Consider the following 56,540-nt stretch of genomic DNA (forward strand, 5'->3'; position numbering starts at 1 on the left):
GCTCCACTGCTCATCGGTCAACTCGTAACGCCGAACCACACGTCATTTTTACACTGCCTCCAGGGTTTGCGGACACACCCTAATAGATATGAAAGTCGCGCAGCCCGGTCGCCTCGCTGTGCTGGGTCTGGACCTCCTGAACGCGGGCGTGGGGTGGCCCGCGCCGCAGCCAGTGCAGCAGGCGGTCGAGGTCGGCCTGTTCGCCCTCGGCGACCACCTCCACCCGGCCATCAAGCAGGTTCTCGGCGTAGCCCTGCAGCTTCAGGTCTCGGGCGTATCTCTGAACGTACCGGCGGTAGCCAACCCCCTGCACGTGGCCGATCACAAGGGCGGTCAGACGCATGGCCCCAGGGTAGCGGCAAAACACGCAGCGGTATGGAAACAAAGCTGACGTTCCGGTGAGCTGTGGCGGGCGCAACTCACGCGCTGGCCCTTAGAATGCGCGTCATGCGGGCGGCGGGCACAGGATGGAAAGTTGGGGCGGCGAACGCATGTGGGTGAGCGTGTGACCGAGGACCCGGCGGCCCTGAACCGTCACCCAGAGGATTCCAGGCACCGGCAGAGACCTCGCGCGGCAGCCACCCGGCGCTGGCCCTGGCTGGTGGTCCCGCTTGTTGTGCTGGCGCTGGTCGTGGTGTTTGCGCCCTCGTTATTCGGCGGCTGGCTGCTGTCCCGCCTGGGACCGGACCTGGGCCTGTCGGCCGGCCGGGTGGCGGGGCCGATCTGGTCGCCCCGGCTGGAGGGCCTCACGCTGCAGCGCCCCGGGGTCAAAGCCCAGGTGGGCCAGGTCGGGGTGGCCGTGCAGGCCTTCGATCCCCTGACAAAAACGCTGCGGCTGGGTCTGCAAGCCCGGAACGCCACCGTTGACCTGCAGCTCAAGGACCTGTTCTCGGAGCTGGAGTCGTCACAGGGTGGCGAGGGTGCGGGCGGCTGGAACGTGACGCTGGGACAACTGGACCTCCGCAACACCCGCGTGAATGTGGACGGCCAGGGAGCCGACCTGCCCGACGCGCAGCTGCGCGTGCAGACGGCCCCCGACGGGACCATCACGGTGCGGGGCCGCACTCCACAGGGCGAGCTGAGCGCAGACGTAACGGTGGGGACCGGAGGCGCCATCGTTGCCGACGTCTCGGCCGATGCCCAGGCCATCAACTTTTACTGGCCGGGCGTGACCTCCGGGCACATCACCGGGCGTTATGTGCTGGGAGACGGCCCGGTGCGCGGCGACCTGAAACTCACCAGCGCGGCCCTGCGGGTTCCGGAGGCCCGCTTCGTCACGGTCACGGACGTTGCGGGCGCAGTCACGCACCGCGGCGACCAGATTGACCTAAAGCTTGCAGGAACCGGCTGGGACGGCCCGGTCACGGCCACAGGACAGGTGGACCTGCAGGCCCAGCACTGGTCGGTCACGGCGGAGGCCTCCCCCACCGTGTCGGGGCTGGCGTGGGCGCTGGATACCACCGGTGACGGCACCCTGAAATTGCAGGTCACGGCGGGCGGCTGGCAGACGGTGGAGGTGGCGGCCCGGGCACAGGGGGCGGGTCAGCTGGCCGGTATTCCCTTCCGCAACGCGCAGGCACGCTACACCTTCTTGCAGAAGGCGCAGGCACAGACCCCGCAGCACAATGATCTGACCTTCAGCGCCGATACCGAACTGGGCGGCTCGCCGCAAAAGCTCGCGGGCAACTGGACCTTTGACCGGGCGGGCGAGGCCACCCTGGCCGGGTCCTTCGGGCAAAAGCCGCTGGACGTGCGCGCCGTGATTGACGCCCAGAACGTGGTCCGCCTGAGCGGCCAGGGACTGGGCGGGCCGCTGAGCGGCACCTTTGACCTGTCCTCCACCCGCCTGGACGCCACCGTGAACCCCCGCTACGGCGCGGCGCAGGCGCAGGTTGCCCTCCGTGGGACCCCCGACGACCTGCGGGCCATTATCACCGATGGCACGGCGGGCCCGTTTCCCCTCTCCGGCGTTGCCCGCCTGAACAGCGCCGGGTTTCAGGCCGACCTGGGCACCGTTCAGCTGGACCTCAACCGCGACTTCCGCGGAAGCTGGACCGCCCGGAGCCTCAGCGGCGCGGGCCTGACCGTCTCGGGTGGGGGCCAGCTGGACCTGACCGGCGGCGACGTGACCGGCACGCTGACGGCCCAGGTGCCGGGTCTGGCGCAGCCCCTGAGCGGGCCGCTGGACGTGAATTACCTCAATCAGCGCGGCACCTTTACCTCAGGCCGGCAGCAGCTGCGCTGGAACGGCGACACCTTTCCCATTACGGCGCGTGGGCTGGAGGTGCTGGGCGGCGTGGAGGTCAGCGGCGACCTGAGCGTGACCACCACCCTCAAGGCCTTTGGCACGCTCACGGCGCGGGGGAACGGCTTCAACGTGACCGCGCAGGGCCGCGGCACCCGGGCCAGTCTGCGCGGCAGCGTGGGCGGCGTGAGCGTGCTCGCCGACGCCAACCTGCGCGAGCCCTACACCACCACCGCCCGCATTCAGGGAGCCGACATCCAGGGCACCCTGAGCGCCGCCGATAATGGCGTCCGCTTCAGCCTGACCACCGCCGGCCAGACGGCGCGCGGAACGATTGATGGCCAGGATGTGACCGCCCGCGGGCGCGTGAATCTGGCGGCGCTGCGCCCCCTGCTTCAGCTGCCCGGCCTGTCGGGAACGCTGGACCTGAACCTCGCAGGACAGGGCGGAAGCGCTCAGGTGAACGCGGACGTGGACGGAGCCAGCGTAACCGGCACCCTGACCCGCGCGGCCGGGCAGGTGAATGCCAATCTGCAGGCCGGGTACGCCGGAGCCACCGCCCGCCTGAACGGGCAGGTCTTCCCCCGGGTCGATACCACGGGCACCCTGACGGCCCAGGGGCAGACGTTGAATGCAGTGGTTCGCGGCCCCTATGACGCGCTGCGCGCCCAGGTAACAGGCCGCACCGGGACACTGACCTTCAGCGGCGTGACCCTGCCGGCGCAGGCGGTGAACCTGCGTGCCGTCCTGACGCCACAACTGGACGTGGAGGGCACCTGGGGCGACCTGGATGTCACCTACAGCGGTGCCACGAACCTGCTGCGGGCGGTGGGGACCCAGGCGCTGAGCGCCTTTGGGCAGACGGGCAGCGTGCAGGGCCGCGCCACCTGGGGCCCGGGCCCGGACGGCACCTTCCGGGGCGCGGTGGCCGCCAGCGGCGAGCTCGATCCGTACACGCTGGCCCTGAACGGCCCGTGGAGCGACCTGAATGTGGTGTTCACGGGCCAGGGGGGGCTGCGTGCCCAAGGCACCGCGTCGTTGCCAGAAGGCCGCTATGACGTCAACGTGCGCGGGCCCCTGCCGAACGGACTGTTCGTGGAGGGCCGGGTGCAGGGACGCGGCAGCGACCCCCAGGGACAGGTCACGCTGCGCGACGCGAACGGCGGCGCGGCCCGCGTGGCGCTGCGCGGCCTGACGGATTTTGACGTGCAGGCGCAGGGGCTGACGGTGGCCGGACAGCAGGTGGTGGGCGACCTGAAGGCCACCGCCGGCGTCCTGAGCGGAACCCTGCGCGCCGGCCCCCTGACGGTCAACGCCCGCAACGGACGGGTCAGCGCGCAGGGCGAGGTCGCCGGCCAGCGCATCAGCGCCACCGGGCGGCTGACCCTTCCCGCCACCCTGGACGACCTGAAGCTCGACGTGAGCGGGCCGTACTTCACGGCCACCGCCCGCGGCACGGCAGATACGCTGCGCGGACAGGTCACCCTCCAGCCCCAGACCCTGGGTGAGGCCCCCCTCACGCTGAGCGTGCCCCAGCAGAGCTTTCCGCTGAGTGCCTCGCTGACCGGGACGCGGGCGACGGTGGGCGGACTGACCTACGCGGGCGGAAGGTGGAGCGGCGCACTCGACGCCCGGTACGCCGTGTCCGGCACCGCGGGCACGGTCCGGCTGACCGGCGCGGACCAGACCCTGACCGCGCAGCCGTCCGGACCCCTGGGCGGCCGCGTGCAGCTGTGGCCGCAGGTGGGGGGCACCCTGACGGCCAGCCTCGCTCCCGCCGCAGCCCTGTTGCCCGACGCCCTGCGCGCAGAGGTCGTGCCGGGCGTGCTCGTCGCCGACCTCACGAACACGGGCGCGGCCCTGAGCATGCGCGGCAGCCGGTATCTGGGCGAAGCGCTGAGCCTGGACGCCCGCGTCCTCTGGCAGGGCCGCGTGAGCGCGTCCGGCACGCTGGACCATCCCTCCTTCCGCCTGCCGGTGGTCTACGACGGACAGACCCTGACCGTGCGGGGCGCCGCGCTGGACGCCCGCGCCCTCGGTCCGCTGCTGAGCGGCTCGCTGGCCGACCTGACGGGCCGCGCCACGCTGGACCTGAGTGTGCCGGGGCTGGACCCCGCGCAGGCCAGCGGACGGGCGCAGCTGGACCTCCGTGCCGGTGGGCAGCGCGCGGCGGGCCGCGTTACCCTGTCGCGCGGACAGCTGGGGGCCGACCTGAACAGCACCCTGGCGGGCATGAACCTGCGCGTGCGCGGTCCCCTGTATCCCCGTGCCGACGCCACCCTGACGCTGGATGACCTGCGTGCCACGCTGACCGGGCGCGCGTCCGACACCTTGAGCCTGAGCGCCAGCGGCAGCTATGCCGGGCGGCCCGTCACCCTGAATGCCACCGGCACTGCCCTGACCGGCCGCGCGGCCGCGGCGCAGCTGGACGCCACAGCCGCGGGAGCCGCCGTGAATGTGACCCTGAACCGGGGAGCGGGCACCGGCCTGGCGGCCTGGCAGGTGGCCGGCCGCGCCAGCGTGCCCGACCTGAGTGCCGTGCTGAACGCCGGGGCAAGCGGCAGTGTTACCGCCGCCATAGACGGCACGCTGGCCGAGATACGTCTGGACACCTCCGGAACGGTGGCGGGCGTGCGGTTCCAGGCTCCGGCCTCGTTCGCAGACGGGGTGCTGCGCCTGCAGAACGCCTCGGCCACGCTGCCCCAGGGCACGCTGCGGGCAAGCGGGCCGGTCTTCCCCGAACTGAAGTTGAGCGCCAGGGCCACCGTCACCGACGTGCTGCCGGGCGAGTACACCGCACAGGTCGGCGGCAGCTTTGCGCGGCCCGACGTTCAGGTGCAGGGCGTCCTGACCGACGGTAAACGCGGCCTTCAGGCGGGCGGATCGCGCCTGAGCGCGCGGCTGTTCGGACCCGACTGGAAGGTCGGGCTGAGCGGCGAAAAGCTCGCGGGTTCAGCGCGTGGGCAGCTCGGCGCAAACGCACTGGGCGGTCTGCTGACGTCTACCCTGACCCTGCACACCCGCTTCCTGGGCGGCGCGGCCGAGGCCCCGTACAGCGTGCGGCTGGACGGCACCCCCGGCTGGAAGACCCGCGGCGGATTCTCGGGCACCCTGCGCGTGGTCGGCGACGTGCCCGGAGGACCGCTGGACGCTGTACTGGACGGCGCAGGAGATCTGAAGGTGGCCGCCCTGGTCGGCACAGGCGCGCAGCAGGCCCGCGTGACCGGCACCCTGCCCGCCGGCCTGCCGTTTGCGCCGGGCGGCCAGGTAACATTGCAGGCCTTCGACGTGGCCGCGCTATGGGGCCGCCCCGGGCAGCTGCAAGTGACGGGCGCAGCCACCCTGGGCGGCGCGTCGTGGAGTGCGCTGCAGGCCGACTTTGCGGGGCAGCTGGAGGACCGGGGCGGTGAGCTGGGCGGCGAGCTGCGGGCCTCCTACGGCGCCGGAAATGCCGACGTGGGCCTGCAGGGTCCGGCAGTGACGGGCCGCGGCACCCTGACCGACGGACGCTACGCCCTCACCCTGAAGGCAAACACCCTGCGCGTGGCCCGGCTGCTGCCGCGCGGGCTGGAGGTGGACGCCCTGACCTTTGCCGGCCGCGTGGCCCTGGCCGGCACCCTGGCCGGCGGCCCCGAACAGCTGAACGTACAGAACGTGGCCCTCAAGGGACAGCAGGCGCAGACCGGGCCGTTCAGCGTGTACGGCAACGCCACCTATCTGCGGCAGCGGGGGCAGCCCGACGCGCTGCAGGCCGACCTCAGCGGCAGCCTGCGCGGCGGCGTGCTGCGCGCCCAGGGCCAGTTGCCGCAGGGGGTGCGCGTCACGGTGAGCGGTCTGGGCACCGCGGGTCTGGCCCCGGCGCTGGGCCAGGGCACTCTCGGCGCGGACCTCACGCTGCGCGGCGCGGTGGCCGATCCGGTGTTCAGCGGCTCGGTCACGGCCCGGACCACCGCCGTGGACGCGCTGGTCACCCTTTCCGGGCGGGCGCGCGATCCCCGGGCCCAGCTGCGCGCCCAGTTGCTGGGTGCGGCGGGCGGCACGCTGTATGCGGATGCCCAGGACCTCGACCTGACGGCGGGCACGGTGAGGACCCGGGTGTATGGCACGGTCCGGAGCGGCGGCACCGCGGCGACCGTGGACCTGCGGGGCATGTGGCCGCAACTCGCCGGCAGCGTGCGCGCCACCCTGGCGGGCCTGGACACGCCCGTGACCCTCAGCGGCGACGGACGCGGCGGCTACCTGCTGGACGGCGGCGCACTGGGCACGGGCCGCCTGAGCCTGAGTGGAGGCCAGGGCTTTGTGCCCCGGTTGACCGGTACTGCAACGGTCACGCCTTTGCCGCTGGTGAACGGAACGGGGGAACTGACCATCGCGGCGACGCTGGCCGGTGACCTGACGGCCCCGAGCGTCGCGGCCAGCGTGACCTCGCGCGGGGCCACCGCCTACGGAGTAACGCTGGCAGACACGCGCGGACAGCTGGGCGGCACGCTGGGTACCCTGAACGGCACGCTGAGTCAGGCCGGACAGCCGGTGGCGGCGCTGAATGGAACCCAGATCGACCTGAGCGGCCTGCGCCTGGACGCGGCCGGCAGCACGGTGCGTGTCGGCGGGGCTGCGAACCTGGGGGGGACGGCCGACCTTAGCCTCGCGGCGAGCGGCACCCTGGACGGCACCGTGCGTGCCCGCTACCGCGCCCGCTCGCTGGCGCTGAGTGGACAGCTCGCCGGACCACAGCAGCTGGCCGCAGCGCTGGACCTGCGCGCCGACGCCCTTACCGGCTGGCACGGCGGCGTGCGGGTAACGGGCGGACCCGCACTGGGCGGCAGCGGCGACGTGCTGACCGCCCCGGGCGTGCTGAACGTGTCCGGCCCGCTGGCGCACCCGCTGCTGCGGGGCACCGCGGGCCTGCTGGGCGCGGAGGCACGCATCGTGGCGGCCCCCACCGGCGTGCAGCTGCGCCTGACAGACGGCCCCGGCGCGACGGCCAGCGGGGCTGTGGGCGTGCGTCCCGGCCCGGCGGGCGACTGGGCCTGGAGCGGTGCCGTGAGCCTGACCCGCCCGGAACTCAGCCTGAGCGTGACCCCCAGCGGCCCCCTGGCCGACCCCCAGCTGCTGCTGAGTGTGCGCCGCGGAGAATGGCGGGCCAGCGGCGCGGCCACGCTGGACAGCGCCGACCTGCGCGTCAGCGACGGCGAGAAGGACGGCACACTGCGCTGGCAGGCGGGAGAGCTCAGTGCGTCCCTGCCGGGTCTGCAACTCGCCCGCCTGAACATTCCCGGCGTAAACGGGGTCCTGAATGCCAGCGGCACGCTGCGCACCGACACCCAGAACGGGCAGTTGACGCTGCGGGTCACGGACCTCGCCTCTCCCTACGAGGTGCCGTATCTGGGCGTCGCGCTCTCGGGCGACGCCAGCGCGGACGTGACCCTGCGCGGCGGGCGGCCCAGCGTGCAGGGCGAGGTACGCCTGGCGGCTGGCACGCTGCAACTCAGCGCTGCGCAGGGCCAGCAGAGCTGGTCGGGCCGGGTCAGCGGCAGCCTGCGGCGGGAAGCAGGCGTGCTGAACCTGGATGTTGGCGCGGACGGCCGCGGCCTGACTGGCACCGTGCAGGCGCAGGACTATCCGCTGGACCTCGCCGGACAGTCGCTGAAGGTGGCGGGCACCGTGACGCTCGCCGAACAGACCTTTGCAGCCAGCCTCACGGCCCGCAACGCCATGGGCGGCGTCAGTGCGGACGCCTCGGGAAGCCTGGGGGACCTGCTGCCCGGCGCTGCTGATGCGCTGGCACTGACGCCCACCGGTGAGGGCTACCGCGTGCGCGCGGTGCTCGACGACCTGGAGGTCCGCAACCTGAAGGTCGCCCCTGACCTGTCCGGGCGCATCAGCGGCGAGGCGAACCTGCGCGACGGCGGCGGCACCTTCGTGCTGCGCTCGGCGGCCCTACAGGTCGGCCCCCGGACACTGCCCGCCCGCCTGGAAGGCACGCTGGTAGACGGCAGCTGGCGCATCCGGGGCTTCCTGGGCGAATCGGATTTCACGGCCGGGCTCAACACCACCGGCCCCGGCAGCGGCGAGGTCTTCGGCCAGGGCACGCTGCGTGCGCTGCCCATCGGGGCGCTGCTGGGAGCGTATACCGGGACCACACCGGGCGAGGGCGTCGTGACCGGGGTGGCGCGCTTCCGCTTTCCGCTGAGCGATCCGCCCGCAGGCAACGCCACCGTGGTTGCCGAGCGCATCCGGGTTAGCGCGACCAGCGGCGAGGGCAGCGCGGCCGTCACCGAGGTCCTGACCGGGAGCGGCACCCTGGACTACGCGCAGCGCGAACTCCGGACCATGAACATTCAGCTCTCGGGAGCGGGCACCTGGGACGTGCGCGGCCAGTACACCCGCGAGCGCGTGGACCTGACCGCCCAGTTCACCAACACCACCTTCACCCCGGTGCTGCGGCTCATTCCCGGCCTTGCCGAGTTGAATCCCAGCCTGCGCGGCAGCCTGACCCTCAGCGCCGCCGGCACCTATGATCGTCCGCGTGCGGGGCTGCGGGTCCAGAATGTCACCGGCAGCGTGGCGGGCCTGAGCCTAGAAATTCCCACCTTCACGGGCGACCTGCCCGACAGCGGCGCCTTCACCGCCCGCGGCCGGGTTCTGACCGGCGGCACCGTGGGCACCAACGGCACGCTGGAACTCAGCGGACAGCTCACCCTGGGCAAGCTCAGCGCCACGCGGCTGGCCTTCAGTGGCCTGCTCGCTCCGCAGGGGCTGGGGGCGCTGCCCGGCACCACGGCGACCCTGATCCAGACCGGCGACGTGTGGACCCTGGACGCCCAAAGCCGCAGCACCAACCCCACGAGCGGCGCGGGCACCCTGCGTCTGAGCGGACAGCTCAGCCCCACCTGGGACCTGACCCTGACCGCCCGCAACTACAACCTGCCCCTGACCGTGATCTATGGCCGCGAGAGCGCCCTGAACGCCGATCTGCGTGCGGTGGACGACGGCACGGTGATCCGCGTGAGCGGGGCGGCGGACTTTGCGCGCCTCACGCTGGGCCGCGCCGATGCCAGCGCCGCCACCATTCCCATGCCCGGCCAGAGCAACGGCCAGCCCCTGAACGGCGACCCCAGCGGCAGCGGGCGCACCACCGACAGCTATGTCAGCCCGCTGCCCGAGATCTACACGACCTTTCCGCCGCCCCCCAGCGCCCAGGCCTCCGGGGAAACAGACGGCGCGGCCCCCCGGCCCGCCCGCCCCCTGCTCGACCGCCTGATCTTCGAGAACGTGCCCATCCGCGCGCCGGGCGGCATCCGGATCGACGAGAACCTGGTGCGCGCCGAGTTCAGCGGCGGCCTGGTCCTCTCGGGCAGCGGCTCACAGCCCCGGCTGACCGGCGAGGTGCGCTCGCAGCGCGGATTCATCTATCTGCGCGAGAACGAGTTCACGCTGGCCGACAGCACCGTGACCTTTGGCGGGGACGGTCTGTTCCCGGCCTTCAACATCACGGCGAACGGTCAGGTCCAGGCGGTGACCACCCGCCAGCGCGTGCCGGTCACGGTGAACCTGCGCGGTGAGTTCGTGACCCGCGCGGACGGTCAGGCGGCCCTGAACCTGAACACGACCCTGCGCTGCACGGCGGAGGGCAACGCCTGCCGCGACCCCGACACCGCACAGAACTACAGCGAACCCGAGCTGTACGCCCTGGTCGCCACCGGGGTGCCCAACCTGAACGCCCTGCCCGGCAACCTGGGTGCCCTGGGCAGCAGCGCCCTGCAGACCGCGCTGAATGTCTTCGTGCTGGGCGAGGTCGAGCGCACCATCGCCAACGCATTTGGTCTGGACGTGTTCCGCCTGACGCCCCGGCTGTCGGCCGAGGACGGCTCGCTGGGCGCGACACTGACCTTCGGATCGTACCTGACCCGCGACCTGTACCTGCAGTATCAGGTGGACCTGAACGGCAAGGGTCTGCTCGACGCCACCTACAGCACCCCCGACGACCGCTTTACCTTCCGGGTCAGCACGCCCCTGAGCGGGCTGGATCTGGAAAGCCTGCGCCCCAGCTTCAGCGCCGGGTACAACATCAATCCGCGCACCAACCTCAGCATCGGCGTGCAGAACACCGATACCAGCACCCGACTGCGCCTGGGAGTGACCTACCGGATCGGGGGCAAGTAAGGGCAGCAGGGATTTCGGTCTTCTGTCCGCCTGCCGCCATAAACGCAAAGGGCCGCCCATAGAGGGCGGCCCCCGAGCATGTTCGGGCGCTTAGCGGCTGACGCTCACGCTGGCGCGGGGTTCCAGGGCGTAGAAGGCGACCAGGGCCACCAGGGTGCCCACCCAGCCGGGAGCGCTGCCCAGTTCCAGCTCGAAGGGACGGCCCAGCACGGTGCTGCCCAGCTGTCCGGAGAGGTGTTCGCCGTTTTGCTGCGCGACCACATTCCAGCCGACGATGGGCTCGCCCATGAAGCCGGTCACACGGTCCACACCGCGCAGGGTCAGCTTCTGGCTGCCCACGTTGCCCTTGAGTTCGCCGCCATCGAGCTCGATCTTGACGGGGTCGTTGCCGACGCTGCCCTGCACGCCGCGCTCGGTGATTTCCAGATCGATGTCTTTGCCGTGCAGCTTGCCGCCCGCCCGGCCCCTGATGGTGTCGCCGTCGATGGTGCAGCGGATGTCATATCCGTCTGCGCCGCCGAGACGTCCTTTGATGAGGTCTTCCATGCGCGGAAGTATAGCGGGCGGGGGATGACTGTGGGCTCAGGCCTGGGGACCGGCAGGCGGCCGGACCAGACCCACCCGCTCGAAGTAATGCCGCCGGGTCAGCGTGGGGCCGTCCTCACCCAGCTGCACGCGCCCCACGTTCCAGCGCTCGAAGAGGAGGCGCAGGCTGCCGCCGAGCAGCGCCGCGCCGTACCACGCCTGGGACGGTACGGCGCTCCAGCGCAGCACCGTACCGTCCCAGGCGAGGTGGGGACAGCCCTCGTCCCGCGCGGCCCAGAACATGCCGCCCACCTCGCCCAGCCGCTGGGCACGCACGGTCAAGGGGGGCTCGCGCACCTGGGCGTCGTACTGCGGCGAGGCGAAGGCCTCGGCATACAGGTCATACAGGTGGTGTTGCAGCGTGTGCGCCTGGGCACGCAGCCGCGCTTCCTCCCGACCGCTGAGGCCCCCCGGAGTGGAATCCAGCGCCCGGCGCAGCTCGGCCAGTTGATTTTCGATGTGCACCAGCTGTTGCCGGGCCCCCGGGCGGGGTGGGGGCGGCGGCGGGTCACCCTGCAGGTGACGGGCCGGGTCGCGGTACTCGCGGCTGCCCCAGCCGGCCACCTCACGCAGCTGGGCGTCCTCGATGACCCACAGGCGGTTGGCGACCTCCCGCGCAAAACGGCGGTCATGTGTAACGATCACCACCGCGCCGCCGTAGGCCTGCACGGCGGCCTCCAGCGCATCCAGGGCGTCCACATCCAGGTGGTTGGTCGGCTCGTCCAGCAGCAGCAGGTCGGCACGCAGGGCGCTGACCAGAGCCAGTCCTGCCCGCGCCCGCTCGCCCCCCGAGAGTTCGCGCGGCGTCTTGGCCCAATCGGCGGCCCCGAAGCCCGCGCGGCCCAGCAGGGCGTTTGTCTGCGCCCCGAAACGCCGCTCGAATTGTGCGCGCAGGCCCTCGCCGGGCAGCATGCCATGCCAGGTCTGGTCCAGACTCGCCACCGTTACGCCACCGGCCACCCGCAGCACCGCTTCCTCTGAACCGGAGTCCCCGCCCGCCGCATCCGGGTGGTCCTCGCCCGAGAGCAGCCGCATCAGGGTGGTCTTGCCGGTGCCGTTTGCACCCATCAGGGCCACCCGGTCGCCCTGGCGTAGCTTGAAGGCCACCCCGGACAGCACGTTGTGCCCGCCGTAGGACTTGGACAGGTGTTCGCCCCAGGCCACCAGCGGAGCGCGGGCCGTCCCCGCGAGCAGACGCATACGCAACTGCCGTTCGGGCAGGGGCGCTTCGGTGACGGTCAGGCGCTCCACGCGGGACTTGAGGCCGCGCGAGCGGCGGCCCCAGCGGTCCAGTTGCTCCACACTGCCCACCAGCCGCCGCCCCTCCTGCTCGCCCAGCCGCGCGGCCCGCTGCTGCGTGCGCCGCTCCAGCTCCCGCTGCGCCCGTGCCCGCGTGTAGCCGCCCGGATACGCGCGGGCCTCCCCCCCTTCCAGCCAGACGCTGCGTCCGGCCACCGCGTCCAGAAAGTCGCGGTCGTGGCTGGTCAGGACCACGCCGCCCCGGAAATCGCGCAGCCAGCCCTCCAGCCACTCGCGCATACGGATGTCGAGGTGGTTGGTGGGTTCGTCCAGCAGCAGCAGGTCCGGTTCGCGGGCCAGGGCCAGGGCTAGGGCCAGCCGGGTGCGCTCACCGCCCGAGAGGGTCGCCGCCTCGCGGTGCAGGAAGCGCGTCAGGTCCAGCATGCCCAGCACGCGGGCCACCCGCGCGGGCCAGGCGTGGGCCTGGGCGTCCATTAGGCGGGTGTGCAGCTCGGTCCACGCGCTCAGCACCGCCGGATCACCCAGATCCGCTTCCAGCGCAAGCAACTCGGTTTCGGCCTCGCGGTAGGGGTGCGCGGCGTCCACCAGCGCGCGCACGCTCAGGCCCGCAGCGTGGGCGTGCTGCTGTTCCAGCACCGCCAGACGCAGATGGCCAGCCCGCCACACGCTGCCCTCTTCCGGCACCCGTTCGCCGGTGAGCACCCGCAACAGCGTGGTCTTGCCCGCGCCGTTGCGGCCCAGCAGCGCCACCCGCTCTCCGTCCGAAACGCTCAGCGACACGTCCCGCAACACCGCGCGCTCCGCAAAGGACACGGACACGTTCTCGGCAGTCAGCAGGGTGGACACGGACCGGAGGCTAGCAGAGGGGACGGCCGGGACGGTATGCCGCTTCACGCTCTCCCCGCCTGCCCGTTTTACTGGCATTTATGATGGAGTTCCCCCCACCGCGCCGCCCCCGGATTCAGGGGGATTATGGAGGTCAACATGTCGGCACCTTCAGCACAGCAGCTCTGGTTCCTCGACACCCTGGTCACCATTCGCCTGCCGGGCTCTGCCGGGCCCGACGGCATCACCGTTATGGAACACCATGCTCCCCACGGCGATTCCCCGCCCCTGCACATTCACCGGCGTGAGGATGAAGTGTTCCACGTTCTGGACGGAGTACTGCGGCTGCGCAGCGGCGACGATGACATGCGCCTGGAGGCGGGCAGCACATTCCTGGCCGCGCAAGGCAACGCCCACACCTACCGCGTGGAGAGTGCCGGGGGCGCACGCTGGCTGACCATCACCCGGGGCGGCGATTTCGAGCGGTTCGTGCGCGCGCTGGGCCGACCCGCCCAACGCGCGGAACTGCCCCCACCCTCCGGCCCGCCCACTCCGGAAGCGGCCAGCGCCCTGGCAGACGTTGCCCGGCAACACGGCGTGGACCTCGTGGGTCCTCCCCTGTCCTGAGTTCCCGGCGGGATCTCTATACTGCGGGCACTGCCCCGCCGGTCTGCCGCGCCGGGTACCCCGCACACCATGACCCACTGCCTGCCTCTTCCCCCCACCTGCCCGCCCCCAGACGGCTGGACTGTTCTGGCGCTGTACCAGTTCCGCTCTCTCTCCGACCCCGCCCACCTGCGGCAGGAACTGCTGGACCTCGGCGGGCGCGTGGGCCTGTGCGGCACGCTCATCGTGGCTCCAGAGGGCATCAACGGCACGGTGGCCGGTTCGCGGACGGCGATAGACGGCCTGCTCGCCCACCTGAGAGCGGTGGGTTTCGACCGGATGGAGGCCAAGGAGTCACTCAGCCGCGAGCGGCCCTTCAAACGCTTCAAGGTGCGGCTCAAGCGCGAGATCGTGACCCTGGGCGTTCCCGTGGAGCCGACCTCGCAGGCCGGGCAGTACGTGGAGGCCGCAGACTGGAACGCGCTGCTCGCCGCAGAGGACGTGGTGGTGGTGGACACCCGCAACCGCTACGAGGTCAAGGCCGGCACCTTCGAGGGAGCGCTGAACCCGCAGATTGACAGCTTCCGCGAGTTTCCGGCGTGGCTGGACGCCCACGCCGATGAACTGGCCGGCAAACGGGTCGCCATGTTCTGCACCGGGGGCATCCGCTGCGAGAAGAGCACCAGCCTGCTGCGCTCGCGCGGCTTTCAGGACGTGCTGCACCTCAGGGGCGGCATCCTGAAGTATCTGGAGGAGGTTCCCGAGGAGCGCAGCCGCTGGCACGGCGAGTGTTTTGTGTTCGATGGCCGGGTGACGGTGGGCCACGGCCTGCGCGAGGGCGGGGCCGAGATGTGCCATTCGTGCGGCTGGCCGCTGGGCTCCGAGGAACGGGCGCACTCCCACTACGAGGAGGGCGTGAGCTGCCCACACTGTTTTGAGGCGACCACGGACGCCCAGAAGACGGCGTTCCGCGACCGCCAGCGCATGTACGACGCGCGCGAAGGGTAAGCCCCCCGTACGGTCCCGGCGCTACACCGTTACCGTTCCCCGCACCGCCCAGGCCCGCGCGCTCAGGGCAATGGGCCCCGCCGGGTCCGGAGCGAGGCGGGCCTGCAGATGCGCGCGGATCTGCTCACGCACCGGGTCTTCCACCCCCGCGAGGTAGGTCGGGGCTGCTCCCTGCCCGCCCAGAAAGGGCGCCCAGTAGTCCTCGAAGTCCCGGAAGACGGTGGGGATGTCGATGGCCCGCACCTGCACTGCCTTCAGGCCCTGCGCCTGCCACAGACCGGCCAGGGCCTCGGGCTGGCACAGGGGAAAGCGGTGTGACTCGTCCAGATGCGCGTCCTGCGGGCGAACGGCCATCGCCACGTCCCAGAAGACCCGCATCATCGCCATGCCCTCCGCGTAATCCCAGACGTAGGCCGCCACGGTTCCGCCGGCTTTCGTGACCCGGACCATCTCGCGCAGCATGGCGACGTGGTCGGGCACGAAGTTCATCACCAGCCCTGAGACGGCGGCGTCGAAGGTGGCCGGGTCAAGGGGCAGGGCCGTGGCGTCCCCGATTTCAAAACGCGCCCGGCCATCCCCGATGCGCTCCCGCGCCGCCCCGACGAAGCCCCCGGACCGGTCAATGCCCACCACCAACGCCGGGGCGCACGCGGCCAGGACACGGCTGCTCAGCGCGCCGGTCCCACACCCGATGTCCACCCAGGCCCGCCCCTGCGGAACCTGTAGCCAGCCCAGGAAGTCCCGCGCCACCAACCGGCTCCAGCGGCCCACGTAGCGTTCGTACGCCTCAGCATCACCCCAGCGGTCGTGCGGCACCTCGCCCATATGTGGCCTCCTCTGTTCGGGACCCGGTCCGGTTTCCGGGAAAGAGACAGGTGGTGGCTCCAGTGTAGGCCCCGTGAATGGCCGCACGCCAGAAGCGGGCCGGAGCCTGCCCTGGGGTTCAGGAATACCCCTGGACTTACCCGAAGTAGCCCAGCAGCTCGATGACCATGCGGGCATAGTCATCCGGTTTGATGCCGCGTTTGTCCATTTTCACGCTGGGCGGAAAGACCTGCACCTCTGTTCTGTGCGGAAAGCGCCGCAGTCCAGCCGCGTCATAGTCCAGCGCCTTGTAGGCAAAGGTCACCTGCAACTCGGTCATGGTTTCGCCGATGCTCAGCACCCGTTTGGCCGCCGCCGTCAGCCGCAGCTTGGCGAGGTCGATGAAGTTCTGGACGTCGGGACTGGGCAGACCGTACTTCTTGCGCAGGTCACGCTCCACCCGGCTGACCGCCTGCAGGGTGCGCGCCTCCGACAGGCGGCCATAGGTAGCAATCCGCGCCTCGTCGTCGCCGCCGAAGTACTCGGGGGTCAGGCGGGCGTTGATGGGCAGGTCAATGGAGATACTGACGGGCGGCTGAATCTTCTCGCCCTTGAGCCGCGCCACCGCCTCCGAGAGCATCTCGGTGTACACGTCGATGGACACGGCCTGTACGTGCCCGTGCTGCTCCTCACCCAGGATGTTGCCCACCCCACGGATCTCCATGTCCTTCTCGGCGAGCAGGTGCCCGGAGCCCAGGTCCTGCAGGTCGGCGATGGCCCACAGGCGGCGCTGCGCGGTCTCGGTCATGCGCGGCGGGTAGAACAGGTAGGCGTAGGCGGTCTGGGCCCGGCGGCCCACCCGGCCCCGCAACTGGTACAGCTGCGCGAGGCCCAGCCGGTCCGAGCGCTCGATCAGGATGGTGTTCGCCTCGGGTATGTCCAGCCCCGTCTCGACGATGGTGGTGGAGAGCAGCACGTCGAAGGCCCCCTGCTCGAAGCCCAGCATGATCTCCTCGAGTTCCTCCTCGTTCATGCGGCCGTGCGCCACGCCGATGCGGGCCTCGGGAACCAGGTTGCGCAGGTACAGGCTGCGCGCCCCGATGGAGGCGATGCGGTCGTGGATGTAGAAAACCTTGCCGCCGCGCTCGATCTCGCTGATGATCGCGTCGCGCACCGTCACCGGATCGAAGGGGGCCAGGATGGTCTGGATGGGCTTGCGGCCCTTGGGCGGGGTCTGGATGCTGCTCATGTCGCGCAGGCCCACCATGCTCATGTACAGCGTGCGTGGAATCGGCGTGGCCGACAGCGCCAGGGTGTCCACCGCCTTGACGCCCTCGGGCACCTCCAGCTTGCCGTCGGTCATGGCGGGCAGGCCACGCAGCGCCCGCAGCTTTTCCTTCTGCGACACGCCGAAGCGGTGCTCCTCATCCACGATGATCAGGCCCAGGTTCTTGAACTCGATGTCGCCGCTCAGCAGGCGGTGCGTGCCGATCAGGATGTCCACCTTGCCGGCAGCGAGGTCGCGCAGGATGTTCTTCGCCTGCTTGTCGCCGGTAAAGCGCGACAGGCCCTCCACCCGCACCGGCAGGTTTTTAAAGCGCTCCACGAAGGTGGAGGTGTGCTGCTCGGCGAGCAGGGTGGTGGGCACGAGGACAGCGACCTGCATGCCGTGCCCCACCACACGGTGCGCGGCGCGCAGGGCCACCTCGGTCTTGCCGAAACCCACGTCGCCGGAGATCAGGCGGTCGGCGGGGTTGGACCGTTCCAGATCCTTGAGGGTCTCCTTGAGGGCCGTGCGCTGGTCGCCGGTCAGCTCAAACTGGAAGTTCTGCTCGATCTGCGCTTCCCACTCGGGCAGCGGCCCGAAGGTGTTGCCCGGCGTGACCTGCCGCGCCGCGTACTGCACGAGCAGCTTGGCCGCCACCTCCTCGGCGTTCTTGCGGGCCTTGTCCTTGGCCTTGGCCCAGTCCTTCTTGTCAAAGCTGCTCAGCACGGGCGGGTCGTCGGTGGTGCCGGGGTGGCGGCGCAGCACCGGCAACTGCTCAATGGGCACGCTCAGGCGCGCGCCCTTGCGGTATTCCAGGTTCAGGTAATCGCGGGTCACGCCCAGAACCGTGCGCGTCTCCAGGCCCTGAAACTGCCCGATACCGTGTTCCGGGTGAATCAGGTAGTCGCCCACGTGCAGGCCCAGGGCATCGGTGACCGGGCGCCCGGAAAGCCGCTTGCCCCGCAGAGCCGAGCCACCCTGAAAACCGTAGATCAGGTCCTCGGTGATGACCACGGTGCGGTGTTCGGGAATAACGAAGCCGCCCTCGCCCCCGGCCCGCAGGAAGCCCAGACCGCCCTCCTCCACGCGCGGCAGCTTGAGCCACGGAATCTCGTGGGTGTTCAGCAGTTTGTCGGCCAGATACGCCGCCGTGCGGTCATGGCGCACCAGGATCAGCACCCGGTAGCCTGCCCCCCGCCACTCGGTCACATCGTGTTCCAGATCGCTCAGGCGGGCGCGGTAGAACGGCAGGGTTTCCAGGCCAGTGTGCAGGTCCGGCAGCTCGATGGGCGCGCGGCCAAAGCTGGTGACCTCGCGCCCGGTCAGCCGGGGCCACAGCGTGTCGGTCAGTACGCCCAGGCTGGAGGCATAGAACTCCGGCGAATCCAGAAACACGCGGCCCGGCAACAGGTCCAGCCGGGTGGCGTCCCACTTCACCTCGGTGAGGTAGTCGGCGGTCGGCTCCAGCGCAAAAGCCTGGGCCTTCTCGCCGTTCAGTTCGCCGGGGGCGAGCAGGCGCAGGGTATCCAGTTCGTCGCCGAAGAACTCGGCGCGCACCCACAGGTCACCGTCGGCGTCGGCGGGACGACCCGCGCCGGGAGACAGGCGCAGTTCCAGCGTGTCGCCGCGCAGCTCGTAACCGGGTTCCTCGCCGCGCTCGTAGCCCAGCCGCTCCAGGCGGGACAGCAGCGCCTCACGCGGGTAGCTGCTGCCCACACGCAGGCTCAGGGCATGGTCCTCCGGGCGAGAGGGAAACAGGTCCAGCGCCGTGTTCACGTCCAGCACCACATGCTCGTGCCGGGTGTCCCAGTCGCGCAGACCCGGATTCACCGACACCGGCGCACCCAGCGCCCCCGCCGAGGCGTAGTTGCCGATACGGTCCGGCGTGGTCAGCAGCACTGCCGGCCCCGGAAAGGCCGCGAACAGCGCCGCACGCGCCACCTGCGGAAGCAGCAGCAGGTTTCCGGGCGGGGCAGCGGGCAGCAGTTTGGACAGGTTGGGCGCGGCGACAGTCACGCGCAAGATTGTACGCGGGAGAGGCGAAGGGGAGGGGAAGCGATGGAACGTTATGAAAGCTGACTCTGCCTTTAGGAACGGCCTGAACAGTCGGAGGTCATCTCATCGATCTCAATATGCATTCCTGATAAGAATGTACACATCTGAAGACATCCCTCCTTAACTCCAGGCCCTTACTTCACACCTCCTGGGCGAAAGAATGCGAACTGGTAGGTGCCATTGGCCCGCTCTTCAAGATCGGTCACCGTGCCCCTGGGATTCAGGGCGATGGTCGGGCCATCCGCATTCCGGCCGGTGGTGTAGTACAGCCCTCCAAAGCCCCGCAAAGGACCTGAGACAAAAGTCAGGCGTTTGCTCGACGCACTGTAGGTGTACTCGCCCCACTCGTTGTCCCGGACCCGATAGCGTTTGGCATCCACTAAAGAAAACCGATACTGATAGGCGAGGCCCCCAGGTCCATTCCACTGGTAGACGGCGTATTCGCCCATGGGTGGGTTGACAGGCAACGGCGTAGATCTGGAAGCGGCAGCCGACTGCCGTGCTGGTGAAGCCGCAGAGGGTGCCGGGGAGGTACGGGCAGACGATGGACCCGCCTGTGGCGTCTGGACAGCCGTACCCTGAATGGAAATGGTGGTGCGCGCCTGGACCACGTTCATTGCGCTCATATAACGAAGATGCACTTCATACTGGCCGGCTGGAACACCTCGAAACTGGATGAGGCCCTCGGGATCAGATTGGAGGTAAGCAGTTTGAATCACGGTTCTGGGAGCGCCTGTGTTCACCAGTTCCAGATAGCGGGGGCCTCCTACAACGTGATCCAGCGGAACACCTGTGAACCGCACCGTCATAACTTCTCCAGATCGGTATGATGCCTGACCTGCCGCCAGCTTCTGAGCGCTGCCGCAACTGCTCAGGATGGCGACGACGATGAATATCAGCGCGGCCCGGGGATGGCGTGGCATGGTGCCCTCAGTGTATGTCCCAGCTCACCCCGCCTTGCAATCCGTCAGCAGGCCTCGGGGGGTCGCCATGCCGTCCACAAAGGTGCTGAGCGTTGCCTCTCCGGCATGTTCCCACCATTCCAGACCGCCGCGTGCCCCCACCGGGCCAGCCAGGGCCGCGTAGCGTGCGCCGCTGGCGCTGAGGGCCGGGGCCAGCCCGTACTGCCCACCGTTCCAGTTCAGGACGGCGAAGGTGGGGCCGTCTGCGCCGTAGTTCAGGTAGGTCACGCTGATTTTCTGCCCCGCGCCGCAGGTGTACTGCAGGGTGCGGAAGGTGGTCGGAGCAGGCCGGGTGGCCTGGGGCACCACGTTGGCCTGTACCAGAGCCGCGCCGGCCAGGGTGGCGCTCAGGGCCAGGAGGGCGGCGGTACGCAGGTGACCATTCATGCCCAGATGGTAGGCCGCGAATCTGTCGCATTCCTGACGACGCCGGGGGCGGGAGCGTAAGCTCTGCGCATGACCACCGCCGAGCGCGTTCCGCACGCCGTTTTTCGCCCGCTGCTGGGGGCGGTGGTGGGCGCGGGGGTGGGCCTGCTGACGCCCGCCGCGTGGCCCTGGGAGGCGCGGGTGCTCGTGGGCTGGGTGGCCTTCTGCGCGGCGGTGCTTGGACAGCTGTGGCCGCTGCTCGGCTCGGCCACGCCACAGCGGACGCGGGCGCTGGCCCTGCGCGAGGACGACACACGGGCGCTGGCGGGCGGCCTCACCCTGACGGCGGCGCTGGTCAGCTTGGTGGGCGTGATCTTCACGCTGCATCAGGCCAGCGGCGAGAAGGGCCCAGGTTCCATCGCCCTGACCGCGCTGGCCGTACTCACGGTGGCAGCCTCATGGCTGCTCGTCCACACCGAGTATGTGCTGCATTACGCGCGGCTGTTCTACACGGGCGGCGGCGGGGTTGCCTTTCCCAGGGAACCGGACGGCACGCTGGACGACCCCGACTACCGCGACTTCGCGTACCTGTCCTTCACCATCGGCATGACCTTTCAGGTCAGCGACACCGCCGTCACCTCACGGGCCTTCCGGCGGCTGCTGCTGGGGCACGCCGTGCTGTCCTACGTGTTCGGAACGGTTATCGTGGCCGTGACGATCAACGGGGTGGCGGGGCTGATCGGATAACGGCGGTCGCCGGGGACCACGGAAAAGTCCTCCCCGGTCAGGAGAGGACTCTGAGGGAAAGAACGGCGCCTAACCCAGTCTTGCCGCTGCCCGCCCCGAAAGCACGTCCACGAGGTGCGCGCGGTATTCGGCGCTGGCGAACCGGTCGCCCAGCAGGTCTGCGCCGTCCACCAGCCCGGTCCCGGCCTCCTGGCCTCCGTTCAGACGTTCTTCCAGCTTGTTCAGCCGCAGCGCCGTCTCGGCCGCGCCCGTGAAAGCTGCCCGGATCTGCCCGTCGGCGTGGCGGGCCAGCGCCACCCCCACGATGGCGTAGTGGCTGGCCGGGTGACGGTATTTCTCGTACACGCTCGCGCTGATTCCCTTCGGAATGCGGATGTGGGTCAGCAGTTCGCCCGGCTGCACGGCGCTCTCGAACATGCCCACAAACATGTCGTCGGCCCCCACGGTCCGCTCACCGCCCAGACCGCGAATCACAAACTCTGCGCCCACGGCCAGCGCCGCCGCCGGGTAGTCCGCGCTGGGATCGGCGTGGGCCATCGAGCCGCCAATGGTTCCCCGGTTGCGCACCATCGGGTCTCCGACCCAGCCCGCCACCTCGGGAAAGAGGGGCAGATCGCTGCGCAGCACCTCGGCGTGTGTCGTCATGGCGCCGACCACGTAGAACCCCCCGTCCTCCTTGATGCCCTTCAACTCGTCCAGGCCAAAGATATCGAGCAGGGCGGGCGGCTGGGCGAGCCGCAGCTTCATGGCGGGCAGTAGGGAATGTCCGCCCGCGATGACCTTGAGGTCGGGGTTGTCGGCCATGGCCCTGAGCGCGTCCTCCACACTGGCCGCCTTCTGGTAATCAAAATTGACTGGATACATGTTCCCTCCGGGGGAAAAGTGGTGAAGCGGAGGTGGACGGTGGTGGCCTGCATCCGGCCCGCCTGGTCCATCCTCCGGACCTCAGTCGTCGGCAGCCTGGCCCATCTCGCCGCGTGCCTCACGAATGGCCTTCCAGACCTTCTCGGCGGTGTAGGGCATGTCCAGATGCTCAATGCCGCACTCCTGCCACAACGCGTCCAGCACGGCGTTGGCGACGGCGGAGCTGCTGGCGATGGTTCCGGCCTCACCGATGCCCTTCACCCCCAGTGGGTTGTGGGGGCTGGGGGTCACGGTGTGGTCAATCTGGTACATCGGCAGGTCATCGGCGCGGGGCATGGTGTACTCCATGTACGATCCGGAAAGCAGGTTGCCCTCCTCGTCATAGGCCCCCTCCTCCCACAGCGCCTGCCCGGCACCCTGGGCGATGCCTCCGTGGACCTGTCCCTCGGCGATCAGCGGGTTGATCAGGGGACCGCAGTCATCGACGCAGCCGTAGTTGCGCAGTTCCACCTTGCCGGTGTCGGTATCGATTTCCACCACCGCAACGTGCGTGCCAAACGGATACACGAAGTTCTTGGGGTCGTAGAAGGCGGTGGCCTCCAGCCCCGGCTCCATGCCGTCGGGCAGGCTGTGGGCCAGGTGGGCCATCAGGGCCACATCGAAGAAGGTCTTGGCCTGGTCCGGCGCACCCTTGATGCGGAACACGCCGTCCGCGTGCTCCACGTCCTCCTCCGAGGCTTCCAGCAGGTGGGCGGCGATCTTTTTGGCCTTGGCCGTGATCTTCTGCAGGGCCACCTTAAGGGCGCTGCCCCCCACCGCCGCCGAGCGGCTGCCGTAGGTGCCCCAGCCGTAGGGCATGCGGCCCGTGTCGCCGTGAACGAGGTCAATGTCCTCGATAGGGATTTGCAGTTCATCGGCGGCAATCTGCGGAAAGGCCGTCTCGTGGCCCTGCCCGTGGCTGTGCGATCCGGTGAACAGTTCCACCTTGCCGGTGGGGTACACGCGCACCAAACTCGATTCCCACTGCCCGGCCTGCGCGCCGAGCTGCCCCACCAGGGCCGACGGCGCGAGCCCGCAGGCTTCCAGGTAGCTGATGACGCCCACGCCCAGAATCTTGTTGCCGCCCTTCATGCGTGCCTGCTCGGCGCGCAGTTCGGGGTACTTCATCATGTTCAGGGCCATGTCGAGGGCAGGCTCATAGTTGCCGCTGTCGTAGACCAGGGCCACCGGCGTCTGGTACGGAAACTCATCCGGCTGAATAAAGTTCTTGCGGCGGAACTCGGCGGGATCCTCGCCCAGCGCGTGGGCCATGGCGTCCACCGTGCGCTCGACGGCGTAGGTGGCCTCGGGGCGGCCCGCACCGCGGTAGGCGTCCACCGGCACGGTGTTCGTCATGACGCCCTGCACCTTGACGTGGACGGCGGGCAGCTTGTACACCCCGTTGCACAGCGTGCCGTACAGGTAGGTGGGCACGGCGGGCGCGAACAGGGTCTGGTACGCCCCCAGGTTCGCCAGGGTATTGACCCGGAAGGCGAGCATCTTACCGTTCTCGTCCACAGCCATCTCGGTCTCGGTTTCATGGTCGCGGCCCTGCATGTCGCTGACAAAGGCCTCGCTGCGCCGCGCCGTCCACTTCACCGGTCGGCCCAGCGTGCGGGCGGCCAGCAGCACAATGACCTCTTCCTGGTACTGAAAGATCTTGGACCCGAAGCCCCCGCCCACGTCCGGGCTGATCACGCGCAGCTTGTGTTCGGGAATGTTCATGACGAACGCGGCCAGGATCAGGCGGTGGATGTGCGGGTTCTGCGAGGTGGTGTACAGCAGGTACTCGCCGCTGGCCGGCGTGAACTGGGCCAGCGAGGCGCGCGGCTCAATGGCATTGGGAATCAGGCGCTGGTTGGTGAGCCGGAGTTTGACCGTTTTGTGGGCGCGGTTAAAACCCTCCTGCACGGCCACCGGATCACCGATTTCCCAGTTGAAGGCCACGTTGCCCGGCACGTCGTCGTGGACCACAGGTGCTCCCTCCGCGACGGCGGCGCCCGCAAAGGCCACCGACGGCAGGGGCTCGTAATCCACTTCCAGCAGCGCGGCGGCGTCCTCGGCCAGGGCGCGGTTCTCGGCCACCACCACCGCCACGATGTCGCCGACGTGGTTGGCCTCATCCAGCGCAATAGCGGGGTGCGCCGGCGTCTTGAGTTCAGGCAGCAGCCAGCCAACCGGAATGCTGCCGATGCCCGCGTCCTTGATGTCCTGGCCGGTCATGACCGCCACCACACCGGGCATGCCCGTCACACTGTCCTTGTTGATGCCGGTGATCTTCGCGTGCGGGTACGGGCTGCGGACCATGGCCGCGTGCAGCATGCCCGGCAGCACGATGTCATCGGTGTAGTTGCCCGCACCGGTGATGAAGCGGGGGTCTTCCTTGCGCTTGAGGGCCTGACCGAAATACTTGTCGCTGCGGGAGTCGCCTGGGTTGCTGGTCATCTTGTTGCCTCCGGGGGGAGGCGGTGCGCGGCGCGGCGCGGTCTATTACGTCTCGATTTCGCGTCCGGCGTCCGGCGTACCGCGTCCTTAGTCGTCCGCTGCCTGCCTGCCCTGCTCGCCGCCCGCCATCATGCCCGCCGCGTGCTGCACGGCCTTGACGATGTTGTGATACCCGGTGCAGCGGCAGTAGTTGCCCTCCAGGTGGTAACGGATCTCTTCCTCGCTGGGGTCGGGGTTGTGTTTCAGGAGTTCGGCGGCGCTCATGATCATTCCGGGAGTGCAAAAGCCGCACTGCAATCCGTGCTGCTCCCAGAAACCGGTCTGCAGGGGGTGCAGGTCGGCGGGCGTGCCCAGGCCCTCGATGGTCGTGACCGACAGGCCATCGGCCTGAACGGCGAGCACCGTGCAGCTCTTGACCGCCTGCCCGTCCACATGCACGGTGCAGGCCCCGCACTGGCTGGTGTCGCAGCCGACGTGCGTGCCCGTCAGGTTGAGGTCCTCTCGCAGAAAATGGACGAGGAGGGTTCTCGGCTCCACGTCGCGGGTATAGGGTTTGCCGTTCACGGTCATGGTCACTTGCATGGATGCCTCCCGGTCTGGGGCGAACTGGCTGCGTGGCGGGACGTCGGGCGGGGTGCAGGTCTCAATCTCTACCTCGAAAAAGTACGTCGGAAGCGAGCTGGGAAACGGCGAACCGGCCGTCTTCTGCTGGGCGAAACGAAACGCGGACGCCGCAGCGTTCCGTCTGGGTTGTCTGACCAGCGACATTCAAACACAAATTGGCAGCGGCGCGGTGTAATTCATACTGAAATGTTCTCCAGAGCAGTTTTGGCCGCATCCCTCTGGCCGGACCGTTCCCCCTGACCGAGGTGGAGGGGTCAAACGGAACAGGAAAGTAAGGGAAAACGGGGATCAGAAGCCGCCCGATCTCTCCCGCATCCGACTCGCCGGTTCTCGCCTGCAGCACGGCCGATCACGGGCCGGAATCCCCGCCGCCGTCTTCAGGCACCGCCGTCATCTAGGGAACTCTGGGGTCCGGGCCGCAGCGAGGGTGGCGCAAGCTACGGCCCACTGTGCCGGAAACTGTACACTGTTCCCAAATCGGGTATGCTGTCCCGATGGCTTTTGCGGGAGTGGCATAAGACCACAACTCGTGAATTCGTTCACAGGAGCAATGAAGATGAAAACCCTGATTCTCGGTGCCGGTTACGCGGGACTGGCCGTCGCCACCAAACTCAAGCCCCACCCCGACCTGGAAGTGCTGCTCGTCGAGCAAAATGCCTTCCATACCTTCGAAACCCGGTTGCACGAGGCCGCTGCGCACAACACCCGCGTGACCCTGCCCCTGGCCCCGCTGCTGCGCGGCACCGGCGTGAACCTGGAACAGGCCAGCGTCGAGGGCGTCAACCTTGACGAGCGCGAGGTCAGCCTCAAGGACGGCCGCGTGCTGACCTATGACACGCTGGTCGTGGGTCTGGGCAGCGTGACCAACTTCTACCGCATTCCCGGTCTGGCCGAGAACGCCACCGAACTCAAGCAGCTCAGCGACGCCGACGACATCTTCAACTTTGTCAACCGCGTGTACAGCGGCGAGTATCAGGGCAACCGCGACATCGTGGTGGGCGGCGCAGGCCTGACCGGCGTGGAACTGGTCACCGAACTCGCGCAGCGCGCCGGAATGCTCAGCAAGGCGCGCGGCCTGCCGCCCTTTAACATCTACCTCGTCGAGGCCGGGCCCAAGATTCTGCCCGTGCTGGACGACGCCCTGCGGGCCAAGGCGCAGCGCACCCTGGAGGAGTACGGCATTCACGTCCTGACCGGCCACCGCCTGATGCAGGCCACCGCCGACAGCGTGACCGTGCAGACGCAGGACGGCGAGCAGAAGATCATCACGGCGGGCAAGATCATCTGGACCGGCGGCATCCAGGCGCGCGACATCCTGCAGGGCGAACGGCTGGAGAAGGGCCCCGGCGGCCGCGTGGCCGTGGACGACAGGCTGCGGGCCAAGGGGTACCCGGAAGTCTTCGTGATCGGGGACATGGGGCTGGCCCTGAACCAGGAAGGCAAACCGGTGCCCACCACCGCCCAGCACGCCGGACAGCAGGGCCGCCTGACCGGCAAGAACCTGATGCGCATGGCGAAGGGTGAGGAAACCGAGGCCTACGAGCCCACCACCCTGGGCGAGTTCGTCTCGCTGGGCGGCCTGATGGCGGTCGGCTGGATGAAGCTGCCGTGGAACCAGAAGCTCGCCATCACCGGGGGCATCGCCCACGTCATGAAACGCGCCTCCGAGTGGCGCTGGCGCGCCAGCATCGACTGAGCCGGACGCAAAAAAAGGGCTGGGAGCTTGCAGGCTTCCAGCCCTTTTTCATTCCTCCAGCCACGGAAAGCCCCACGGGTCGGCGGCGGCCCGTGCATCCACCCGCGCCGCGTCGTGCGTACGGACGGGCAGTGGAAAGTCGTCCGGTGTGACCGGCACGCACAGCAACGGCGAAACCGGATGAGGATTGACCCAGTGCGGCTCCAGCACGGTCCCCAGCCCCGGCCAGTCGTAGGGCGGCATCTGCTCGAACCCGGTACCGGGCAGCACGTACACGTAGCCCGGGGCCAGCAGATCGCGCCCGTTCACCCCTCTGGCGGCACGCGGCACGCGGCGCGAAAGACAGGAAATAGCGCGTGGGCGACCAGCCCGCGCCGTCTGCGAGTTGCAAGGCCATGTTCAGGACGCGCTCCACCCGAGAGCCGTCCTTGAGCGCATACATCATGGCCCACAGGCCATCCGAAGCAGCAAAGACACCGGTACGCTTGTTGAAGGCATCCGGGCTGAGGTCAAACGGCGTGCGCGGCCCGAACCGGGTGATGCTCCCGTGCGGCGAGCTGTGCAACACGAAGCCTGCCTCTGTCAGCCATCGCAAGAACAGCCAGCGCGGCATCGCTGGCGGCAGCAGAGATACATCCCGCGCCTGCCATGCCGCCGCGTACGCCGCTCCATCACTTGCACTCAGGGCGTCTTTCGGAGCTTCCAGCATCCACGGGCGCATGGATCAGGATACGGGCGCGGGCACGAACCCCAGCGGTTAGACTGCGCCCACATGGCAGACGACGGAAAGCAGGACCGCTCGCCGGGTGAGAAGCGGACCGACTGGGCCGAGCGGCGCACCGCGCTGGCCGCCGAGCGGACCTTTGCGGCGTGGGGACGCACCGGGCTGGCCTGCATCGGCGGGGGGCTGGCCGTCACCCGCCTGCTGGGCGACCTGGAGCCGCGCTGGGCGCTGCGTACGCTGGCGCTGGGACTGATGGTCCTGGGCGCGATGACGCTGCTGTTTGGCCTGCGCACCTACCGGAAGTCGGCGCGCGACCTGGAAAGCAGCGGTGAACACACGCTCTCGGTGTGGTGGATCGGAGCCTTTGCCGCAGTCCTGACCGTGCTGGCCGGGATCGGCCTAGTGCTGGTGTGGTGAACCCTCCCCCCCGGCCCGGGCCAGCCTGCAGCGCGGCCCGCGCCTAACTTCCTTCCTTCCCGGCCCATTCCTCCAGCAGGTATTGCAGGCGGGTCTGGGCGTTGTCCTGGCTGCCGTACACGCTGCGCAGCAGTTCGCCGCCGGGAGCGAAGGCCAGCCAGTGCGGCGTGCCCTCGGTGTGCCACGCGCGGGCCAGCGCACCCGACACGTCCAGCGCCACGGGAAACGGCAGGCGGGCGAAGTCGCGGGCAAATTTGATCAGCGTCGGCTCGACGGCCTCCCGCTCCAGGGCACGGTGGCCGTGGCTGGTGTGAACGGCCAGCAGGTGCACGCGCCCGCCAAACTCGGCGTGCAGGCGCTTGAGAAAGGGAATCCCGCGCGAGACACAGCCCGCGCATTCCAGGTTAAAGGTCATGACCAGGCCGGGGCGGGTCCACTGCGCGGGCGGGTCCAGCGGGGCGCCGTACACGAAATCATCGGGGGCAGGCCAGTCCATGCAAAAGAGGCTAGCGCTCCGGCGCCGGGCCTATCCTGTATCCATGTCCCGCACGACCCCGCTGCTTGCCCTCGCCGCCGCCAGCCGGACGCTGACCCGCCTGAAGGCCAGCGGTGAGTATCAGAAGCTGCTGGACCGCTGGATCGTGCAGAAACAACGCGGCGCGGCCCCCGGCCGCCGGTCCTGAAATGGCCTAAGCTTCCCCGCCCGACGCATGAAGCAGCCACACGCTGCCCAGAATCAGGGCCAGCCCCAGCCAGGCGGTGGGCGACAGCTCGGCGCCCTCAAGCCTGCGGCTCAGCAGCGCCGTGCCCACGATGCCCAGGCCGCCCCACACCGCGTAGGCGACGCTCAGGGGCACGGCCTGCAGAGCCAGCCCCAGCAGCCCGAAAGCCCCCAGGACCAGGACCAGCCCCAGCACTCCCGGTAGTGGGCGGCGAAACCCGTCGGAGCGCTTGAGGAGCACGTTGGCGCCCACATCCAGTGCGGCGGCCAGCGCGAGCAGCAGTGCGGCCAGCGGCGCGGTCATATCGCTTCTCCCCTCCGGCGGACCGGGCGCAGGCGGGTTCCACGGTGCAGCAACCTCGCCCCCAGCAGCAAGCCGCCCAGCGCGAGCACCTGTAAGGCCTCCACGCGCTCATGGAGCAGCCACACGCCCAGCACGGTGATCAGCACCAGGCCCAGCGCTTCCCACACCGCAAAGGCCACCGCCACCGGAATCCCCCGGAAGGCCAGCGACAGCAGCAGGTACGACGCCACCACAGCCCCGCCGGTAAGGGCGGCAGCCAGCAGCGGCACCGAGGCACCAAAGAATTTGAGGGCCAGCGTGCCCGCGACTTCGCAGACAATGGCCGAGAACAGGGCGAGCCAGGCCCGCATACACAACACCTTCCTTCCTGATAGAGCTTCAGACACCGGCGCGCGGCGCGGTCTGGAATCAACCGCACACGGCAGCAGAGACGGACGCGAGGCCCGCTACGTCCAGCTGCGGACGTACAGCGCGTCAATCAGGATCTCCAAGACGGTGATGTTGCGGCGCGGTTCCCTGCGCATGGTGTTCACCCGGTTTGGTCGGGAGGGCAGATTCCATGACCGGAATCTGTGCGAAGCTCCTGCCCCTGCCGGGTGGACAGCTTCGACCTGAGGTCAGTATAGGTGAGGCCGGTCACAGCGAAGTCGGCCCAACTCACCTTCAGGCCGTGGACTCAAGGGGCCGGGGCCGCGCTACACGAGGTGGTGCGCAGCATTCCGCTGATCGTGCTGCTCAGCGTGGTGTAGTACGGCCTGCCGGCCAGATCGGGCCCCTCGCGGACGCAGGCCGTGCGCTTGTGGTGCTGCCGCAGGCGTGGCGGGTCGCGCGGCCCGCACTGGGCAACGAGTTCGTCAGCCTGATCCTGGGCAGCAGCCTCGCGAGCACCGTGACCCTGCAGGAACTGTTCGCGCAGGGCAAGTACATCACCGGCGTGACCTACCGCCAGTTCGAGGTGTATGCCGTCCTGGCCGTGATCTGCTTCACGCTGACCTTCCTGTTGACCCGGCTGGTGCGCTCGCTGGAACGGCGGCTGGGGCGCGGGCAGGCGGGAGTGGAACGGCGCGTGATCTGAGGAGGGTCGGCCCGCCGGACCGGCGACCTTACTGGCCCCCCGTGTCCTGCTCCTCCAGCGCCTGCGCCCACGCAAGGACCGCCGCACTCTGGTACGCCGCCAGCCCCTCGCCCGCCCGGTCAATGTTGCGCCTGAAGCGCTCGTCGGCCACCCACATCTGCGCCAGCCCGCGCATCATCCCGGGCGGGGCGTCGTAGTAGCGGGCGGAAATATGGGCACGGTGGTCGGCGGCGACCGCCCGCGCCTCCGGGGAACCGGGCGGAGTGCCCGCGCGCAGCAGGGTCAGGTAGCGGGCGCTCAGGGCGTCCATCTCGGCCCGGACCGCTTCCCAGTCGGCCCGGCTGTAGCGGCCGGTGCGGGCAGCACTCTGCCGGTAGGCGTCGGTCTCTCCCCAGCGCCCGCGGGCCTCGGCCTCGTGTTCGGCGGGGTTAAAACCGTCAAACATCTCTTTGAACTCGGCATTTGTCATGGACACTCCCTCGCCGCGCTCGGCGGCCTGTAGATAGGTCAGGGCGGCCTGCAAGGTGGCCTCGGCGCGCCGTGCCCGCTCCCTAAGCAGGGCCACCTGCGTCCGCAACGCCTCTACCTCGCCGCCGGGCGGGGCGTCCAGCACGCGGGCAATCTCGGCCAGCGGAAAGCCCAGCTCGCGGTAGCTCAGCACCCGCCACAGCCGCGCGAGGTCGGCGGGTGTGTACAGCCGGTACCCCGCCTCGCTGCGTCCGCCCGGCTTGAGGAGACCAATGTCGTCGTAGTGGTGCAGCGTGCGGGCACTCAGGCGGGTCAACAGCGCAACCTCGCCCACGGTCCAGCGTGGACCGGGTACCGGGTCGGGACGGACACGTGTGGAATCGTTCACGGAGGACCTCCTCGAGGTCTCAGCGTAGGCCCTGCCGTTACGGAAGGGTCAAGGGGCTGCCGCGGGCGGAGCGGGCCGCCGGCCTTCATGGGTGAGACCCCCGGGCAGGACGCCGTTTTCACCGCACAGCACGCCGTTCCATGAGCCCCCACTCTGGATGACCGGTAAGTCCCTTATGCCGGTCTTCGGCTCAGACTCATCTGTAACGGAAATCAGCATCTAGGGTGAAAACCGATGAGAAGCACCAACGTCCTAATTGGCCGGTCCCCGTGGCCTCCTCTGCGGCCTCCCAACATCCCATCCTCCCCCCCGGGCTGCAGGGCTGCGGCGTTCCTCAGGGCGGCACCCGCGCGGGCCGTGGCCCTGACAGCCACAGCCACCTGGAGCGCAGCGCAGGCACTGGCCGCCACTGAACCGGTCGGGCCGGTTACCCTGGACGAACGCGTCAATGCGGTCGTGTCCCCGCTCAGCACCTTCCTGTCGTCCGTGATTTTTGCCAGCGTGCCGGTCGGCGGCGTGCCGATTCCCCTGATCGTGGTGTGGCTGTTCGCAGCGGCCATCATCTTCACGCTGACCTTCCGGTTCATCAACATCAGCGGGTTCTGGCACGGAGTTCAGATCGCCATCGGCCGCTACGACAAACCCGACAGCGACGCGCCGGGCCTGATCACGCACTTTCAGGCGCTGACCACCGCCGTGTCCGGCACGGTCGGGCTGGGCAACATTGCCGGGGTGGCGGTGGCCATCAGCCTGGGCGGTCCCGGCGCCACCTTCTGGATGATTCTGGCCGGACTGCTCGGCATGAGCACCAAGTTCGTGGAATGCACGCTGGGCGTCAAGTACCGCGAGATTCAGAAAGACGGCCGCATAGACGGCGGCCCCATGTTCTACCTGCGTGACGGCCTGGCCGAGATCGGCAAGGCCCGGCTGGGCCGCGTCATGGCCGCCGTGTTCTCCGTGTGCATGGTGTTCGCCAGTCTGGGCGGCGGCAACATGTTCCAGAGCAACCAGGCATACCAGCAGCTCGTGAACGCCACGGGCGGCGCGTCCAGTCCCCTGGCCGGCAGCGGGTGGCTGGCCGGGCTGGTCCTGGCGGCGCTGGTGGGCGCCGTGATTCTGGGCGGCATTCGCAGCATCGCGAATGTCACCGGCAAACTGGTGCCCGTGATGGCCGCGCTGTACATCCTGTCGGTGCTGGTCATTCTGGGCCTGAACTTCAGCGCCATTCCCGCCGCATTCGGCGCAATCCTGAGCGGCGCGTTCTCACCGCAGGGGGTGGCTGGGGGCGTCATCGGCGTGATGATCCAGGGCATTCGCCGCGCCACCTTCAGCAACGAGGCCGGGATCGGTTCGGCTGCCATCGCGCATAGCCCGGTCAAGACCCGCCGCCCGGTCACGGAGGGGTTTGTGGGTCTGCTCGAACCCTTCCTGGATACGGTCGTGATCTGCACCATGACGGCCCTGGCCATCGTGATTACCGGCGCGTACACCCAGCCGGGCCTGAGCGGCGTGGGCATCACGGACACCGCCTTTCGCAGCGTCGCTCCGTGGTTCGGCTGGCCGCTGACCATCGCGGTCGTGATGTTCGCATACTCCACCATGATCAGCTATGCGTACTACGGCACGCGCGCCGTGCGGTACCTGTTCGGTCCGAGCGAACTGGCGACCAACATCTTCAAGGTCGTGTTCCTGATCTTCATCGTGATCGGGGCCAGCATGAACCTGGGGGCTGTCATTGACTTCAGTGACGCCATGCTGTTCAGCATGAGCATCCCGAACATCATCGGCCTGTACTTTCTGATTCCCGTCGTGAAACGTGAGCTCGCGAGCTACCGAGCCGACCTGAAATCCGGCCGCGTGAAACCTGCTCCTCAGAACGGGTAGTCAGCGCCGCCAACCCGCCCCCACTGAATCAGACCGCCCCCAGCCTCCGCTGTGGGGCGGTCTGCGGTGCCGGGCGCACGTGAAGCCCACCCGCGCCGGGCATTCCAGGAGGCTTCGCAGCGGACCGGGGATCAAGGCGTGGTTCAGCCAGCGGGGGGATGAAGAACGGCCCCCGCCGGCACGGGGCCACACGCGCTATGCTGGCGGGTGCATGACGGGGCAGGCAAACGAGGTCAATACGGCCACCACTCCCACCACCACGACCGCCACCACCATTGACGGCAAGTATGGGGTGCTGCGTGAGCTGTCGCGGCAGGGCAACGTTACGCTGTCCGAGGTGCGCGCGGCCGAGGGCGTGACCCGGCGGGTGGCGTGGTTTGACATCAGCACCTCCGCCGACCGTCAGGCCTTTCACGCCTACCGTTCGGTGCTGCGGTCTCTGAATCCGGCCGGGCTGACCGATGTGGTCGCGCGGCCCGGGGCGTATTACGCGGTGTGGCAGCCGGTGGGCGGCACGCCGCTGAGCGCGGTGCTGGCCCAGCCCGTCAAGAATCAGGAAACGGTGGAGGCGGTGGGCGCCATTGCCGCGCAGCTGGCCGCCCACGGGTACGCCGTGGACGACGCCGACATCATGCTCGACGGTCCCGAGGCCCGCATTGCCTACCTGCGCGCCCTGACACTGCCGCGCGTCCCCGAGGAGGTCGCGGCGCGCAACGCCCGCACGCTCAGCGCCCTGAGCGCCGGGCGGGTCCGCCGCTCCAGACAGCCCGGCGCGTGGCTGGCCTTCATTCCGGGCCTGCTGTTTCTGGGCGGCGCGGTCTATCTGGGCGGACAGGCCGCGCAGACCTACCTCAATCCCCCGGTGCGCGAGGTCCTGAGCGTGACCGGCGAGGAGGCGCGTGAGGCGGCCGAAAAGCTCACGGCGGCCGGCTTCCGGGTGGAGTACACCGAGGGCCAGGCGGGCAATCAGGGCATCGGGACCATCCTGCGCCAGGACCCGGCGGCCGGCACCAACCTTCCGGTGGGCCGTCTGGTCACCCTTACGGTAAACAACCCGCCGTCCATCGAGGTTCCGCGGGTGGAGGAAATGACCCTGGATCAGGCGCGGGCGGCCCTCAAGGGCCGGGCAATGGTGCTGGGCAAGGTGCTCAAGGTGGACGGCACCCTGACCAACACCGCCGAGGGCCGGGTCGTGTCACAGCTGCCCGAGGCGGGGTCCGCCGCGCAACGCGGTCAGCCGGTACAGGTGATGGTCAGCACCGGTGTGGGCGGCAAGGAAAGCTGGCTGCCCACCCTGACCGGCCTGACAGTGACGCAGGCCCGCGAGTACGCCCGCGCCGCCGGACTGGTGGTGAACAAGATCAGCGAGCTGGCCAGCGACAAGGCGCCGGGCACCGTGCTGGACCAGACGCCGGCCCCCTATGTGCGGGTCGCGGTGGGCAGCCCCGTGACCCTGACGGTGGCCGTCGCGCGCTTCAGCGCCCCCAGCCGCCCGGCCGGCGACCTGCCGCTGCCGCCTCCCACGGCGCCGCAGGCTCCGCCTCTGCCCCCGCAACCACTGCCCCAGGACACACTGGACCAGACCACCCCGGAAGCCCAGCCCGAAGTGCAACCCGCCCCCAGCCCGGCTGAGATTCCGGCCACTCCTCCCAGCGGGGACCCGGACGCGCGCAACGTGAACTTCCAGTACACCTTCCCGGGTGACCTGCCCGCCGGCACGTACACCGTGGTGGTCCGCGACGCGAACGGCGAGCGCGAGATTCTGCAGGCCACCGACGCCTCGCAGCTCGCGGGCCGCAGCGCGAGCAGCTCTCAGGCCGTGCCGGTCAGCGGGGACGCGGTGTTCGTCGTGCGGCGCGACGGCGCGGATTACGCCACGGTCAGTCCGCTCACTCCCTGAGCCGCGCCGTGCTGGACCGCCCATGATCTACCTGGACTACGCCGCCACCCACCCCATGACCGCCGATGCGCTCGCCGCCTACGCGCACGCGGCCGCGCGGCCCGGCAATCCGGCCAGCGTGCACGCGGCGGGTCAGGCCGCCCGTGAGTTGCTGGAAGAAGGCCGCGCGCGGGTCGCGGCGGCCCTGGGCACCGACCCGCGCACCCTCATCGCCAACAGCGGCGGCACCGAGGGAGACAACCACGTGCTGCTGGGGGTGGCGCGTGCGTGGCAGGACGCCCACGGCCGGCCCGGCCACCTGATCACCACGCCCACCGAACATTCCGCCGTGCTGGCCCCCGCCCGCTGGCTGGAAAGCCAGGGCTGGACCGTGGACTGGCTGGCCCCCGACCGGGGCGGCCACTATGCCCCCGCAGACCTCGCGGCGGCGCTGCGGCCCGACACCGCGCTGGTGTCCATCCACCACGCGAACAACGAGCTGGGCACCGTGCAGGACACACCCGCCCTGGCCGCCATCGCTGCCGCGCAGGGCGTGCCCTACCACACGGACGCGGTGCAGGCCCCCGGAGTGCTGCCGGTGGACCTGCCGGGCTGGGGCGTAACCTACGCCACCTTCAGCGCGCACAAGTGGGGGGGGCCGCGGGGAGTGGGCTTCGTGTACGTGCGGCGCGGCGCGGACCTGCCCCCGGTCACGCTGGGCGGAGGCCAGGAGGGCGGCCTGCGCCCCGGCACCCAGAACACGGCGGGCGTGTACGCGGCGGGCGTGGCCCTGACCCACGCCCAGGCCGCGCAGGAGCAGACCCACGCGCACCTGCTGGAGCTGCGAGACCGGTTCATGCAGGCGGTCAGCTCCATTCCTGGGCTGCGCTGGAACCATCCGCCGCAGGGCAGCCCCAAGGTCGCCTCGCTGACGCTGCCGGGGGCCGACGGCGAGGCGCTGCTGATGAATCTGGACCTGCTGGAAGTGGCGGCCAGCGCGGGCAGCGCCTGCAGCGCCGGAACCATGGAACCCAGCCACGTCCTGAGGGCCATCGGCCTGAGCGAGGCCGACGCCCGCGCCTCATTGCGTTTCAGTTTTGGGGCGGCCACGACGGCCGCCGAGGTGGACGCGGCAGCCGAGGCATTGCGCCAGGCCGCACAGTGGAGCCGCGCCTGAAAGGGGCAACCCAGAAGGGGGCGACGCAGATTTACCGGCCCAGATAAACGTCGGTGTGCAGTCCGGGAAACTGGGTCTGCAGTTCATGGGCGAGCTGCCGCAGCCCCCATATCTCCGTTCGGCGGTGGCCCAGCGCCACGACCCCCAGCCCACGCGCCTGCGCCGCCACCGAGGCAGAGGGCCGCAGTTGACCGGTCAGGTAAACGCCGACTCCCAGGTCCGCGACGTGCTCGATCAGCTCCGGGTTCATGGCGTTCATCAGGGCCACGCGCAGCGGCTGCGGGCCGGGATTGGGCGGCCACGAGCTGTCCTCTCCGCCCAGTTCAGCGTGCAGGGCGGCACGCACCGCGTCCCAGCTGGTCTGGGGAGGTGCGGCCACGAGGCCCTTTAGCTCGCCCCTCCAGACCACCTCCCGCACGTCACGCCAGTCCAGGACGCGGGCCAGCCGCCGGTTCGGACCGGTGGTCAGCGCGAGATCAAAGCCGTCATGGACGCCCAGCACGCCCAGACCCGGCCAGCCCTCCCCCAGCCGCCGTGAGCGGTGCAGGAACAGCGCGTCGGCCTCCAGCGCGGGCGGCAGGTCATCGGGTTCGAGGGCCAGGGCCAGCCGCTCCACAGCTGAACGCCCTCCACGCTTGAGCGGCTGCGCCTCGCCAAATTCGGCGTGCAGCCATGCGGCCAGTTCGCGCAGGGTAGGGGGCATCCCGGCCATTGCCAGACCTCTCTAGGGAAGTGAGGGCGTCATGATTGCCCCCCATCTCTCAGCGCCGGGCAGCCGCTCGTGAGGCACAAGGGGGGCACGGCCCAAACCCAACGGAGGCGGCCCCGCGATACTGCCTGGACCGCCTCAGCGAAAAAAGCTTTACTGCTCGTCGTCCTTCTTCTTTTCCGTCTTGTCTTCTGTGCCGCTATAGTCCACGCCTTTCCAGCCGCCAGGATCGACGAAACCGGCGGAAGAGTCACGCTCGATGTTCTCGTCGATGTATTCCTGCGAGGCGTGCGCGCCCTGTTCGACCTTCGCGCCACGTGGGGTCTCGCCGCGGACCTCCGTGCGCTGCTTGTCGGTCATCTCGGTGCTGAAGGTGGGGTTGTCGCTTTTATCCGTCATGCCCTTCATGGTGGGCTGCCACCACGGCGCGGGAGTGAGAGGAGAACCAAGCGGGATACAGACCTCTTTGAGGCTTTGCAGATCAAGGGGCTCCCTGATTTCCCGCTGGTCCCACTTTACAGAGTCCGGCCCAGACCTTTTCCAACAACGACGGTACCGGCTGGGGCTCAGGCAGACGCGGAACATCCACCCTCGACTGCATGGTGCCCGCGGGCAACGTGGGGGTTTCTTCAACGTCTGGTGGCGGATCGCTCAAGCGTGCCCTCAAGTTGGGGGGCACGGCAGCCCTTACGCTGGGAAGACGTATCAGGCCGCCACATCCCCAGCAACGACGGCAACGCCACATCCATTCACATCTATTACAGAGATCCAAACCCAAGGAGGACTCATGAACAGCATCAGCGACACCCTGGAGAACGTCAAGGACACTGTACAGAGCGCAGGCAGCCGCCTGGAACATAAGGCCGCCGTGCAGGCGGGCAAGGCCGTGGCCCGGCAGCAGGCCCGGACCGCCGATCTGCTCGCCTCACAGGACAAGGAGCTCAAGGCCATTCGCCGCGAAGTGGAGGAGCTGCGCAAGACGATGTCTTCCGGCGGTTTTCCCTGGGGCCTGTTGCTCCTAGCGGGGGGCGCTTACTTCCTCTACCGCCGGAATGCCGGCGTGCGCGAACAGGTTGACGGACTGCTTCAGCGGGTCAATCCTGGCATCGAGGGCAATTTGGCCCGCGCCAAGGACGCCGTGAAGGATGCCGCCAACGACCTCAGCCGGGGAGACAGCCCCAAGGACGCGCTGGGCCGTCTGGGAGGCGAGGTGCAGCGCGCCGGAGAAAAGACCGTTGACCACCTCAAGGACACGGCCGGGGACCTGAAGAAAGACGCGCAGGCCAAGGTCGATGAGGTCCGCAAGGGCACAGACCGTCCGGCCGACCCCCACTGATTCCGGCCTCAAGCCGCCAGAACCCGCCCCAATAGCCCCAATAAACGCCGCCCCCACACTTCAGAAGTGTGGGGGCGGCGTCTGTGCGGTCTGGTCGGTCTGAACCAGATCCGGGGGAACCGGACCGGGAGAACACTCAGTCCGGTTCCCCCGTCCGGCTCACTCGCCGGAGAACTGTGCCAGCACCGCCTCGAGCCGCGTTTTCTGTGCGCCAAACTCCTGCACGCGGCGCTTTTCTTCCTCAATCACCTCGGCGGGAGCGCGGGCCACGAAGCCCTCGTTGCTCAGCTTGCCCTGCGCCTGCCGGATCTGCTTGTCCAGCTCGGCCAGGCGCTTTTTCTGGCGGCCCAGCCACTCGGCAAGGTCTACCGTGCCCTCCAGGGGCGCGCGGACGGTCACGCCGCCCTCCACCGCCGACAGCGTGCGGCCCTCCAGCTCCGCCACCAGATTCACGCGGGCAATGCTCTCGACGACGCGGGCATTGTCGTGGACGGTGGCCGCGAGTTCTCCCTCCACCGCAACGCCCAGCCGGTCCTGCGGCGACAGCCCCAGCTCGCTCTTGAGGCTGCGGGCGGCGGCCACGGCGTCGCGCAGGCCGCCAAAGGTGTGCGTGGCTCCGGCATCGTGCAGTTCAGGGTTGGGCTGCGGCCAGCTGTGCAGCGCCAGCTGACGGCGGTGGCCCAGCGCCGCGTACAGCTCGGAGGTGATGAAGGGCATGAAGGGATGCAGCAGCTTGAGGATGTGCTCGAGCACCGCCTTGAGGGTCGCCATGCTGCCCAGACGGCCCTCGGCCAGCGCGGGCTTGGCGGCTTCGATGTACCAGTCGCAGAACTCGTCCCAGGTAAAGGCGTACAGCGTGCGGATGGCCGCGCCCAGGTCAAAGGCGCCGAGCTGCGCGCTGGCCTCGGCAGTCACGGCGTTCAGGCGCGAGATGATCCAGCGGTCGGCGGGGGTCAGGTCGTCGCGGGCCACCACGGCGCTCAGGGCGTCACGGCTGCGCAGCGCCTCGCCCGCCTCACCGGGCAGCAGGCTGCGCACGTAGCGGGTCAGGTCGTCCTCGCCCTGCAGAGCAGGGGCCGCCTCGCCCAGCCGCATCAGCGCGAAGCGGGCGGCGTTCCACAGCTTGTTGGTGAAGTTGCGGCCCTGCTCAAAACGTCGGGGATCGTGGCGGATGTCCTGCCCGCCCGTGCTGAGGAAGGCAAAGGCGAAGCGGCAGGCATCCACCCCGTACTGGTCGAACAGGTCCAAGGGATCGATGCCGTTGCCCTTGCTCTTGGACATCTTCTGGCCCTTGGCGTCCAGATACAGGCCGTGCAGCATCACCGTGGAAAAGGGAGCCTGCCCGGTCAGGCCATACCCCGCCATCTGCATGCGTGCCACCCAGAAGAACAGGATGTCGTAGCCGGTGACGAGCACCTGCGTCGGATAGAACTTGCGGAAGTCCTCGCTGTCGGTGTCGGGCCAACCCAGGGTGGAAAACGGCCACAGGTTGGACGAAAACCAGGTATCGAACACGTCCGGGTCGCGGCGCAGTTCCAGGTGAGCGTAACGGGGATCCTGGTCACAGTCCAGGTCGGGATTCTCGGGGTCGGGCACGTAGATGTTGCCGTCCGCGTCGTACCACGCTGGAATCTGGTGGCCCCACCACAGCTGCCGCGAGATGTTCCAGTCGCGGATGTTCTCCAGCCAATCACGGTTGACCTTGCCGTAACGCTCGGGCACCAGCGTCATGTCTCCGGCATCCAGCCCGGCGAGGACCTGATCCGCGAAGGGCTTCATGTGCACGAACCACTGCGTGGAGATGATCGGCTCCACCGGCACCTTCGTCCGCTCGGACAGACCGATGGCGGTGTCGTGGTCCTTCTCCTCCAGCAGGTCGCCGGCCTCGGTCAGCGCTTTCACCACGGCTTTACGCGCCGCAAAGCGCTCCAGGCCCCGGAACGCTTCGGGCACGAGGTCCGAGACCAGATTCCCGGCCAGATCGATCACGCTGGGCCGCGCCAGGCCGTGGCGCTCCCCGATCTCGAAGTCGGTGGGATCGTGGGCAGGGGTGATCTTCAATGCCCCCACCCCGAAGTCCATCTCCACGGCCTCGTCCGCGATGATGGGCACGTAACGGTCGGTCAGGGGAATGCGCGCCCGCTGGCCGATCAGGTGCGTGAAGCGTTCGTCGGACGGATGCACGGCGATGGCCTGATCGGCGAAGATGGTTTCCGGGCGCACGGTGGCAATCCGGATTTCCCCAGCCTCACCGTTGCTGGGCGCAGCTTTGGGATCTTCGAGCTTGTACGACAGCGTGGTCATCTTGCCCTTGCGGACCTCGCGGTCAATCTCCAGTTCGGACAGGGTGGTCTGCGCGGCCACGTCCCAGTTCACGATGCGCTCGCCCCGGTAGGCCGCGCCGTCGTGGTACAGCTTGACAAACTGGTGACGTACGGCGCGGCTCAGGCCCTCGTCCATCGTGAAGCGCTCGCGGGTCCAGTCGGCGCTGACGCCCAGGCGCGTGAGCTGGTTGAGGATGATGCCGCCGGACTCGGCCTTCCACTCCCAGACGTTGTCCAGAAACCGCTCGCGGCCCAGATCGTGGCGGGACACGCCCTGATCACGCAGCTGCCGCTCCACGACCACCTGCGTGCTGATGCCGGCGTGGTCCGTGCCCGGCAGGTACAGCGCCTCAAAACCCGCCATGCGCTTGTAGCGGATCAGCGTATCGATCAGGGTGTTGTCCAGCGCGTGGCCCAGGTGCAGGTTGCCCGTCACGTTGGGCGGGGGAATCACGATGGTAAAGGGGTCCTTGCCGCTGCTCGCGTCCGCACGGAAGGGCTCGTTGCGCCAGCGCGCCGCCCACAGCGGCTCGATGCCCTGCGGATCGAAGGCCTTGGCGAGCACGCTGTCGTTCTCGGGATTTTCGGCAATGGGGTCGTGGGGCACGTCAGTCATGGGCAGTCTCCTGAAGGGGGGCGGGAACAGAATTCAGATACGGCAGCGCGGCGTCCATCTCCCAGTCGAGTCCGGGAGCGTCCAGGCTGGCCCAGCGGTAGACGAAGGTGTGGCCGTCGGCGGGATGGCTCCACGCGGCGGGAAGACCGGGCGGCGCGGTGAAGGCGTAGGCGTGGCAAACCTGACAGGTGAGGCGCCCGGGCAGCCGGGCTTCCCACCGGTAGGACACGAGAAAGCGGGGGGCGGGCAGCTGCAGGCCAGATTCCTCGTACAACTCGCGCACGGCGGCCTGCACAGGCTGTTCCCCGGCCTCTACCCCGCCGGCCGGCAGCTGGGTTCCGGCCTGCGGCAGACCAGCGTGCCCGCACACGAGCAGCTCTTTGCCCCGAAGGACCAGACACAGCACCTTTTCGCGCAGGCCACGCCGCGCCGCATCCTGCCGGGCCTCCTGCTGATTGCTGTACACCGTCACCATTGCCCGCCCCCTCCAGAAAACACAAGAAACGTCCCGTCCGCCAGACCTTCGTCTGTACTGCGGACGAGACGTGAACCTGCGTGTCCCGTGGTACCACCGCTCTTCCCGCCTGAATGACGGGCGCTCTTGAGGCGCGGTGACGGGCGCCGCCCGGACGGGTCTACGGCCCCTGGGGGGGCTTCTTCCATCGTGCTCGCGGGTGACTTTCCCCGGCCGCCTTCCCGTCCCGGCTCTCAACCTCGACCTGGACTCCCTGTGGGCGCAACCTTCCGGGTACTCCTCCCGGTCACTGCTCGGCCAGTATACGGCGCGGGGAGCGGATTTTCATCCCGGTATCCGGGGAATCTGCCCCGGTCCTGCCGGCCTAGAATTCCTCGATCAGCCCGGCGAGCAGGAAGGGCCTCAGGGTCTCGAGCACCGCGCGGGGCAGCTCGGGACTGCGTTCCAGCATGCTGCGGATGTCCAGTTCCTGCGCGACCAGATTCAGCGCGTGGTACTGGGGGCGGGTCACCGGCTGGGCCTCGGTCCACTTCGCGGTGAAGCGCAGCCGGCGGCTCCAGTCCGGGAACGAGCGCAGCAGCGGGGCCCAGCCGTCGCTGTCGGCAATCAGCCGGTGCAGCGCCGGGTCCCGGCGCAGGCTCAGGGTGCGCTCAGGGACCGCCACGTCCGGCTCGAAGGTGAAGGTGCCGCCGTCCAGGCTGGCGAGCACCTGAAGCGCCGCCTCTCCCTGCAGGCTGCGGCTGCGGGCATGCACGATCTCCCCACGGTCCAGCCACAGCTGACCGCCGCGCGCATGGTCCACATTGAGCACACCGGCCCTGCCGCTGCTCAGAAGCAACTGCATTACCGAGAGAAACGGAAAGACCGACAGATCACCGCGCACCATAAGATTGAGCGCAGTGTAGTGCCTGCGCGGCCCAGAGGCGGCGGGTCGGGGACAGCCCCCCCGGTGGGTGAAGGGGAAGCGGGCCTACACAAGCTCCCATGACACAATGTCGGCATGACCCGAGCCCTGACGACCCTGCTCTCGCTGGCGGCAGCCGACGCACTGGGAGCCGCCACCGAGTTCAAGTCGCCGGAGCGCATCCGGGCCGAGTACGGCGAGACCTTCACCGACTACCAGCCGGGCAGTGTCTTCGGCTTTGCCCCCGGCGAGGCCACCGACGACAGCCAGATGGTGGCGGCCACTCTGCTGGGCTACGGCCGCCGCGAAGGGCTGAACGGGGTGCGGACGGCCCTGCGTGAGTGGCTCGCTGCGGGGCCGCCGGATGTGGGAATCCTGACCCGCTCGGCGCTGGGCGCAGGCACGCTGGACGGCGGCGTGCGGGCCTGGCAGGCCAGCGCCTACAACAGCGCGGGCAACGGCGGCCTGATGAGGATCGCCGCCGTGTGGATCGCCGGGTTCCGCGGCGCAGAACTGGCCCGCGAATCGGCCGGCGTGACGGCCCTTACCCATGCCGACCCCCGCTGCGTGTACGCCTCGGTATTTCTGACGGCCTGGCTGGAGGCGCTGGACGGCGGGCAAGCGTACGGAGCAGCGGCAGAGTCGGCCCTGAAGCTGACCGATGACTTCGACGCCCGCGCCGCCCTGCTGGACGCCGGCATCTTCGGCGTGGACACGCGGGAGGCGCACACGGCCTTCCGGGACCGCGAACGGGGGGCACGGGCCGAGGTGCGGGCCCGGGTACGCGCCGGTCTGGGCGGCCACCTGACCTCGCAGAGCGGCTACGTGCTGGACACGCTGGAGGCCGCCGTCCGGCACGCCGGGGCCGACACCTGGATGGGCTGCGTGCAACCCGCCGTTCTGCTGGGCGACGACAGCGACACGGTGGCCTGCGTGGTCGGGGCCATCGCCGGGGCGCGCGGGCTGGCGGTGCCGCCCGGTCTGCTTCCGGCCCTGCGCCTGGGCCACAGCTGGCCGGGCTGGGAGCGGAGGTGGCCATGCACCGAACACCTTCCGGGCGTGGTCACCGGAGCGCAGCGCCCATGACCGAACAGGACTTCTTGCGGGCCGCGCGCCTGAATCCGGTCAATGCCGCCGTGCTGGACCGCCTGCCCGAGCTGGGCGCCCCGCAGGCCCATCTGGTCGCCGGGGCGCTGTTCGGCACGGTCTGGAACGTGCTGAGCGGGCAGCCGCCCACTGCCCAGATCCGGGATTACGACGTGTTCTACTGGGACGCCGACCTCAGCTACGCCGCCGAGGACGCGGTGATTCGCCGCGCCGGGGCGCTGTTCGCCGACCTGAACGTCGAGGTACAGGTGCGCAATCAGGCCCGCGTCCACCTGTGGTTTGCCCAGAAGTTCGGGGTGGAACGCCCGCCGCTGACCAGCGCCCGCCAGGGCATTGACCAGTTTCTGGTGGAATGCACCTGTGTGGGTGTGGATACGCGCGGCGAGGTCTACGCCCCGTATGGCCTGGATGATCTGCAGGCCGGCGTGCTGCGCCCCAACCCGCACAACCACACCCCCGGACTGTGCGCCGCCAAGATCGCGGATTACCAGCGCCGCTGGCCGTGGCTGCGGACTGCAGTTCCCACCTCCTGAAACCAGGGAACCGTCGCCCCATCTCCTGGCCCGCTTCCCGTACACTGTCAGGGTTGCCGCGCCGCCCTTCCGTCCTGCGGAAGAGCCGGGCGCAGGCTGAGGAGTGAAGAGTATGGGCCTAGCCATTGGAATTGTCGGACTGCCGAACGTCGGAAAAAGCACGCTGTTCAACGCCATCACGCGCGCCGGAGCGCTGGCGGCGAACTATCCCTTTGCCACCATCGAACCCAATGTGGGCCGCGTGACCGTGCCCGACGAGCGTCTCGCGGCGCTGAGCCGGGTGTTCACCAAGGGTGAGCGGGTGCCGCCCATTATTCCCACCTTCGTGGAATTCGTGGACATCGCGGGTCTGGTCAAGGGAGCCAGTCAGGGCGAGGGGCTGGGCAACCAGTTTCTGGCCAACATTCGTGAGGCGGACGCCATCGCCCATGTCGTGCGCTGCTTCGCCGACGACAACGTGGTGCATGTGGCGGGCACGGTCGACCCCCTGGACGACATCGAGACCATCAACACCGAGCTGATTCTGGCCGACCTCTCGGGCCTGGAAAAGCGCCTGGGCAACCTGCAGAAAAAAGCCAAAGGCGGCGACAAGGAAGCCCGCGAGCACGCCGAGCTGGCCGAACAGATTCTGGCCGTGCTGGGCGAGGGCAAGCCCGCCCGCGCCGGCAGCTATGAGGGCGTGATTCCCAAGGAATTTGGGCTGATCACCACCAAGCCCGTGATCTACGTGGCGAACGTGGGCGAGGACGACCTGACGGCCGACAACGAGTACGTGCGTCAGGTGCGCGAGTACGCCGCGGCCGAGGGCGCCTCGGTGGTCAAGATCAGCGCCCAGATCGAGGGCGAACTCGCCGAGATGCCCGAGGACGAGGCGCGCGAGTTCCTGAGCGACCTCGGGGTCACCGAGAGCGGCCTGGATCAGCTTGTCAAGGTGGGCTACGAGACGCTGGGCCTGATCACCTTCATCACCTCGGGCGAGAAGGAAGTGCGCGCGTGGACCATCCACAAGGGCGAGAAGGCCCCCGAGGCGGCCGGGGCGATCCACAGCGACCTGGAACGCGGCTTTATCCGCGCCGAGGTCATCGAGTGGGACAAGATGGTGGAGGCCGGAGGCTGGGCCGCCGCCAAGAGCAAGGGCTGGGTGCGCACCGAGGGCAAGGAGTATGTGATGAAGGACGGCGACATCATGAACGTGCTGCACAACATGTAAACGGGCCCATAAAGACAGGCTCCCAGACCATCACGGGCTGGGAGCCTGTTCTTTGGCGGTGTGACGGGTCAGTCGGCGGGCAGGGCCACCACGTCGGCCTCGGCCACCGGGGTGGTCTGGGGCAGGTTGCGCCGGACCTCGCGCAGGGCCGAGTGGATGATGCCCAGCGCGATGCTCATGGTGATCATGCTGGAAAATCCGTAGCTCACCAGCGGCAGCGGCACGCCGGTTACCGGGAAGAACCCGGCGGCGACCGCCAGGTTCACGAAGGCCTGCCCCACGATCATGAACATGGCCCCGGTGGCCAGGATGCTCGCGCCGTGGATCTCGGGCGACATGGGCCGGATGCGGGCGGCGAGCTGCGAGGCCTGCAGGGCGGTGGACACGATCAGCCAGTAGCTGAACAGCAGCATGGCGACCCCCAGCAGCCCCGACGTGAAGCCCACCGACGCGACAATCATGTCGGTGTGGGCGGCGAAGTACTGGTAGCGCGGTCCGTCCGGCCCCAGGCCCCACAGCCCGCCGAAGTTCAGGTCACGGTGCGCGAAGCCGATCTGGTCCAGGCCCATCCCCGCCTCGTCGCCGCGCGCTTGGTGGCCCTGCCAGCGCTCCAGGATGTAGGGATGTTTTTCCAGGTAGCTTCCGAAGATGGGAATGGCGACCAGCCCCAGCGCCAGCATAAAGCCGCTGATGTTGCTGATGCGGACCCCGGCGGCGTACATCAGGATGATGCCCAGCCCGAACATCAGCACGCTGCTGCCCAGGTCCGGCTCCATGAAGATCAGCCCGGTGGTGAGCAGGATCATGACGGTGGCGCTGACCAGCTTGTTCTGCACGCCGCGGCGCGAGAAGAAGGACGCGAGCATCATCACCAGCCCCAGCTTGGCCATCTCGGACGGCTGAAAGCGGAACGGCCCGCCGAAATCCAGCCAGCGTTTGGTGCCGCTGCTGGTTTCTGTGCCCACCCCGATGATCAGCACCAGAAACAGCAGCAACAGGGTAAACAACCATACCGGCGGTCCCAGCCGCAGAAAGGTGCGGGGCGGCAGGCGGGCCACTGCAAAGGTAACTCCCAGGGCCAGCAGCGTCTTGAAACCGTGGTCCACGATCAGGTCCGGGCGGGCGGTGGCCACCGCCAGCAGCCCCAAGACCATCAGCAGCACCTGCGCAATAAGCAGTTGCAGGCTCATGCCGTTGCCTCCGGTGCGTTCGGCGGTGCCTGCAGGGCTTCGAGGGCCTCCACCGCCCGCCGAAAACTCTCGCCGCGCTGGGCATAGTCCCGGAACTGGTCGAAGCTGGTACCCACCGGGGCCAGCAGGACCGTGCCCTCCGGCGACCCCTCCAGCACCTGCACGGCCGCCCCCACCGCCCGGCGCATGGTCTCGTCACCGTCCGGTCCCTGCACGGCGGTAAACGGCAGCTCCAGCCCACGGGCCAGCGCCTCGCCGTCCTCGCCGAAGGCGATCACCCGGACCACGCGGCCCCGCGCCGCCTCACGCAGCGGGGCAAGGTCGGCTCCCTTGTCGCGCCCGCCCACCAGCCAGACCACCGGGGGCGTCGAGCGTTCCAGCGCGGCCTGCACGGCAATGGTGCGCGTAGCGATGCTGTCGTTGATAAAGCGTACCCCGCCGCGCCGCGCCACCGTCTCGAAGCGGCCGGCCACCGGCTGCGCCGCACGCAGGGCGTCGGCCAGCACGCTCCGCTGCACCGGGCGGCGCAGCCGGTGCAGCAGCGCCTCGGCGGCGAGCAGCGCGGCGGCGGCATTCGCCGGGTGAATGCCCTCGGGCAGTTCGGCCACCGGCAACACCTCTTCCCCATCCTGCAGGGCCAGCCGCTCCGGCGAGAACCGGCGCACCTCCGCCCGCGTCTGCACGGTCAGGCCTTCAGGCACGATCAGCACGTCCCCGGCCTCCTGCCCCGCCGTGATGTTCAGCTTGGCGGTGTGGTAGGCCGCCTCGGTGCGGTGGCGGTCCAGATGGTCGAGGCCCAGGTTGGTGATGACCGCCACCGGCAGCCGCAGCCCCGGCACCCGCTCCAGCTGAAAGCTCGACAGCTCGGCCACCGCGACCTCGGCGTGATCCACCACGTCCAGCAGCGGCGGGTCTATGTTGCCGCCCTCCAGCGCATTCACGCCGCACGCCCGCAGCAGGTGCGCCGTCAGGACGGTGGTGCCGCCCTTGCCCGCCGTGCCGGTCACGCCGACGAGAGGCAGATCCGGGCGCAGACGGGCGGCCAGCGCGACCTCCCCGATCACCTCCGCCCCGCGTGCCCGCAGCGCCTCCAGATCGGGGTGGTCAATGGGCACGCCGGGCGCGGCCACCACAGTCGCGTACCCTGCGTCCAGATCGCCCCGCGCGAAGCCCAGCTCGGCCATCAGCGCCTCGTCCTCGGGCGAAGGACGGGCGTCGTGCCACCCGGCCCGCCATCCCTCACACGCCAGGAAACGGGCCACGCCGCGCCCACTGCGGCCCAGGCCGTAAATCAACACTTCCGTCTGCTCTCCCCCACCATCCATGCCCACAGCGCTCACTCCCTCACCATAGGGGAAAACGGCGGATGGCGAGCACAGATGGCGGCGTGTTCTGCGGCGACGGCAGACAGTGACCGCTGCCCGCGCCCGGGCTCAGCGCAGCACGGGCTGGGCCTGCGCCTCAGGGGTTTCCTTCTGATGCGGCACGGGGGGTGGGGCCACGCTCAGGCCCGCCTCGTCCCGCGCCCAGTCCATGAAGGCGCTCAGCCCGCGGCGGAACATCACTGGACGTTTCTCACGCTTGCCCAGCTTGCGGACCTTGCCACTCGGCCCCGGCTCCGGCGCGGGCAGCTCGGGGACCAGCGCCCAGTTGACGTTCATGGGCTGGAAATTCTTGGGGTTGGCGCTGGCCAGGTAGCGCACCAGGCCGCCGAGCATAGACTCTTCGGGCGGGGTCAGGGGGGCCTGGCCCAGCGCCAGCCGCGCGGCGTTGGTCCCCGCCAGCCAGCCGGTCCCCGCCGATTCCAGATAGCCCTCGGTGCCCGCGAGCACGCCAGCCACGAATTTCTGCGGGTCCGCCTTCAGGGCCAGCGTGTTCTCCAGCACCTGCGGGGCATTGAGGTAGGTGTTGCGGTGCATCACGCCGTAACGGACGATCTCGGCGTTCTGCAGGCCAGGAATCAGCTGCACCACCGCCTTCTGGTCGCCCCACTTCAGGCTGGTCTGGAAGCCCACCAGGGACCACAGCCGGCCCTCGCGGTCCTCCTGGCGCAGCTGCGCCACCGCGTAGGGCCAGCGCCCGGTGCGCGGGTCGTCCAGCCCCTTGGGCGACATCGGCCCGAAGCGGGGAGTGTCCACGCCCCGGCGGGCGATCTCCTCGATGGGCATGCAGCCCTCGAAGAATTCCAGGTGTTCCCAGTCGTGCGGCGTGTGGCTGCGGGCGTTTTCCAGGGCGCCGAAGAAGGCCAGGTACTCGTCCTTGGTAAAGGGGCAGTTGATGTAATCGGCACTCTGATCGTAGCGCCCGGCCCGCCAGCACACGGTCATGTCGATGCTCTCAAAAGCGATCACCGGGGCGGCGGCGTCATAGAAGCTCAGGCGCTCGGAGCCGGTCACGCGGGCGACATCGGCGGCCAACGCGTCACCCGTCAGCGGGCCGGAGGCGATCACGGCGATGCCCTCCGGCACGGCCTCCACCTCACCGGGCACCACGGTGATCAGGGGATGGCCGCGCACGGCGTCGGTCACGCGCGCGCTGAACTCGTCGCGCTCGACGGCCAGCGCGTTTCCGGCGGGCAGTTTGGAGGCGTCTGCCGCCGTCACGATGGCGCCGCCCACGCTGCGCAGTTCGGCCTGCAGCAGTCCCTTGCTCTGCATCTCGCCCTCGCCGCCCAGCGAATTGCTGCACACCAGCTCGGCAAAACCGCCCGAGCGGTGGGCCGGGGTCATTTTCACGGGCCGCATCTCGTGCAGGCGCACGCGCACGCCGAGGTTCGCGGCGGCCAGCGCGGCCTCGGACCCGGCCAGGCCCGCGCCGATGATGGTGATGGTGGGAGGAGAAGACGTCATCCGGCCAGTCTACGGGAGCCGGGGCACGCGGCGCAGTGCGCGGAGCGGGAATCCACCGGCTTTGCTCAGCGCTCCGGCGTTCCCCCCAGCTCCTCCTTGAGCCGCGAGAGACCCTCGTACAGCACGGCCCTCAGGGCGTACAACCGGTCAGAAGGCAGCGGCAGGGTCGGGTCGTAGCGCGTCTCGGAGGCGGTCGCGCTGATGACCTCCACTCCCTGGGCCTCAAAGATGCCGCGCGCGCGGCGCGAGTGGCTGGGGGTGGTGACGAGCAGCACCCGTGCCCAGCCGCGCGCCGCCGCCAGATCCCGCACGCGGGCGGCCTCGTCGCGCGTGGTGGTGACGTTGTGCAGGGTGACGACCTGCGGGCCGCCCTGCGGATACAGCGCCCGGATGTATTCGCGCTCGATGACGCTCATCTTGGGACAGGTGGCCGAAAAGACATCGGACTGCTCGGAGACCGTGATGGTGGGCGCGTACCCGGCCCGCCACAGCTCCAGGCCGCGCACCAGCCGGGTCAGGCTGCTCGCCTCCAGCGCCCGCGTACCGCACTGCACGCCGCCCCCCAGCACCACGATGGCGTCGGCCCTCTGCGGGGGCTGCGAGACGCTCAGGGCCTGCAGCGGCAGACGCAGCGCGGGCGTGAGCAGGCACAGCGACACGAGCAGAGAGATCAGCCCCGCTCCCACGAACAGCACCCGGCGGCTGGGGGCAAAGGCCCCGGCCAGCCCTGCGGCGCCGATCAGGCCCAGCAGAAGACCCCCGGGGGCGCGCACCTCGCCCAGGAAGGCGGCAAGCACCCCCAGCGCCGCCCCGGTGGCCGCGCCGCCCAGCACCCCGGTCCAGGATGGGCGGTCCCCCGGGCCCCTCCGGCCCCTCAAGGCTCCCCGCGCTCCGGCATGGCCGGACGGCCCAGCGCGGCGGGCAACAGCGCTTCCAGCCCTTTGGCCCCGTCGATGTGCAGTTGCAGGTGGGGAAAGGGGATGTCCATGCCGCTGGCCTGCAGCGCTTCCTTGGCGGCCTCGGTGATCTGCATGGTGACCACCGGATAGGAGGCGATGTTGGCCTCGCTGACCCAGAAACGCATGATCACGTCCACGCTGGAACTGTTCAGTTCGCGGACGAGAACCAGGGGGGCCGGTTCCGGCTCCACCCGGGGATGCTGCGCGAGCACCCCCAGCAGCACACGGCGCACGTCCTCCACCCGCTCCTTGTATTCCACACCGATCAGCACGTTCAGGCGCAGCGGCCCGCCCGCCGAGAGGTTCACCACCACCGCGCCGGCCACCTCCTTGTTGGGAATGCTGACAAATTCGTTGTCGCGGGTGCGGATGCGGGTGGTGCGCAGGGTCAGGCCGCTGACCTGGCCTTCCTGGTCCTTCACGCGGATCCAGTCGCCGATGCGAAAGGGCCGGTCGAGCAGCAGGGTCACGCCGCTGATCAGGTTGGCGAGGATGTCCTGCGCGGCGAAGCCCACCGCCAGTCCCACCACCCCCAGCCCGCCCAGGATGGGCAGCAGGTTCACGCCGAACTGCTGGAAGATCAGGTACAGACCCACCACCGCCCACACCGCCTGAACAACGTTCCTAAGCAGCAGTTCCAGGCTGGCGTCCAGCCCCCAGCGCTCGGTCTGCTGGGACACAAAGCGCTGGATTAGGCCCCAGCCCACGTACAGCAGCAGCAGCAGTGCATAGACCCGGAACACCGCCGGTCCGTACGGAGCCAGCGGCACGAACAGCGCCGAGAGCGAGACAAGCACCAGCATCACCAGGGTCAGGCGCAGGACCGTGCGCAGAATACGGTGGGTCAGGGGCCGGGCGTCGGGGGGGACCATCCGCTTGACCATGCCGTGCAGCAGCCGGGACATTCCCCAGAACACCAGCGAGTAGAGAACCACAAGCGCGAGCGCCACCACCAGCGTTGGGCCGTACTGCAGCGCTGCCTGGACCGCCTCGTTCCAGGCGCCGCGCACGATGCCGGAGATGGTGTCCACACCCAGCAGGCGGGAAGTGTCCACTGCATTTGCCATTGCGGCCAGTCTACGGCGGGGCCAATGCCCGGAGCACGCTTTCTATACTGCCCGCCATGTCCCGCACCGCTTCCGTTCGCAGAAACGTCCTTCTTGCCGCGCTGCTCGCGCTGGTGGCCCTGCTGACGGTTCTGCTGTTCCTTCCCCGTCAGGGGGGAGGCCGGGGCCCCGCCGAAGCCAGCACCGAGGTCCGTTTTGTGCGCGAGATGATCCAGCACCACGCCCAGGCGGTCGACATGGCCACCCGCATCCGCGAGCGCAGCCGGGACGAGGCCGTGCGCACGCTGGCGCTGGACATCATGCTCTCACAGCAGGAGCAGATCGGGCAGATGCGCGGCTGGTTGACGCTGTGGGGCCGGCCCTGGGGTGGGGTGGGCATGGGCGCGCAGCACGCCCTGAGCATGGGCATGGCCTCCCCGGAGCAGGTGGCCGCCCTGGACACCCTGCCGCCCGCCGAGGCCGACGTGGCCTTTTTGCAGCTCATGACCCGCCACCATCAGGGGGCGCTGCAGATGGCCGGGCCCGCCGTGGCCGCGGGCGTGCGCCCCGAGGTGCAGGCGCTGGCCCGCCAGATTCAGGCGGGTCAGGCCGCAGAGGTCAGAACCATGACGGATATGCTGCGGGCGCGGAATGCCGAGCCTCTGCCCCCCCCATCAATGGGCGACATGCAGCACTGAGGAGGGCTGAGCAGGCATGAACAGCACAGGAGGGCGGTGGCCCCATGCCACCGCCCTCCTGTTTTTCGTCATCAGCTCTGTGCTCTGGCCACCTCTACCACTCCTCGTCCAGCACCTCGCTGCGGCCCTCGCGTCTGGCCTTGCGCCGGGCCTCCTTGCCCTGCTTGCGCTTGGGCCGGGGCGGCAGGGCCAGCTCATAGCTGCGCGCCGGGTCGCAGGGAGCCGGGTACTCGCCCAGCGTTTCACCGGGGTCCGCGCTGCGCAGATGGCCGGCGAGGTGCAGGTGGCGCTCGCCGCAGTACGGGCAGTCGTCCACCACCCAGAACATCACGCGCGTGCCCGGCATGTCACGCAGGGTCACGAAGGCGGTGCGCGGGGTGCGGCGGTCCTTTTTGCCCATAGGCACCGAGGCTAGCGCGGCGGCGGCTCCAGATCTGTGGCGTCCCTCAGCGTTCGAACCACGCCGGATCCTTCTGAATCACGCAGAAGCGGTTGCCGTCGGGGCCTGTCAGCACGACATAATCCGCGTCCGGTTCATAGCGCCACTCCACCCGCCGCGCGCCCAGGGCCATCAGGCGGGCCACCTCCGCCGCCTGATCGGCGGCATACAGGTCCAGATGGTGCCGCCGGTGACTGGCCGCCTGGGAAGTCACGCGCTTGAGGGCGAGTTGCACGCCGTGGCCCTCACGGGGCAGAAGTACTGCCCAGTCGGCCTCCGGCGCCTCGCGCGGAACGCAGTCCAGGGCCGCCCGCCAGAAGGCAACCCCGCGCGCCACATCTTCCACTCCCCAGACGATGGAGCCGACCCTCAGCATCCCGCCACCGTTCCCCTGCACCTGCCCGGCACCGGGCGCTACGCCTCCTCTTCTCCGTCCCGCAGGTACGTCACGATGCTGCGGCAGTGGGTAAAGCCCGAGCGGGCGTACAGCGCGCGGGCCGGGCGCATGTGGTCGTGTGCGCGCACCCGCAGGGTCTTGATCTCGGGACGGGTGCGGGCCTCGGCGGCGGCCAGGGCCAGCAGGGCGCGGCCCAGTCCCTGACCGCGCTCGGCGGGGTGAACCGCCAGGTAGGTCACGTCGGCGCGCGCCTGCTCGGCATTGAACTCCAGTTCTGCAAAGGCCACCGGGCGCGCGCCGCGCTGCAAGGCGATCAGGCGCACGTCGTCGTCTGCAAAGTGCGCGTCGTACTGCTCGGGGGTCCAGTCCAGACGGCCAGCCCAGGCGTCCTCGGCGGCGCGGAACAGGGCGCGGTACTCGGCGATGGGCAGGGCATGCACCACCCCACAGTCCGGCGGCACGGCCGCCGCCCGTACCTGGTCCAGCGGCGCGGCGTAAAAGGCCGTGCTGTGCATGGGCGTGAAATCTGCCGCCTCCAGCGCGTCCCGCACAGGCTGGTTGTCGCGGGCGCAGAAGGCGTAAACCGGCAGCCCGTCGGTGTGCCGGGAGGCCTGGGCCAGCAGGGCGCGCAGGTTGCCGCCCTCACCTACCGGTCCCTCCAGCACCAGTCCGTCGCGGAAGGGCGAAAGGGCGCAGTAGGCCTGCACACCGTCCTCGCCCTCATCCACCAGACACACGCTGTCCTCGCATTCGAGTTGCAGTTCGCGCACGTCCCGGGAATCGGGAGCAAAGACCTCGCGCTCGGGGGAATCGTCCATCCAGTGCAGCAGCGCAAGCAGGTCGGGAAGATCGGTGGCCCGCAGGGAACGGATCATGGGGAAAACCTCCAGCTCAGGAGAGGGGCGGCGAGCAGGTAACGCGGTCTGGCCTCGGCTGCCCCCAGCCTAGAAGGTGGCCCGCGCACTGTCTGGTGCGCGCCTTACGCCGCTTCCAGCCCTCTTCGTGCTATGCTCGGCCCATGCCCTGAACAGGGTACGCCGCCTGCCTCCCCACAGACACGAAGCCGTGTTTGAGGGGCCTTTTCCTTTTTTGGGGCCAGGTGACGTTCAGGCCTCCCAGAACAGAAGGAGGGTGGGGAGGCCGGCGGTTTTCGGGAGGTGTTTTCGCCGTGACGAAACAGTCCAGCAAACCACGCGGACCGGACCATGTCCGCCGTGCCAGCCACCGCGACCACTCGCGCCCCACCCAGGAACCCCTGACGGCCCCGCCCCGCCCGGAACTTCAGACCGGCACCGATCTGCTTGCCCTGCGGGCCCAGCTCGCGCGCGCCGAGAAGGCGGCCCGGCGGGCGCCCACCCCGCCTCCCGTCCGCGCGGTGCGCCCGGCCCCGGTCAAACCCCAGCGTGAGGCCGAACTCTCGGGAATCGCCACCGACGACTTCAACGTAGCGCGTGCCCACGCCCGGCTGCGCGAGGCCGTGTACGACGGACGCTACCACCTGTGTCCGCACGCCATCGGCCATGCCCGGGCCGAGGGCTTTCTGGAACACGACATCATGAACGTGCTGCTCTCCGGGCGCGTCCGGGCCGTCTACCCGGAAGACCGGCGCTGGCTGGTCTGCGGGTATTTCGAGGCCTGCGGCGTGGCCCTGCCCCTGCACGTGGTCGTGCAGCACGCCCGCGACGGCCACCTGGATATCGTGACCGCCTTCGTGCCCAAGCACCCGCATCACATCATCAGCCGCGCCCGCCTGGCGGTGATGCTGCGCTACGACGACGAGCGGATCCGCGCCCACACCAGCTCGCCCGGCAGCCGGGCCGGGATGCGGGGCCGGGGACGCTGGAAACGCTGAGCCCTCTTCCCCGGACCCTGCAGACGGCTGGCGTGTTTATTTGCGCCAGCTGCCCAACCACAGGTGCCCCTGATTGGGGTACAACGTGACCTTGTCGACGTAGCAGTACAGCCAGTCCTCGTCCGGCTCGGCGCTCTGCACCAGCGGGTGTTCGGTGGCAAGAAAGTGCGCGCTGGCATGTCTGTTCTTGGATGAGTCACAGCAGCCCACGTGGCCGCACTCCAGGCAGAGGCGCAGATGCACCCAGGAGTCGCCCAGCTTCAGGCATTCCTCACACCCGTGGGCACTGGGGGTAACTTCGCGGATCGAATTGAGGTGGGTGCAGGTGGACATAGGGAGCCTCCTGGCGAGGTCGGACACGAATATGAAGCGTTCCTCAGTGTAGCGCGCCGGGCCTGCACGCGGCCCAGCAGAATGCAGATTCCCGGCAACCGGGACCACTGCCATCCCAGGGGCACTGTCCACACACACAGGCCGTCAGACCTGCCCGCGCCCCCAGCCGGCCTTCATCCGGTAAGCCCGGCACAGTCGGCGGCCCCGGCGGGCGTATGTTGAGCAGGTGTTCGCGCGTGCCCAAGCGTGGCGCACGCGTACCTTCAGCGCGCTGAGCCACCCCCACTACCGCCGTTACTGGTTCTCGCAACTGCTGTCGCTGGTCGGCAGCTGGATGCAGGCCACCGCCCAGCAGTACTTGGTGCTGGAACTCTCGGGCGGCAGCAGCGCGGCGCTGGGCTGGGTCACGGTCGCGCAGTTCACGCCCAGCCTGCTGCTGTCCATGTTCGCCGGGGCCATGGTGGACCGCCTGCCCCGGCGCCGGGTGCTGGTCGCCACCCAGCTCGTGCTGCTGATCACCGGGCTGACGCTGGCGGTCACCACCCATATGGGCGTCGTATCGCTGCCGCTGGTGATGGCCCTGGCCTTCGTCTCGGGCTGTGCCAATGCCTTTGACATGCCCGCCCGCCAGAGCATGGTGGTGGATTTTGTGCCGCGCAGCGCCGTGTCGAACGCGGTGGCCCTCAACAGCCTGTCGTTCAATGTCAGCCGCACACTGGGGCAGGCGCTGTTCGGCGTGGTGGCGGTGCTGGGCATCCGGCTGCTCGCAGGGGGAGACGCGGGCAACATCTCCCGTCTGGCCCTGCCGTTTTACCTGAATGTCACCTCGTTCGCAGCCGTGCTGTACGTGCTCGCCACCCTGCCGTTTCCGGCGCGGGCTGGGGCGCGGCGCGGCCGGGTCCTGGATGACATTGGAGAGGGCCTGCGCTACGTGCGCGGCACCCCCAGCGTGCGCAACGTCATGCTGCTCGTCGGGGCCCTGAGCCTGACCGTGATCAACTTCAATGTGATCATCCCGTACTATGCCCGGGTGGTGTTCGGGGCGCGCGAGGCCACCTTCGGCCTGCTCTCGGCGTCCTTTGGCATCGGGGCGATGGCGGGGGCGCTGTGGCAGGCGAGCAAGCCCAATCCCCTGCGCAACCTGCGCTACGGCGCCGTGATCCTGATCGTATCCAGCGTGGTCCTGGCACTGACCCCCGGGCCGCTGCTCGCCGTACCGGTCTTGGCGGCGTGCGGTTTTGGCATGCTCAGCCTGCTGGTCAGCGCGAACAGCTCCGTGCAGTTGACCATTCCCGACCACCTGCGCGGGCGCGTCATGAGCCTGTATTCCTTTGTGCTCGTCGGCATGGGGCCGCCCGGCGCGCTGCTCGCCAGCCGCCTGATCGACCAGGAGGGCCGCCTGGGCTCGCGCTGGGGCCTGATCACCCTGAGCGTTCTGGGATTGCTCGCCCTGCTCGCGCTGTGGCGCCGACTGCCCCGCCAACTGGTGCCTCCCGAGCCGGCGGAGGGGCCCGAGGTCAAGATCCAGGCGGTTTCCGCCGACTGATCCGGCTTACAGAGGCTGAGGGGGCCACGGGACCGGGGCCCGCGCTGCCCCTCCCATCCGCCTCAGCCCCTGGGCGGACTGTTATGCTGCGTGCATGGTTCCGGACCGACCCTCTGAGCATTCGCACGCGCTGATGACCTGGACGCTGATCGTGATCGGCATCGGCGCGGTCATCGGCATCGGCACCGCCGCCGCGCTGCTGGCGCGCAAGGACAGGCCGCTGCACGACGATCCCGACGCGCCGCTGTTCATCTGACCCGTGTTCATCTGAGTTTCTGCCGCAGGCTGGGGGCAGGCCGAGCGCACCGTCCGGCCTGCCCCCACCTCTGAACCTGTTGCGGTTTCAGAACGGCCAGACACGCGGAATGATCAGCAGAGCCACCACAAAGGTCAGCAGCGTCAGCCCCGAGCCGACG

General features: G+C 69.3%; 50 protein-coding genes (1 of these 50 running past the window's edge). 20 read left to right on the forward strand and 30 right to left on the reverse strand.

Going from position 1 to position 56,540, the window contains the following annotated elements; genetic code table 11:
• Window positions 1-79 precede the first annotated feature (79 nt).
• Complete coding sequence (locus IEY21_RS10890; RefSeq protein ID WP_188904321.1) at window positions 80-343, reverse strand: acylphosphatase; 264 nt, start codon at window positions 341-343, stop codon at window positions 80-82.
• A gap of 258 nt (window positions 344-601) precedes the next feature.
• Between IEY21_RS10890 and IEY21_RS10895 the strand changes: the two genes are divergently transcribed.
• Window positions 602-10,411 (forward strand): translocation/assembly module TamB domain-containing protein, encoded by a 9,810-nt coding sequence (locus IEY21_RS10895; protein WP_229753039.1) that lies wholly within the window; start codon window positions 602-604, stop codon window positions 10,409-10,411.
• A gap of 90 nt (window positions 10,412-10,501) precedes the next feature.
• On the opposite strand, the gene IEY21_RS10900 is transcribed toward IEY21_RS10895, so the two are convergent.
• Both IEY21_RS10900 and IEY21_RS10905 read right to left on the reverse strand, forming a co-directional pair.
• Window positions 10,502-10,957 (reverse strand): hypothetical protein, encoded by a 456-nt coding sequence (locus IEY21_RS10900; RefSeq protein WP_188904323.1) that lies wholly within the window; start codon window positions 10,955-10,957, stop codon window positions 10,502-10,504.
• Window positions 10,958-10,993: 36 nt separating this feature from the next.
• Window positions 10,994-13,102, reverse strand: a complete 2,109-nt coding sequence (locus IEY21_RS10905; protein ID WP_188904325.1) for an ABC-F family ATP-binding cassette domain-containing protein — start codon at window positions 13,100-13,102, stop codon at window positions 10,994-10,996.
• Window positions 13,103-13,240: 138 nt separating this feature from the next.
• Here IEY21_RS10905 and IEY21_RS10910 point away from each other — a divergent pair, with 138 nt between their 5' ends.
• Together IEY21_RS10910 and trhO are read left to right on the forward strand one after the other, a co-directional pair.
• Window positions 13,241-13,708: a cupin domain-containing protein gene (locus tag IEY21_RS10910; protein WP_229753040.1), complete on the forward strand. Its 468-nt coding sequence runs from the start codon at window positions 13,241-13,243 to the stop codon at window positions 13,706-13,708.
• Between the two features lie 69 nt (window positions 13,709-13,777).
• A complete protein-coding gene (trhO, locus tag IEY21_RS10915; protein ID WP_188904328.1) occupies window positions 13,778-14,695 on the forward strand; it encodes an oxygen-dependent tRNA uridine(34) hydroxylase TrhO in 918 nt (305 codons plus the stop codon).
• Between the two features lie 21 nt (window positions 14,696-14,716).
• Here the strand turns inward: trhO and IEY21_RS10920 are convergent, their stop codons facing one another.
• The 4 genes from IEY21_RS10920 to IEY21_RS10935 form a co-directional block, all read right to left on the reverse strand.
• Window positions 14,717-15,520, reverse strand: coding sequence for a class I SAM-dependent methyltransferase (locus tag IEY21_RS10920; protein ID WP_188904330.1), 804 nt, complete (start codon window positions 15,518-15,520; stop codon window positions 14,717-14,719).
• A 136-nt stretch (window positions 15,521-15,656) separates the two neighbouring features.
• On the reverse strand, window positions 15,657-18,782 hold the full coding sequence (locus IEY21_RS10925; protein ID WP_188904332.1) for a DEAD/DEAH box helicase: 3,126 nt from the start codon (window positions 18,780-18,782) through the stop codon (window positions 15,657-15,659).
• Window positions 18,783-18,955: 173 nt separating this feature from the next.
• Entirely contained in the window at window positions 18,956-19,744 is a 789-nt protein-coding gene (locus IEY21_RS10930; RefSeq protein WP_188904334.1) for a hypothetical protein, read from the reverse strand.
• Between the two features lie 24 nt (window positions 19,745-19,768).
• Window positions 19,769-20,170, reverse strand: a complete 402-nt coding sequence (locus IEY21_RS10935) for an MliC family protein (RefSeq protein ID WP_188904336.1) — start codon at window positions 20,168-20,170, stop codon at window positions 19,769-19,771.
• 69 nt (window positions 20,171-20,239) lie between these two features.
• On the opposite strand from IEY21_RS10935, the gene IEY21_RS10940 reads away from it, so the two are divergent.
• Window positions 20,240-20,896 (forward strand): DUF1345 domain-containing protein, encoded by a 657-nt coding sequence (locus tag IEY21_RS10940; protein ID WP_188904338.1) that lies wholly within the window; start codon window positions 20,240-20,242, stop codon window positions 20,894-20,896.
• A gap of 69 nt (window positions 20,897-20,965) precedes the next feature.
• Here the strand turns inward: IEY21_RS10940 and IEY21_RS10945 are convergent, their stop codons facing one another.
• The 3 genes from IEY21_RS10945 to IEY21_RS10955 form a co-directional block, all read right to left on the reverse strand.
• A complete protein-coding gene (locus IEY21_RS10945; protein WP_188904340.1) occupies window positions 20,966-21,760 on the reverse strand; it encodes an FAD binding domain-containing protein in 795 nt (264 codons plus the stop codon).
• Between the two features lie 81 nt (window positions 21,761-21,841).
• The gene (locus IEY21_RS10950; RefSeq protein WP_188904342.1) at window positions 21,842-24,244 is read right to left on the reverse strand and encodes a xanthine dehydrogenase family protein molybdopterin-binding subunit; all 2,403 of its coding nucleotides are present in this window, start codon (window positions 24,242-24,244) and stop codon (window positions 21,842-21,844) included.
• Window positions 24,245-24,331: 87 nt separating this feature from the next.
• Entirely contained in the window at window positions 24,332-24,826 is a 495-nt protein-coding gene (locus IEY21_RS10955) for a (2Fe-2S)-binding protein (RefSeq protein WP_188904344.1), read from the reverse strand.
• Window positions 24,827-25,424: 598 nt separating this feature from the next.
• Between IEY21_RS10955 and IEY21_RS10960 the strand changes: the two genes are divergently transcribed.
• A complete protein-coding gene (locus IEY21_RS10960) occupies window positions 25,425-26,564 on the forward strand; it encodes an NAD(P)/FAD-dependent oxidoreductase (RefSeq protein ID WP_188904346.1) in 1,140 nt (379 codons plus the stop codon).
• Between the two features lie 48 nt (window positions 26,565-26,612).
• Here IEY21_RS10960 and IEY21_RS16835 read toward each other — a convergent pair whose 3' ends face one another.
• On the reverse strand, window positions 26,613-26,873 hold the full coding sequence (locus IEY21_RS16835) for a hypothetical protein (protein ID WP_229753041.1): 261 nt from the start codon (window positions 26,871-26,873) through the stop codon (window positions 26,613-26,615).
• A gap of 463 nt (window positions 26,874-27,336) precedes the next feature.
• On the opposite strand from IEY21_RS16835, the gene IEY21_RS10970 reads away from it, so the two are divergent.
• A complete protein-coding gene (locus tag IEY21_RS10970) occupies window positions 27,337-27,705 on the forward strand; it encodes a YidH family protein (protein ID WP_188904348.1) in 369 nt (122 codons plus the stop codon).
• Between the two features lie 43 nt (window positions 27,706-27,748).
• Here IEY21_RS10970 and IEY21_RS10975 read toward each other — a convergent pair whose 3' ends face one another.
• On the reverse strand, window positions 27,749-28,201 hold the full coding sequence (locus tag IEY21_RS10975) for a TlpA family protein disulfide reductase (protein ID WP_188904350.1): 453 nt from the start codon (window positions 28,199-28,201) through the stop codon (window positions 27,749-27,751).
• 43 nt (window positions 28,202-28,244) lie between these two features.
• Here IEY21_RS10975 and IEY21_RS10980 point away from each other — a divergent pair, with 43 nt between their 5' ends.
• Window positions 28,245-28,388, forward strand: a complete 144-nt coding sequence (locus IEY21_RS10980; protein ID WP_188904435.1) for a hypothetical protein — start codon at window positions 28,245-28,247, stop codon at window positions 28,386-28,388.
• 6 nt (window positions 28,389-28,394) lie between these two features.
• Here the strand turns inward: IEY21_RS10980 and IEY21_RS10985 are convergent, their stop codons facing one another.
• Window positions 28,395-28,730: a DMT family transporter gene (locus IEY21_RS10985; protein WP_188904352.1), complete on the reverse strand. Its 336-nt coding sequence runs from the start codon at window positions 28,728-28,730 to the stop codon at window positions 28,395-28,397.
• Window positions 28,727-29,080: a DMT family transporter gene (locus IEY21_RS10990; RefSeq protein WP_188904354.1), complete on the reverse strand. Its 354-nt coding sequence runs from the start codon at window positions 29,078-29,080 to the stop codon at window positions 28,727-28,729. Before IEY21_RS10990 ends, IEY21_RS10985 begins: the two co-directional genes overlap by 4 nt.
• 276 nt (window positions 29,081-29,356) lie before the next feature.
• On the opposite strand from IEY21_RS10990, the gene IEY21_RS17015 reads away from it, so the two are divergent.
• Window positions 29,357-29,479, forward strand: coding sequence for a hypothetical protein (locus IEY21_RS17015; protein ID WP_268237794.1), 123 nt, complete (start codon window positions 29,357-29,359; stop codon window positions 29,477-29,479).
• Window positions 29,480-29,529: 50 nt separating this feature from the next.
• A complete protein-coding gene (locus IEY21_RS10995) occupies window positions 29,530-29,805 on the forward strand; it encodes an ABC transporter permease subunit (RefSeq protein ID WP_229753042.1) in 276 nt (91 codons plus the stop codon).
• A gap of 28 nt (window positions 29,806-29,833) precedes the next feature.
• On the opposite strand, the gene IEY21_RS11000 is transcribed toward IEY21_RS10995, so the two are convergent.
• On the reverse strand, window positions 29,834-30,661 hold the full coding sequence (locus IEY21_RS11000) for a MerR family transcriptional regulator (RefSeq protein ID WP_229753043.1): 828 nt from the start codon (window positions 30,659-30,661) through the stop codon (window positions 29,834-29,836).
• A gap of 357 nt (window positions 30,662-31,018) precedes the next feature.
• On the opposite strand from IEY21_RS11000, the gene IEY21_RS11005 reads away from it, so the two are divergent.
• The 3 genes from IEY21_RS11005 to IEY21_RS11015 all read left to right on the forward strand — a co-directional run bounded on the left by IEY21_RS11005 (window position 31,019) and on the right by IEY21_RS11015 (window position 35,601).
• On the forward strand, window positions 31,019-32,545 hold the full coding sequence (locus IEY21_RS11005) for an alanine/glycine:cation symporter family protein (protein ID WP_229753044.1): 1,527 nt from the start codon (window positions 31,019-31,021) through the stop codon (window positions 32,543-32,545).
• 211 nt (window positions 32,546-32,756) lie between these two features.
• Complete coding sequence (locus tag IEY21_RS11010; RefSeq protein WP_188904358.1) at window positions 32,757-34,445, forward strand: PASTA domain-containing protein; 1,689 nt, start codon at window positions 32,757-32,759, stop codon at window positions 34,443-34,445.
• Between the two features lie 22 nt (window positions 34,446-34,467).
• Window positions 34,468-35,601, forward strand: a complete 1,134-nt coding sequence (locus tag IEY21_RS11015) for a cysteine desulfurase family protein (RefSeq protein WP_188904360.1) — start codon at window positions 34,468-34,470, stop codon at window positions 35,599-35,601.
• Window positions 35,602-35,632: 31 nt separating this feature from the next.
• Here IEY21_RS11015 and IEY21_RS11020 read toward each other — a convergent pair whose 3' ends face one another.
• Entirely contained in the window at window positions 35,633-36,313 is a 681-nt protein-coding gene (locus IEY21_RS11020) for a Nif3-like dinuclear metal center hexameric protein (protein WP_229753045.1), read from the reverse strand.
• 150 nt (window positions 36,314-36,463) lie between these two features.
• Window positions 36,464-36,718, reverse strand: a complete 255-nt coding sequence (locus IEY21_RS11025; RefSeq protein WP_188904362.1) for a hypothetical protein — start codon at window positions 36,716-36,718, stop codon at window positions 36,464-36,466.
• A 379-nt stretch (window positions 36,719-37,097) separates the two neighbouring features.
• On the opposite strand from IEY21_RS11025, the gene IEY21_RS11030 reads away from it, so the two are divergent.
• The gene (locus tag IEY21_RS11030) at window positions 37,098-37,646 is read left to right on the forward strand and encodes a YtxH domain-containing protein (RefSeq protein WP_188904364.1); all 549 of its coding nucleotides are present in this window, start codon (window positions 37,098-37,100) and stop codon (window positions 37,644-37,646) included.
• Between the two features lie 159 nt (window positions 37,647-37,805).
• Here IEY21_RS11030 and IEY21_RS11035 read toward each other — a convergent pair whose 3' ends face one another.
• The 3 genes from IEY21_RS11035 to IEY21_RS11045 all read right to left on the reverse strand — a co-directional run bounded on the left by IEY21_RS11035 (window position 37,806) and on the right by IEY21_RS11045 (window position 41,947).
• A complete protein-coding gene (locus tag IEY21_RS11035) occupies window positions 37,806-40,586 on the reverse strand; it encodes a valine--tRNA ligase (RefSeq protein ID WP_188904366.1) in 2,781 nt (926 codons plus the stop codon).
• The gene (locus IEY21_RS11040; RefSeq protein WP_188904368.1) at window positions 40,579-41,061 is read right to left on the reverse strand and encodes an NUDIX domain-containing protein; all 483 of its coding nucleotides are present in this window, start codon (window positions 41,059-41,061) and stop codon (window positions 40,579-40,581) included. Before IEY21_RS11040 ends, IEY21_RS11035 begins: the two co-directional genes overlap by 8 nt.
• 364 nt (window positions 41,062-41,425) lie before the next feature.
• On the reverse strand, window positions 41,426-41,947 hold the full coding sequence (locus IEY21_RS11045; protein ID WP_188904370.1) for a DUF4388 domain-containing protein: 522 nt from the start codon (window positions 41,945-41,947) through the stop codon (window positions 41,426-41,428).
• 114 nt (window positions 41,948-42,061) lie between these two features.
• Here IEY21_RS11045 and IEY21_RS11050 point away from each other — a divergent pair, with 114 nt between their 5' ends.
• The 3 genes from IEY21_RS11050 (at window position 42,062) to ychF (ending at window position 44,815) form a co-directional block, all read left to right on the forward strand.
• Window positions 42,062-43,051 (forward strand): ADP-ribosylglycohydrolase family protein, encoded by a 990-nt coding sequence (locus tag IEY21_RS11050; protein ID WP_188904371.1) that lies wholly within the window; start codon window positions 42,062-42,064, stop codon window positions 43,049-43,051.
• The gene (locus IEY21_RS11055) at window positions 43,048-43,605 is read left to right on the forward strand and encodes a nucleotidyltransferase family protein (protein ID WP_188904373.1); all 558 of its coding nucleotides are present in this window, start codon (window positions 43,048-43,050) and stop codon (window positions 43,603-43,605) included. Before IEY21_RS11050 ends, IEY21_RS11055 begins: the two co-directional genes overlap by 4 nt.
• 112 nt (window positions 43,606-43,717) lie before the next feature.
• The gene (gene ychF, locus IEY21_RS11060) at window positions 43,718-44,815 is read left to right on the forward strand and encodes a redox-regulated ATPase YchF (RefSeq protein WP_188904375.1); all 1,098 of its coding nucleotides are present in this window, start codon (window positions 43,718-43,720) and stop codon (window positions 44,813-44,815) included.
• 68 nt (window positions 44,816-44,883) lie between these two features.
• On the opposite strand, the gene IEY21_RS11065 is transcribed toward ychF, so the two are convergent.
• The 5 genes from IEY21_RS11065 to IEY21_RS11085 all read right to left on the reverse strand — a co-directional run bounded on the left by IEY21_RS11065 (window position 44,884) and on the right by IEY21_RS11085 (window position 50,880).
• Window positions 44,884-46,005 (reverse strand): FtsW/RodA/SpoVE family cell cycle protein, encoded by a 1,122-nt coding sequence (locus tag IEY21_RS11065; RefSeq protein WP_188904377.1) that lies wholly within the window; start codon window positions 46,003-46,005, stop codon window positions 44,884-44,886.
• Entirely contained in the window at window positions 46,002-47,330 is a 1,329-nt protein-coding gene (gene murD, locus IEY21_RS11070; RefSeq protein ID WP_188904432.1) for a UDP-N-acetylmuramoyl-L-alanine--D-glutamate ligase, read from the reverse strand. The genes IEY21_RS11065 and murD overlap by 4 nt, the downstream gene beginning before the upstream one ends.
• A gap of 108 nt (window positions 47,331-47,438) precedes the next feature.
• Complete coding sequence (gene trmFO / locus IEY21_RS11075) at window positions 47,439-48,854, reverse strand: methylenetetrahydrofolate--tRNA-(uracil(54)-C(5))-methyltransferase (FADH(2)-oxidizing) TrmFO (RefSeq protein ID WP_188904379.1); 1,416 nt, start codon at window positions 48,852-48,854, stop codon at window positions 47,439-47,441.
• Window positions 48,855-48,919: 65 nt separating this feature from the next.
• Window positions 48,920-49,687: a YdcF family protein gene (locus IEY21_RS11080; protein WP_229753046.1), complete on the reverse strand. Its 768-nt coding sequence runs from the start codon at window positions 49,685-49,687 to the stop codon at window positions 48,920-48,922.
• Window positions 49,688-49,728: 41 nt separating this feature from the next.
• Window positions 49,729-50,880 carry a mechanosensitive ion channel family protein gene (locus IEY21_RS11085; protein WP_188904381.1) on the reverse strand — a complete coding sequence of 384 codons (1,152 nt, stop codon included), beginning with the start codon at window positions 50,878-50,880 and terminating at the stop codon, window positions 49,729-49,731.
• Window positions 50,881-50,936: 56 nt separating this feature from the next.
• Here IEY21_RS11085 and IEY21_RS11090 point away from each other — a divergent pair, with 56 nt between their 5' ends.
• Window positions 50,937-51,557, forward strand: coding sequence for a DUF305 domain-containing protein (locus tag IEY21_RS11090; protein WP_188904383.1), 621 nt, complete (start codon window positions 50,937-50,939; stop codon window positions 51,555-51,557).
• Between the two features lie 94 nt (window positions 51,558-51,651).
• Here the strand turns inward: IEY21_RS11090 and IEY21_RS11095 are convergent, their stop codons facing one another.
• Genes IEY21_RS11095 through IEY21_RS11105 form a run of 3 tightly spaced genes read right to left on the reverse strand, consistent with a single transcriptional unit; the run spans window position 51,652 to window position 53,268 of the window.
• A complete protein-coding gene (locus IEY21_RS11095) occupies window positions 51,652-51,957 on the reverse strand; it encodes a hypothetical protein (protein WP_188904385.1) in 306 nt (101 codons plus the stop codon).
• A 46-nt stretch (window positions 51,958-52,003) separates the two neighbouring features.
• Window positions 52,004-52,372 (reverse strand): VOC family protein, encoded by a 369-nt coding sequence (locus IEY21_RS11100; protein WP_188904387.1) that lies wholly within the window; start codon window positions 52,370-52,372, stop codon window positions 52,004-52,006.
• A gap of 38 nt (window positions 52,373-52,410) precedes the next feature.
• Window positions 52,411-53,268 carry a GNAT family N-acetyltransferase gene (locus IEY21_RS11105; protein ID WP_188904389.1) on the reverse strand — a complete coding sequence of 286 codons (858 nt, stop codon included), beginning with the start codon at window positions 53,266-53,268 and terminating at the stop codon, window positions 52,411-52,413.
• Between the two features lie 380 nt (window positions 53,269-53,648).
• On the opposite strand from IEY21_RS11105, the gene IEY21_RS11110 reads away from it, so the two are divergent.
• On the forward strand, window positions 53,649-54,245 hold the full coding sequence (locus IEY21_RS11110; protein WP_188904434.1) for a DUF4258 domain-containing protein: 597 nt from the start codon (window positions 53,649-53,651) through the stop codon (window positions 54,243-54,245).
• 36 nt (window positions 54,246-54,281) lie between these two features.
• On the opposite strand, the gene IEY21_RS11115 is transcribed toward IEY21_RS11110, so the two are convergent.
• Window positions 54,282-54,578, reverse strand: coding sequence for a UBP-type zinc finger domain-containing protein (locus tag IEY21_RS11115; RefSeq protein ID WP_188904391.1), 297 nt, complete (start codon window positions 54,576-54,578; stop codon window positions 54,282-54,284).
• 226 nt (window positions 54,579-54,804) lie between these two features.
• Between IEY21_RS11115 and IEY21_RS11120 the strand changes: the two genes are divergently transcribed.
• Window positions 54,805-56,124 (forward strand): MFS transporter, encoded by a 1,320-nt coding sequence (locus IEY21_RS11120; RefSeq protein WP_188904393.1) that lies wholly within the window; start codon window positions 54,805-54,807, stop codon window positions 56,122-56,124.
• Between the two features lie 94 nt (window positions 56,125-56,218).
• Complete coding sequence (locus IEY21_RS11125; RefSeq protein WP_188904436.1) at window positions 56,219-56,380, forward strand: hypothetical protein; 162 nt, start codon at window positions 56,219-56,221, stop codon at window positions 56,378-56,380.
• Window positions 56,381-56,467: 87 nt separating this feature from the next.
• Here the strand turns inward: IEY21_RS11125 and IEY21_RS11130 are convergent, their stop codons facing one another.
• On the reverse strand, window positions 56,468-56,540 hold the final stretch of the coding sequence (locus IEY21_RS11130; RefSeq protein WP_188904395.1) for an SLC13 family permease. Its footprint extends 1,676 nt past the window's final position; the window shows 73 of its 1,749 coding nt (coding positions 1,677-1,749); the start codon falls outside the window, past its right edge; its stop codon occupies window positions 56,468-56,470.

This window comes from Deinococcus aerophilus, assembly GCF_014647075.1.
GTDB lineage: Bacteria > Deinococcota > Deinococci > Deinococcales > Deinococcaceae > Deinococcus > Deinococcus aerophilus.

Bases quoted from the DNA above. Each gene is read 5' to 3' on its own strand.
- murD (WP_188904432.1), bottom strand. From the start codon at position 47,330: ATGGATGGTGGGGGAGAGCAGACGGAAGTGTTGATTTACGGCCTGGGC.
- IEY21_RS11035 (WP_188904366.1), bottom strand. From the start codon at position 40,586: ATGACTGACGTGCCCCACGACCCCATTGCCGAAAATCCCGAGAACGAC.
- IEY21_RS10930 (WP_188904334.1), bottom strand. From the start codon at position 19,744: ATGCCACGCCATCCCCGGGCCGCGCTGATATTCATCGTCGTCGCCATC.
- IEY21_RS11030 (WP_188904364.1), top strand. From the start codon at position 37,098: ATGAACAGCATCAGCGACACCCTGGAGAACGTCAAGGACACTGTACAG.
- IEY21_RS10910 (WP_229753040.1), top strand. From the start codon at position 13,241: ATGTCGGCACCTTCAGCACAGCAGCTCTGGTTCCTCGACACCCTGGTC.
- IEY21_RS10935 (WP_188904336.1), bottom strand. From the start codon at position 20,170: ATGAATGGTCACCTGCGTACCGCCGCCCTCCTGGCCCTGAGCGCCACC.
- IEY21_RS10970 (WP_188904348.1), top strand. From the start codon at position 27,337: ATGGCAGACGACGGAAAGCAGGACCGCTCGCCGGGTGAGAAGCGGACC.
- IEY21_RS11125 (WP_188904436.1), top strand. From the start codon at position 56,219: ATGGTTCCGGACCGACCCTCTGAGCATTCGCACGCGCTGATGACCTGG.
- trhO (WP_188904328.1), top strand. From the start codon at position 13,778: ATGACCCACTGCCTGCCTCTTCCCCCCACCTGCCCGCCCCCAGACGGC.
- IEY21_RS10950 (WP_188904342.1), bottom strand. From the start codon at position 24,244: ATGACCAGCAACCCAGGCGACTCCCGCAGCGACAAGTATTTCGGTCAG.
- IEY21_RS10890 (WP_188904321.1), bottom strand. From the start codon at position 343: ATGCGTCTGACCGCCCTTGTGATCGGCCACGTGCAGGGGGTTGGCTAC.
- IEY21_RS10945 (WP_188904340.1), bottom strand. From the start codon at position 21,760: ATGTATCCAGTCAATTTTGATTACCAGAAGGCGGCCAGTGTGGAGGAC.
- IEY21_RS11090 (WP_188904383.1), top strand. From the start codon at position 50,937: ATGTCCCGCACCGCTTCCGTTCGCAGAAACGTCCTTCTTGCCGCGCTG.
- IEY21_RS10940 (WP_188904338.1), top strand. From the start codon at position 20,240: ATGACCACCGCCGAGCGCGTTCCGCACGCCGTTTTTCGCCCGCTGCTG.
- IEY21_RS11040 (WP_188904368.1), bottom strand. From the start codon at position 41,061: ATGGTGACGGTGTACAGCAATCAGCAGGAGGCCCGGCAGGATGCGGCG.
- IEY21_RS11045 (WP_188904370.1), bottom strand. From the start codon at position 41,947: ATGGTGCGCGGTGATCTGTCGGTCTTTCCGTTTCTCTCGGTAATGCAG.
- IEY21_RS10900 (WP_188904323.1), bottom strand. From the start codon at position 10,957: ATGGAAGACCTCATCAAAGGACGTCTCGGCGGCGCAGACGGATATGAC.
- IEY21_RS11010 (WP_188904358.1), top strand. From the start codon at position 32,757: ATGACGGGGCAGGCAAACGAGGTCAATACGGCCACCACTCCCACCACC.
- ychF (WP_188904375.1), top strand. From the start codon at position 43,718: ATGGGCCTAGCCATTGGAATTGTCGGACTGCCGAACGTCGGAAAAAGC.
- IEY21_RS11025 (WP_188904362.1), bottom strand. From the start codon at position 36,718: ATGAAGGGCATGACGGATAAAAGCGACAACCCCACCTTCAGCACCGAG.
- IEY21_RS10975 (WP_188904350.1), bottom strand. From the start codon at position 28,201: ATGGACTGGCCTGCCCCCGATGATTTCGTGTACGGCGCCCCGCTGGAC.
- IEY21_RS11020 (WP_229753045.1), bottom strand. From the start codon at position 36,313: ATGGCCGGGATGCCCCCTACCCTGCGCGAACTGGCCGCATGGCTGCAC.
- IEY21_RS11055 (WP_188904373.1), top strand. From the start codon at position 43,048: ATGACCGAACAGGACTTCTTGCGGGCCGCGCGCCTGAATCCGGTCAAT.
- trmFO (WP_188904379.1), bottom strand. From the start codon at position 48,854: ATGACGTCTTCTCCTCCCACCATCACCATCATCGGCGCGGGCCTGGCC.
- IEY21_RS10980 (WP_188904435.1), top strand. From the start codon at position 28,245: ATGTCCCGCACGACCCCGCTGCTTGCCCTCGCCGCCGCCAGCCGGACG.
- IEY21_RS11085 (WP_188904381.1), bottom strand. From the start codon at position 50,880: ATGGCAAATGCAGTGGACACTTCCCGCCTGCTGGGTGTGGACACCATC.
- IEY21_RS10960 (WP_188904346.1), top strand. From the start codon at position 25,425: ATGAAAACCCTGATTCTCGGTGCCGGTTACGCGGGACTGGCCGTCGCC.
- IEY21_RS10990 (WP_188904354.1), bottom strand. From the start codon at position 29,080: ATGCGGGCCTGGCTCGCCCTGTTCTCGGCCATTGTCTGCGAAGTCGCG.
- IEY21_RS11105 (WP_188904389.1), bottom strand. From the start codon at position 53,268: ATGATCCGTTCCCTGCGGGCCACCGATCTTCCCGACCTGCTTGCGCTG.
- IEY21_RS11065 (WP_188904377.1), bottom strand. From the start codon at position 46,005: ATGAGCCTGCAACTGCTTATTGCGCAGGTGCTGCTGATGGTCTTGGGG.
- IEY21_RS11015 (WP_188904360.1), top strand. From the start codon at position 34,468: ATGATCTACCTGGACTACGCCGCCACCCACCCCATGACCGCCGATGCG.
- IEY21_RS11100 (WP_188904387.1), bottom strand. From the start codon at position 52,372: ATGCTGAGGGTCGGCTCCATCGTCTGGGGAGTGGAAGATGTGGCGCGC.
- IEY21_RS10955 (WP_188904344.1), bottom strand. From the start codon at position 24,826: ATGCAAGTGACCATGACCGTGAACGGCAAACCCTATACCCGCGACGTG.
- IEY21_RS10985 (WP_188904352.1), bottom strand. From the start codon at position 28,730: ATGACCGCGCCGCTGGCCGCACTGCTGCTCGCGCTGGCCGCCGCACTG.
- IEY21_RS11115 (WP_188904391.1), bottom strand. From the start codon at position 54,578: ATGTCCACCTGCACCCACCTCAATTCGATCCGCGAAGTTACCCCCAGT.
- IEY21_RS11095 (WP_188904385.1), bottom strand. From the start codon at position 51,957: ATGGGCAAAAAGGACCGCCGCACCCCGCGCACCGCCTTCGTGACCCTG.
- IEY21_RS10920 (WP_188904330.1), bottom strand. From the start codon at position 15,520: ATGGGCGAGGTGCCGCACGACCGCTGGGGTGATGCTGAGGCGTACGAA.
- IEY21_RS11050 (WP_188904371.1), top strand. From the start codon at position 42,062: ATGACCCGAGCCCTGACGACCCTGCTCTCGCTGGCGGCAGCCGACGCA.